The organism is Duganella radicis (assembly GCF_009720825.1).
Taxonomy (GTDB): Bacteria; Pseudomonadota; Gammaproteobacteria; order Burkholderiales; family Burkholderiaceae_D; genus Rugamonas; species Rugamonas radicis.
In genome coordinates this window covers 115,344-173,014 of record NZ_WNKY01000006.1, presented here as the reverse complement: position 1 = coordinate 173,014, position 57,671 = coordinate 115,344, and the positions used below count along the sequence as shown (strand labels likewise).

The following is a 57,671-nucleotide window of genomic DNA, read 5'->3' as shown; positions in this document are numbered from 1 at the left end:
GCGTGGCGCGCTGCGCCTGCACCGCGGCTTCGGCCTGGCGCAGCGCCAGCTCGAAGCGCGCACGGTCGACTTCAAACAGCACCTGGCCTGCCTTCACCTGCTGATTGTCGTGCACCAGCACGGCGGTGACCTGGCCGGTAACGTCCGGCGCCACCTGCACCACGTCCGCCTTGACGCGGCCATCGCGGGTCCATGGTTCCACCTCGTAGTGCTGCCACAGGCGCCATGCCAGCACACCGGCGACAGCCACGGCCGACATGGTGACGATAAACCGGCCCGTGGCCAGCAAGGATGTTTTGAGGTTCATGATTAGCCCCGATTCGTGATCAATGTAGAGAAGCTGCCCAGCAAAATGAAGAACAGCGCAAATTCGAATAGCGCGGGATGCCATACCAGGCGGTAGAAGCCGACGCGCATCAGCAGCCGTCCCAGCACGCGCGTGCAGATCAGCGCGAGGATAGACAGCAGCAACAAGGTGGGGACGTATAGGCCGTACAGACTCAGTTCAGCAGTCACGATGCGATCTCCGGTTGATAGGCGGCGGCGCGCGGGAACAGGTCGCGACGCATGCTGGCCAGTGCGGCGGCGGCCTGCGGGCGCGCTTCACCGATGCCGGCCGTGGTCGCGGCCCCCGCCGCGCAAACCGCGCGCAGTGTGTTGTCCAGCTTCTCCAACAAGCTGGCGGGCGCCTGGCCGTGTTCATGGCCGCCGTTGCCGAAATGCGCGCCGAGGTTTTGCAGCAAAGGACGCAACGCCACGCCGGCTTGTTCCAGTGGTTGCTGCAAACCGCATAGCTGTGCCACGTGCAGGCCGACGCGCAGCTCGCGCAAGCCATCCACCGCCGTGGCGCGCGCTTCCGGCGTCGGATGGGCGATGGCGAGACGTGGCATCAGCAGGCCGATACGGTCGACCATGCGGGCGGAAATCGTCAGCAGCGAGGCCGATGCCGTCAACGGCGACGCCGATGACGCGCGCGGTACTGCCGATGCGGGTGCAGGAAATGCGGTCTGCGCCGACAGCGCCATCTGGGCCACTTCGCGGCGTGCGGTGCGCAGCATGCGGCGCGCCATCCAGTCACCGCCCACGGTGCGTATCAGGCTGGTGATCGCGGCGGCGGCGATAAAACCGAACAACTGCGCCACCATGCTGTTCAGGAAGCCTGGGATGTCCAGCGTGCCGGTATCCTGCAAGGACAAAGTGCCAGCCACGCCGATCAAAAACGCCAGCGAGCTGCCCGCCGTGGCGGGGCGCGGCATGAACACGCCACCGATCAGGAATACCGGTGCCATCACCAGCACCAGCATTTCGTAGCTGTGCACCGCCGGCAGCACAAACAGAATGTAGAACGCCGCCACCGGCATCGAGATCACGGTCCATTTAACGAACATGCGGATCATCGGCACCGGATTATCCTGTGTGGCGAAGAAGCAGCAGGCCACCCCCGCCATCATCGGCGCCGCAGCGCCGGACGGCCATGCGGTAAAGATCCAGAAGGTGCAGCAAAGCAGAATGGTCAAGGTTGCCGCCAATGCCGAGCGCAGTGCCATGCCGTGATCGCGATGCAGCACGGACGGCGTCAGCGGCCGTGTATGGGATGGCGCTTCGGCGGGAGCGCCACCATCCATCACCACGCTGACGTTGCCGCGCAATTCCAGGCCGTCTTCGCAAGCCTCGATCAGCGCGTCAAGACGCTGGGCCAGATTGAGGCGCAGGATCTCGCTCCAGCTGGCATTGGCCGCCAACACAGGTTTCAACCGCGCCAGTCGGGCGCGCAGTTGCGCGGCGCGGTCCGGATCGGCATTGCGGCCGGCCTGTATCCATGCGGCGGTATCGTCCAGCAGCGCATTCCATGGTTGCAGGCTGCCAGGATCAACCTCGCGCAAGGTATTCAGGCGATCTTCCACCGCCAGCAACAGCGGCACCATGGCGGTCAGACGATCGTGCAGGCCGTGCACCATGCCGGCGGTCCAGCGCAATTGCGAAGTATCGAACGGCAGATGGGTCGACATCACGCGCATTTCGCTGATCTCGCCGGCCAGCGCCAGGCGGGTATGCAGCGCCTGCGCCTTGTCGGCCGACGGTTTGAGCGCATCCGTCATCCAACGCTGCGCATCGGCGATGGCGCGGTCCAGGCGGCCCAGCAGCGCCGGCCCCACGCCCTGCGGGAACACCAGCGAGTGCACCACCGTGGCGGACAGAATGCCGATGGTGATTTCTTCCACGCGCGCCAGGCCGGTATCGAAGATGGAGGCGGGATCGGTCACCGCCGGAAATCCGATCAGGCCCGCCGTGTACCCGGCCAGCATAAAGATGTAGGAGCGCGGCGTGCGGTCCAGCAGCGACACGTACAGGCACATGCCCACCCAGCAGGCCAGCGCCAGCGACAGCAGCTCCGGCGCGTTGGCCATGCGCGGCACCATGAAGATGGTGGCGATGCTGCCGATCAGCGTGCCGCACACGCGAAACAGCGCCTTGGAGCGCACCGCGCCGGAGAAAGGGCTGGCGACGATATACGCCGTCATCATGGCCCAGAAAGGACGCGGCAGGCCGGCCGCCAGCGATACGTACAGCGCCAGCATGGAGGCCAGGAAGCATTTAAGCGAGAACAGCACCTCGCTCAGCTTGGGCGCGTTCATGATGCATTGCGCTCGGCCAGCACCTGGTCAAGCCTGAGCAGAACGCGCACCGTCGCTTCCACGTCGGCTTGCGGAATATCCTTGAACAACTCGCGGCGAAATGGCGCCAGCGCCTTTTCCAGCCGCTCGGCCACGCGCTTGCCCTCTGCGGTCAGGGACAGCGTCTTGGCACGGCGGTCGCTCGGATCATCCTTGCGCAGCACCAGTTCCGCCGCCACCAGTTGATCGATGATGCGGACCAGCGACGGTGGTTCGATGCCGACGGCATCCGCCACCACACCCGGACGCACGCCATCGCCCAGGCGCGAAATCATCAGCACCGGCCACGCGCTGGCGTGCGACAGCTCGAAATCCGCCGTCAACGCGTCGGCCGCGCCCTTGTAGGCGCGCCCCGCGTGGATCAACGTATTCACCAGGGTCATCAGGGTTTTGTCGTAACTGCTCATCGCGGACTCGTTTAAATATACTTAGGATACTAAATATTAGCATCAAACGAAAATCTTTGCTGGGCAGCGCCCCGTATTTGCGTTATCGTTATTTTTTATGCATCGACTTGAAAACCATGAAGCTCGCCGCCCTGCGTATTCCTTTGCTCCTCGGTTTCGCGTCCGCCGCCTTTGCGGCGCCCGTTCCCGCCGAGCAGTTTTTCCAGAAGCCCGCCATCACCGGCGCCGAGTTGTCGCCCAACGGCCGCCTGATAGCAATCCGCAAGCTATCGCCAACTGGACGCAGCATGCTGTCCATCGTCGATCCGGAAACGCGCACTTCCAAACCCATTGCCAAGTTCCGCAATGCCGATGTGGAGAAGTTTTTCTGGGTTAGCGACAAGCGGCTTGTCTTCACTGTGACGAATGTCGATTTCGACGGCGACGCCGGCAAGCCCGGCGTGTATGCCATCGATATCGATGGCAAGGAAAGCGTGCCGCTGTCCGAGACGCTGGTGCGCCGCCGTTCGTTCGCGGAAAGCGGAAACTCGGACAACCGTTATCAGAGCGAGATGACTCTGCATGGATTCTTCAATCCGAAGAAAGAAGAAATGCTCGCCATCGAAGTCACGTCCGATGGCAGTGCACTGAAGCGGCTCAGCACACGAACCGGGGTGCGCTCCGACGTGCGGGCGCCCAACGGCACTTTCCTCTGGCTACAAGGGCCGGACGACCAAACACGCCTGGCATCGACAAAGCGCGACAATCGGATCGTGGTGTTCCTGCGCGATGACAGCGGCTGGCGCCAGATCGACAGTTTTGAGGACAAGCCCTACGCCGGCTACGAGCCGCTGTTGTACGTGGACGGCACCATGTACGCGCGCGCCTTCAATGGCAAGGACGAAGCGGCGATCTACCGCTACGAGGTAGGCCAGGCAATAGGCCCGCCCGAGCAGATCATTTCCGCTCCCGGCTTCGACGTCACCGGCCACTTCGACGTCAGCGCCACCAGCATGCGCGGCTTCCGCTTTACTACCGATGCTGAAAACACCGTGTGGTTCGACCCGCAAATGCAGGCCGTCCAGAAGGAAGTCGATCAGCTATTCCCCGGCATGGCAAATACCGTTTCGCGCAGCACCCGCAGCGAAACGCCCTATGTGCTGATCGATACCCACTCCGACGTGCAGGACCACGCCTACCTGCTCTACAACACCGAAACCAAAAACCGCATCCTGCTGGGAGAGGCACGAGGCGATCTCGATCCGGCGCAGATGTCGCGCATGTCCATGGTGCGCTACACGGCGCGCGATGGAGCGCAGGTTCCCTTGTTCGTCACCGTGCCCGGTCTGCCTGAGAAGAAAAAACTGCCAACCGTGGTATTGGCGGGACCCAAGCTATTTCAGCGCAACGGCTTGTGGCAATGGAATGCCGAAGTGCAGTTCCTGGCCTCGCGCGGCTACGTGGTGCTGCAACCAGAGCCGCGCGGCGTGAGCGGCTACGGCGAGCGGCATGCCAAGGCAGGCCACCAGCAATGGGGCCGTGTGATACACGACGATGTCGCCGACGCGGTGAAATGGGCGGTACAGGAAGGTTATACCGATCCTGCGCGCGTATGCATCATCGGCACCGAGTATGGCGGCTATACCGCCATGATGGGGCTGGTGAACCATCCGGAGACCTACCAATGCGGCATCAGTTGGTCCGGCGTGGTCGATCTTGAGACACAGATAAAGCTCATGGGCGATCCTGCGAAAGATATGCCGGACCAGCGGGCCGCTTCGCTGATGGGGAACGCCGCGCGCATCACCCGGCCGGTGCTGCTGGCCTACGGCAAGGACGACGAGACCGTCCCCTACGCGCAGGGCCGCAAGCTGTATGACGCCATCCACGCGGGCAATGCCGGCGCCGAATGGCTGTCCTATGAGCCCACGGTGGAAGACCGCAAGACGGCCAGGAACCGCATCGACCTGTGGCTGAAGATCGAGGCCTTCCTCGGCAAGCATATCGGCGCAGCTACACCTGGTTCTTGAAGAACTTCTCCGGTGAGATGCGGATGGCGGCGCCGGTTGGGCAGGCGCGCACGCAGGACGGGCCGCCTTTCAGGTCTTTGCACAAATCGCATTTGACGGCCTTCTTCTGCACCGCCGGGTCGTAGTCGGCCTGACGTTCGCCGGGCGAGGCGCCAAGGCCGAACAGCAGCCACGAAAGGCCGCCGCCGCGCTTGGGCGGCTTGTCCACCGCCATCTGGATCACGCCATACGGACAATTGCGCTCGCAGTTGCCGCAGCCAATGCAGGCGTCGCTGATGAACACTTCCCCTTGCAGCGAACGGCCAATCGCATCCGGCGGACAGTCTTTCATGCAGTGCGGATTCTCGCAGTGACGGCAGGCGGTCGGCAGGTGGATGTTGGCGAAGGTCGGCCCCAACGCCCGTTTCAGGCGCGAGGTGCCGTTGTGCGTCTCGGCGCAGGCGGTCTCGCAGTTATTACACTGGATGCACATGGTCTCGTTGATCAGCAGGACGTCCGAAGCTTCGCCCACGCCCTGCCCCAGCAGGAACTGCATCAGTTCGCCGTCGCGGCTCTTGGCGTGCTCCAGCAGCACGTTTTGCTCGGTGCGCGAGATCACCTGATCCTCGACCGACTTGCGCCAGCTTGGATTGGCGATCAGCTGATCACGCACGGTTTCGGCGTCCAGCACCAGCGCCTCGGTCAGGACCGTGGCCGTCACCGTGGCACTGCGCGGCGCGTCGCGCAGCAGCGCCATCTCGCCGACATAGTTACCGGCGGCGACATACGACAGAATACGCTCGCCGCCACGCACTTCATCCTTGCGCGACACCGTCACCGAGCCACGCCGGATCAGATACATGCCGTCGGCCGGATCGCCTTCCTTGAACAAGTGCTGCCTGGCTTCGAAGCGCTTGACCGTGACACCGCCGGCCACCAGCGCATCGATGGCGGTACGCGACAGCATATTCCCGAGATAGTTGTAGATCGCGTTGCGCACGAAGACCATGTCCATGCGCTTGCGCACATCGTCCACCGAAGCGATCAGCTTGAGCATGGTGCGGCGCGGCGTCTCCATCAGCACGCAGTCGGCGCCGGCGCGGACGGTGGCGGTACGGCGGCGGCCCGAGATCAGGCCCATCTCGCCGAAGTACTGGCCCTTATCGAGCTTGATCTGGCGTACCTTGCCGTCATTGCCGCTCAGTTCAATCTCCACCGTGCCTTCCAAAATCGAATAAAAGGTGTTGGTGTAGTCGAACTTGCGGAAGATGATGTCGCCCTTCCGCGGCGTCAGCAGGGTCGATTCGAGCATGAACTCGCGCAGCTGCAAGGTCGTCACATGGCTGAACAGCGGTACGCCGGCCTTGATTTCCTCGGTTACCTTCGACACCTGCATACCCGGCCGCCATGGCACCAGCTTCTCGCGCAGCAGCGCCTCGTCGGCCGGCTGCACCGGTTTGCCGACGATGGTCTGCACCACCTCGTAGCCCTGGTTCATGGCCTGCTTGATCAACGGGTAGCCACCCAGCGCGCCGACAATGTACAGTCCCGGCACGTTGGACTCATAGGCGTCCGACAGCGCCGGCGTGGACGCCGGATTCGCATTCGGGAATTCCACGCCAAAGCTTTCAATCAGCTTGCGCGGCGGCGTCGCCCCCAGGCGCGCGATCACACGATGTGCGTGCACCGATTCTTCGCCATGCTTGCCGTTGAAGACAAACAGCAGCGGCGTATCGTCGGCCGGCTCGATGTATTTGGTGGTGGCGCTGTAGCGCACCTTGATCTTGCCGCTCTTTTCCGCCGCCATGATCAGCACGCGGTTGCCCTCTTTACAGGTGGCGAATTCCTCCTGGCGATTCAGGATGTAGACCGTGTTCTTCTCGGCCAGCGCCAGCGCGTTCTCGATACCGGCATCGCCGGCGCCCACCACCACGATGGTCTCGCCGGAGAATTCGTCCGGGTCGGACAGGGTGTACTGCACCTGCGGCAGATCCTCGCCCGGCACGCCCAGCTTGCGGATATTGCCTTGCAGGCCAATGGCCAGAATCACGGTCTTCGATTTCCAGGTACTGGTGGCGCCACCGTTGCCCTGGCTGGTCAGGGTGAACACGCCGGTACCGGCGTCGCGCACGATGGCGGTGACGCGCTGGCCATGTACCACGTTGACGCCCTGCCCGTCCATCTCCTCGTTCCATGTCGAGAGCAGCGCCTCGCGCTTGCCGGCGCTGAAACTCAGGTCGCTGCGCAGCGGCAGGATGCCCGGTTCGGCCATCACGTGCTTGCCCTTCTGGTACTGATAGATGGTGTCGGACAAATGTGGCTGCGCTTCCAGCAGCACATGTCGCACGCCCAGCGCCCTGGCGCGGGCAGCGGCCGACAGGCCGGCCGGCCCGGAGCCGACGATAACGATCTCGTACAGTTCAGTAGCGTCCATGATTAATTCGCCTGCAAAGAAATGGTGCGCGACAGGCCTTGCAGGCCGCTCGCAAAGACGTCCGGCTTGAACGCATCCTCATTGGCCAGCGACACGCGCAGCGCGGCCAGCTTGCGGTTCATCTCGGCCACGCCGGCGGCGCCACCCAGCGCGCCCTGCTTCGCCAGCGATGACGACAGGCTGGAAATGGCCATGTAAGCCTGCTCGGCGCCGGCGTAGTCGGAGAACTGCTGGCGTCTGGCTTCATCGATCAGGCCAAGCAGCACAGCGCGCTGCATCAACGGCGTAAAGCGCTGCTGTTCCAGCTTGTCGATATAGCGCTGGATGGTGGCCGACAGCGCGGAGGCCAGCGCCAGCGGATCGGCGCTGCGGCCGGCCGTGCCGCTGGCAGTGTTGCCCGCCACCGCCTGGTGCAGCTGCGCCACTTGCGCGCTGAAGGCATTCGCGCCGGCTGGATCGGTGGCGCGCACGATCGCCCGCAACATCAGCAGGTTGCTGTCGTTGAGGCGCATGCGGCCCGGCCCCACGCCGAGGCGCGGCGTCCACTTCCTTTCGCTCATCGGGTGATGGCAGGCGTGGCAATCAAACAGCGCCAGTTCCGGGAACAGGCCATCGCGCCCGCGCTTCGGATCGGCCAGCGCATCCAGCTGGTTCCTGGAAGCCAGCGCCTGACCGATGGCCCACAGACGCACGCTGTCGTAGTCGCCCTTGCGCTTGTGCCAGTCGTCGTCGATCTTGTAGTGAGCTGGCGCCAGCTGGGCGAAGGTGTCCAGCTCAAAGCTCAGGCGCGGATGGCCCGCGCCCATGATGCGGTGCGAGACGAAGCGGCTGTTGTCGCCGACGTGGCAGGACAGGCACAATTTCGCCTGCTCCACCGGCTTCTCGGTCGGGTACATCCCCTTGGCGACATTGTCCGCGTGCGTGGCGCCGGGCGCGGTGTGCGAACGTATCCACTTGTCGGCCGGGCCGTGGCAGGCTTCGCAGCCGACGCCGTCGGACAGCATGTGGCGCTCGCCGCGCTGCGCTGGCGGCGGATTGTGCGCATGGCAGTCCAGGCATTCCGGCGCGTTCTCCGCACCATTCTTGAGTCCCAGCTTGGCGGCGATGGAGCGCGACTGCGCGTTCAGCAGCACGGCATAAGCCTTGGCATGTTTGTCGAGGCGCGACCAGGTGGTGTACTCGTTCTGCTGTACGTTGGAGCCGGTCCAAGGCGCCACCGCACCGTGGCAGGTGCTGCTGGCGCAATTGACCGTGCCCACCGACTGGTGCGGCGAAGCGTTGGGCAGCACCGGCGACGTGCTCGAACTGGCGGCCAGCACCAACCCGCAGGCCAGCATCAGGCAAGCGGACAGTATCCGTTTCATTTCTTTCCTTTCTGCGCGCGCGGCACGTAGTCTCCCGGCACGCCCTGATCGCTCACAGTCCAGACTTGCGAATCAGGTTTTAAATACAGTTTAGCCATTTCCGCGGCATTGAAGGGGCGCGAGCCGATGCGGCCGAACACCGCGATCTGGCCGCCCGTCTCGTCGACCGCGCGGTCGCGGTCCAGGCCTTTCGACAGCGCCAGCGCCGGCGTGCGGGTGCGGCTCCAGGCGATCAGCTGTGGCTTCGGCTCCGGCGAGAAGCCGTAGAAGCGCGGCTGCGTGTCGGGCGCGGTCAGTTGCAGCACTTTCAGGCCATTGGCGCCATCCGCCACGTAGCCAAACAGCGAAGCGTTGGTTGAGCCGACGATCACGTCACGCGCGTCGTTCAACTTGCCGTCGGCATTAAACAGTTGATAAACCTTGGGCTGCGCCGGTTTCTCCACGTCGATGATGGCCAGGCCCTGCTTGCCCGCCGCCACGTAAGCGTAGGTACGCGCCACATACACTTTGCGCGCATCGTCCAATGCCACGCGGCCCGGCAGCAGCACCGGCTTGGCCGGCAGCGTCACGTCGATCACCCGCAGGCCGCTCTTGTCGGTCACGAACAGATAGCGGAATTGCAGCGCCGAGGCGCGCGCGCCGTCCAGCGCAATGGTGGCGAGGTGGCGCGGCTTGAGCGGATCGTCCAGATCAAGGATCACCATGCCGGCATCGGCGGCGATGTAGGCGATATGCCCACCCAGCACAATGTGCTGCGCGCCGTTCAGCAGGCCATTCGGATTCCACGTCAGCGCGCGCTTGAGGAAGTTGTTGCGCGCCTCGCCATCGGCCAGCGTGTCCACGTTCACCAGAATCAGGCCCTCTTGCGAATCGCTGATCGCGGCGTAGTGATAAATCGGATGGAAAGCCTGCTCCTGATTGGTCACGCGCATCAAGTCGCCCTGATTGCGGGTCGGCGCGATCGGCTGGTTGGTCGGCAGCGCCATGCAGGTGGCGTTCTTCGATGGCACTTGCGTGTTCTGGCCCAGTGGCGAATACGGCGCGGTGACGATGCGCTGCGATACGCCCTTGTTGGCGATGCTGGCCACGTCGTACACGCGCAGGCCGCCCTTGCCTTCCGCCGTGAACAGGTACTCGCCGCGCAGTTGCAGGCAGTTGGCCGCGCCCTCGGTTGGATGCGAATGCGTTTCGGTCAGCTCCATCTGGCGCGCCTTGTGCTGCTCGTACCAGTCCGGGTAAGCGTAGCGTTGCAGATAGCTGCCCTTCACCGCCTGCGGCTCGTCCCACTCGGTGACGGTGGTGGCTTCCACGTGGCCGGCCTCGCCGACCCACGCGTTATAACCGACGAAGTTGACGAAGTTGGTCCCTTGCAGCAGCAACTGCGCCATGATGGCGTTGTTGTCGTTGTTCTTCGAGACGTGGCAATCAGTGCAGGTCTTGGTCTCTTCCTTGCGTTCGGTGTGCGGATAGTGCGGCGCGAACGCCTGCGACGAGAAACCGCTGGCAGCAATCGGCGGCTGCTGGATGTAGATCTTCTCGCGGTTCGAGTTCACCGACGACAGCACCAGCGCCGAGCTGGAACGCACCGGCGTGATCTTAGAACCCTTCACCGGACCGGCCACGCCCAGCTGGAACATATCGTCGCGCGCCACCTGCGGGTTATACGAAGCGTAGTTACGCGTCTCGCCACCCTCGTAGTGCAAGCGCTCCGTCTTCCAGTTGGCCTGAATCGGCAAATGGCAGCCGGCGCAGCTGGTGGTCCACGACAGATGGCAGCTATGGCAGCTCATCTTGTCGTTGTCGTGTGCCAGCTTGGCCACGCCCGGCCCCCACTTGCCCTGCTGGCCTTCCGGCCCGGCGCTCATCAACTTGGCGCGCGCGGCTTTCTCATTGTAGTGCGGGTTGGCCGGGTTGACCGAATCCTTCACCAGACTGACTTCCCACTCTTTATTCGGATCGGTGGCGGCGCGCTGGTACAAGCGGCCTTCGCGCCATTCGAAGCGCTGGCGGCCGTCCTGGGTTTTCAGCAGCGACATGTCCATGCCGCCTGGCTTGGCCGCAGGGCCGCTGGTGCGCAGGGTCGGATACTTGGTGGCGCTGCCGTGGCAATCCACGCAATCGACTTCAATCGCCGCCGCCACCTCGCCATAAATGTGGCCATTGCTGTGCGCATCCTGCGAGAAGTGGCAGTCCACGCACTGCATACCCTTCTCCATATGGATGGAGGCAAGGTGCACCGTCTTCTTGAATTTATCCGGGTCGTTATCGTCGATGATATTGCCCTTGGCATCCAGCAGCGCGCCCTTGCGGTCACGCTTGTAGATGGCGCGGAAATTCCAGCCGTGGCCGTGGTAGTCGGCGAACTGCGTATCCTTCAGGGTCGGATTCAGGCTGGAGACATTCTTCAGGAATTCCGGATCGCTCCAGTTGCCGCGCGTCGCCGCTTCTTCCGGATTGCGTGCCTGGATGGCGCGGATTTCGGCATCGGTCGGATACTTCTGCTTCTTCGGCCACATGGCCGGCGCATCCGATTCGTAGTCCCACATGGTGTAGCCGTAGAACGAGTTCACGAAGATGTTCGGCTGGTGCATATGGCAGGTCATGCATTGCGACGATGGAATCGCGCGCGTGAACTCGTGCTTGATCGGATGGCCGGACTGGTTCTTTGGAATAGTCGGGTCCACGGTTTTAGTCATGCCGCTGTTGCCAGCCGACGCGTAAGGACCGGAGTGCAGCGGATCGCGGTCGTTGGCGTAGATGGTATGGCAGGCGGTGCAGCCGGAAGAGCGATAGTCGCCCGGCTGTTCGTTCGTGCCGAGGAACCACAGGTGCGGGTCGTTCAGGCGTGTCTTGGTGATGTTGATGGCCGGGACAGCGATGCGGCCGCCGGTGCCGGGACCGCGATTCGACTGGTGGATATCCGGCCGCCCCGGTTCATCCAGCTTTTGCAGGGTGCCGGAGCTGTTCGGCAAACCGATTTCCGGGAAGGCGCTGCTGATCACGCGGCCGCCGCGCTCAAACACGCGGAACACGTCAGCCGGAGCGATGGTCTCCCAAGCCGGCAGCGGGTACAGGCGATCGAGGATACCCTTCTCCACGAACAGCTGCTTATCCACGCGCAGCGGATTGACGATGGCCGCCGCCGCGCCTTCCGGCGTGTAGGACTCGCCGAGGATGTAGCGCTTGTAAGGCAGGATGCCGTTGTTGTAGCTGGCACCGCCCCACAGCATGGCCGATGTCGCCATCAGGCTGCGTTCCTGCGCCTGGATGATCGGCAGGTGGCAGGCGCCGCACGCATCGCGCGCCACGCGCAGATCGCCCGGATTGATGAAGCGGATGTAGGCCGGGTGTTCCTTATTCAGCTTGGCGTAAGAGCCTTGCGGATTGGCGGACGATGGGTACTTCCAGTACTTCTCATCGCGCGGCAGAATGTGCGCGGCGTCCAGCGCCGAACGGTAGGCCGGGCTGTCCGGCTTTCCTTCGCCGATGACGGAGGCATTGCCGCCGTGGCAGTCGGTGCAGCCCAGCACCACGCCCGGATTGGCATGCATGGTGTGGCGGTCGGTGACGGTGTGGCAGCTCAGGCATCCGGACGATTTGGCGTCGGCTTGTTTTTCGCTTTGCGCGGCCGGTGCGGCGGGCGCCATGATGTACTCGCGCACCGCCAGCACCGCCGACGAGTTGGCGCTCACCAGCGTGACGGTGGCCGCGGCCATCAGCAGCAGCACCAGTGCGAGGATGTGTTTGAACGCCTTCATGTCAGTAAGTCAGAACCATGTTGAATAAAACGGAATACAGCGTGCCCTGTTTGTCGCCATACAGGGCCTTGAGCGCTTTGCCCGGCCGCAGTGCGGCGACGGAGCTGTTGATGATGACGTTCTGGTTGTAGAAAGGCCGCCAGTGCATGCCGACCGAGAAGTCGGTGCCCATTTCTTTCGAAGGCAGCGCTTGCGCGCGCAGCACTTCCAGCACGCGGGTGTCCATGAAACGCAGGTAGGAGACGTTGCCGAACACGCGCAGTTCCGGCAACAGGTCCATGTCCGCGCCGGCGCCGATCAGGGCCAGGCCCGGATTGACGAAGTTGGACTGCCCCTCGTCTTTGGATGAACGCAGCGACGGCAGGATGCCATTGCGGCCGGACAGCGCCACACCGCCGCCGCCGATCAGCGGCAAGCCCTGACGGATCGAGAAGCTGGTGTCGGAGCCCGCGATCTGCGGGTTTTCGAGGATGGCGTCAAAGCCGGTGGACTTGTTGTCGTAAGGGTCTTTGTCGCCGGAGGCCAGCACCAGCGAGGCACGGGCGCGTATCCAGCTGAAGTCGCGCGACAGTTCGCTGGCATGGAAGCCGGCACGAATTTTCTGCGCGCTGTGCGCCAGTGGATCGTGCTCGTTGTGGCCAAACGCCAGATACGTGGATGTCGCCAGGTTCCATTCGCCGATATGGCCATCGCCGCTGTAGCCCAGATAGGTGACGTGGTAGCGGTGCGAACGCAAGTCGCCGAGGAAGGCCGGCCGCACCAGGAAGCCGTTGGTGTCGTAGGTTTTCCCGGTATCCGCGTTGCGGTTGTGGACGATGCTGGCTTGCGAGGTGAAGCCGATCCAGGGCCAGTCCTGGCGGTACAGGTTGGCCAGATAGATTTGGTCTTTGCGCAGACCTTTGCCGACCGCGTTCAAGCCGCTGTTGGTGTCTTTCTCGAAGCGCGCGAAGGCGGCCAGGTTGTACTGCCAACGGTTGTTGTCGCGATTACCAAACAGGCGGATGCCGAATGGCGAGTCCTGAAACAGGAAGCCACGGAAATCGTTGGTGAACGGCTGGATGCCGACGCGCAGGCTGTCGAAGTCGTAGCGGTCGGAGACGTTGCGCAGATGGACGTCGGCGAACATTTCCTGAATGCCGACGAAGTTGTCGGTGCGGCGCTTGCCCTCCGACGGATCGATGCGCAGTGCGCCTGCCTCCTGCACCATGGCGCGGTTGAAGTTGAACACCGGGACGAAGCGCAGTTCATAGTCTGGCGGACGGAAGGTGGTGTCGCCCTTGATCAGGCCCAGATTCAGGATCAGGTTTTGCACCATGACTGTTTGCTGGCCACGGCCGAAGATGTCGTTGGCGCCGGGGCCGGTGCTGATCTGGCCTGCCACAGGGGTCGGCAGGCGGCGCAGTTCCAGCAGCGAGTCCGAGACCACGCCAAGGTTGAAGAACAGGTCTGGCGCGTACTGCTTGAGGACTGGCAGGTCGGCTTTCAGCGGATTCTGGTTGTACGGGTCGTACCATGGGAATTTGAAGCCCAAGGTTTGCATCAGGCGCCAGCGGTCGGCGATCGGCAAGGACTCGCGCGGCAGGTTGGCTTGCGGTGGCGGCACTTGCGATGGATCGATGGCTGGCAGAACGGCCAGTTGCGGCACGCCAGCCGTGGCGCCGGGACGTGCCGGCAGGATGCCCGGCTGTGTATCATCTGCGGCGTCCGGAGCACGCGCGGTACCCGGGGCGTCGAATACTTCGATGGTCATTTCGCCATATTCCGCAGGCGCCATCTGAATCCAGCCGGAGCGCTGGGCATCCAGCGGCACCTTGTACCAGTCGCCGCGCTGTTCAAGAATACCAACCATGGCACCACGCGACAACTCGGCCACCGGGAGAGATTTGACCGACGGCTCGCCGCGCACCGGCACGGAGACCGACAACACTTGCAACTGTTGCGGCGCGGCGGTCGGCTGCTGCGCAGCGGCGAAGGCCATCGCGGAGGCGCCGAGCAGCGCGCAGGCGGTGCGGCGGGAGAACGCGGTTTTATATGCCATCACACACGCTCTGCTCTGTACTGTTGTTGAACGGCGCCTGCGGACATTGGGCGTAGCGCAGATTGCGGCCTTGCGGCGCCAGCATGTCGGCGCGGCGCGAGGCCGGCGCATGGCCGATGCCGGTCTTGAGGGCCGCTGCGGCGCGCGACACGCCCAGCATGCCGATCATGTCATCCTGATCCACACCATCACCCGACACGCCGATCGCGCCGATCAAGGTGGTGCCGCGATAAATCGGAAAGCCGCCGGGGAAGGTCTGCATGCCATTCTCCAGCCCCATCGCATTGCCGGTGCAACTGCGGTTGGGCGAAGCCGGCGCCAGGATCGCCCCCACCAGCGATGGATACACCAGATCCAGTTGCAGGCCGACGTTGAACGGACTCCAGGTCGCCGTGCTCTTGGACAGCGGCCCGGCAGGGTTACCATCTATCCCATCCGGGAAATTAGGCCGCGCGATATTGCCGATGGAACGCGCCGAAAACGCGATGCCATCGCTGAACGCCGCCGCATTCCCAAAGAAGCCGCGCGACGACGCCATATAGCTATCCACGCCAAACAAGGCGCCCTGCTTGAGCGAGCCATTGAAGTAGCCCAGCTGCGGCAAGGCGGAAATTGCCGCCGACGCGCCAGTCGATGAGAAGAACGCCGCCGTGCGCGCCTTCTGCAAGGACACGTCCACACCGAACACCGGCCCGTCGCCGCTGCGCGCGAGGCCCAGCACATGGCCGGCGGTGTCGACCACCGACACCGTCACCTCCGCCGCTGAACCGACCGGAATGCGAATCTGCGCCCGCGCTTGCGCAGCCACGCCCAGCGCCTGCGAGATCACTTCCTGCACCTCCGTCGCGCTCATTCCGGTGCCGCCAGCCGCCACCGGCAACGGCGACAGCGACGCACTGGCCGGATAACGATTGCTCTGTGCCGCGTTCACCAGAATCTGCGTGCCGCCCTGTGCGACAAAGCCGGAAGCGGCTTCGCCAAACGCGGTGCCAGCCAAAATGGCCGCGCCGTCGTAGTAGCCATCCACCGGCAGCAAAGCGCCAGCCATGCCGCTGATGCGTGTGGCCGTTACCGCCACAGGCTGCGAGGCCGCATTCGCGTAGGTCAGCGTCACGCCGCCCGCAGTGATGCGGTCCGCGCGGATGCAGTCCGGCGCCGCAAAACCGCTCTGCGCGGACAAAGCGATGCGCTCGTCGAGATCCGCACCACTGGTGGTTGGTGATGGATCGAGCCCATACACGCCATCCGCCATCACGCCAATGCCACCGACAACGCGGCCGTTTTTATACAACGGGAAGCCGCCCGGATCGGCGGCAAGGCCCAGCGGCGAGCGCTTGGGGCCAACGCCGATGCCGGCGCCGCGTTGAACCAGATCGCCGCACGGCAGTTGGCTGAACTGCACGCCGAACAAAGGCCCGCCAGCCGTCTGCGCAATGCCCGGAACAAAGTGATCCTGCACGATGAAGCTTGCGGTGCGCGTGCTGAAGGCGTTGCCGGACGAGGACAGGTAGGCGCCGGTCAGCGCCTTGGCCACCGCCGCGAGGTCGGAGCCGATCAGTCCACTCAGGCCATCCAGGCCTTGCGGGCTGTCCACGCCGTTCTTGCCGCTGCCGCTGAGGATATTCACGGTCGTGCCGGCGCCGGTCATGCGATACACCGCCAACACATTGCCTACGCGGTCCACCACGGCGATAGTGGCCTTGGCGCCCAGCCTGGACGCAGCTTCTGCGCCCTGCGCCAGCACTTGTTCCACCTCCGCCGCCGTAATGGCTTGCGGCGTGGTGGCTGGCGTGAAGCAGCTGCCAGACGTGGACGAGCCACCGCCAGTACCGCCTCCCGCGCTACCCGACGGACCGCCGCCGCCGCTGCATGCGGCAAGCATCGCCAACGCTAGCGCCAACCCGCCGCCCCATGGGCCGACGCCCAACCGCCGCGACGCACCGGTTGAGGCGGCGTGGCACACCATCATGACCTCGCGGGCGCTCATGGCTTCATTGCCTTCGCAGCTTTAGGACCGGTGTGCAGGTCCGGCATGTGATAGCCGTGGCACATCGCACAATCCGACTTCACCTTGCCCACCACCGGCTCGGTGCCGCCGTGACAATCGCGACATTCTTTAATGGTCGGCATCAGCACATCGCTGGACTTGCCCGACTTGGCGGCCATATGGCAATCGCCGCATGGCGCCTGGCGGTGCGCGGCGTGATCGAAGCTCGCTTTCGGCATCCACGCATGCGGCTGCGCCACCGGCGCAATCTTCCACTGCGGCAGATCGGCGCCCGGCGTACCAGCCTTGCCCGGACCCGGCACGCGGCTCACGTCATGGCACACCACACAGGACGTTTTCTCAAACAGCTCGGTCGCCGCCGCGGCCGCGCGCGCACGCGCATCGCCAGGACCTTGGACAAAGCTGGCAGGCGCGCTGGCGGGCATCCCCGGACGCACCGTGAACACTGGGCCGCTGGCAGGCGGCGTATCGATCGCCACTTTACTGCTATTGACGTAGCCATAAAATTCGCGCAGCGTGGACAGCACCTCGGCCGGCGATCCATGCGGTACCTGGCGCTGCGACAGCGCCGGCTCAAACGCCAGCGTATGACAGGACTGGCAGTCGCGCTGCATGGTCACGCGCTGGAAGCCGGTGCCACTCTCGGTCGGGCGGTGGCAGGTAGCGCATTCCAGTTTGGTCTTGCCGTTCGGGCCGGCGATACCGCCTGCCACAAGGTGTTTATCGTGCGGGAACTTGAGCGTGTCGGCCTGGCCGATCGGCTGGCTGCCCTGACGCAGGCGCACGAAGGTGGTTTCCGACGCCGCCACCTGCACGCGGAACTGCGGGTGGGCCTTGGCGAAGTCCTTCACATTGGCCACCTGAGTGCCCGGCATTTTGCTTTCCAGATCGCCGTGGCAAGACGCGCAACCGGCGCCGATGTAGCGGCGGTTCTGCGATACCAGTCCATCCGTCCCTTGGTGGTCGCGATGGCAAGTGGCGCAGCGCGTTTCGTGCAGGGCCGGCATTGATGCGATCTTGTCGGCGACGTGATTGCCGATGCCGCGATGGCATGCCAGGCAGTCCTTGTCCTGCACCTGCTTGAACGGTTCGGAGTGGCAGGACTTGCAATCCAGTCCAAAGGGCTGGTGCGAGGAAGACAGCGTGCCGGGACTCCATTGCGCATCCAGTCCCAGCGCGGTTGGCGAGGCACGTACATAAGCATGATTCAGTACCGGCGCGGCGGCCGGCGTCTTGCGCAGCTTGACGGCTTTCTCTTCCACCGGGTGGAACACCGACGGCCACACTGAAGCCAGCACCGGCAGCACCAGGCAGGCCAGCAACACCAGCACAAACGCCAGCCACGACATGGTGCGGCGTCCGACCAGTGGACGTTGCAGCGCATCGATCTCCTTCTGGAGCTTATCGTTGTTACGAGCTTGCATAAGCGATTACCAGTAGAAGAAAACGGAGACGATGTGCGCGCTCAGCGCCACCAGCAGGGCGATCGACATCGGCACATGGAACAGCAGCCAGATTTCCGTCAGCGTGCGCAGGCGCACGAAGGAGCGGATGCGTTTCAGCTGTTGCAGGCGGCGGAATTGCAGGGTGTAGATTTCGTTCGAGTTGGGGTCTGCCTGGTCGCCCACTTCGCGCAGGCGTTTCAGCACGCGCGCGGTGGCGCAGTGACGGTTGCGGCCCGTCAGGCGCTGGCGGCGCTTGTTGAAGATTTCGCCGGCGGCCGATTCCTCCACCAACGCCAGCAGCAATGGCGGACGGCCCTGCGCCAGCATGCGGCAGCGGTCATCGAGGTCGCGCAGGTCTTGTGCGATCTGGTCCAGCGTGCGGCCGTCCAGCAGGTCGCCCATCAGCGACGGGTGATGCAGGTACAGCACCACGCCCCAGATGCCGCTGACGATGACGGCCATGGTCAGCGCGTAAGCGAAGGTGTGGACGTTCCAGCCGAATTCGAAACCGCAGTGCAGCGTGGCGATCACCGCCAGCGCCAGGCCGAGGTAGACGTGGGCCGACAGCCAGCCACGCAAGGTGCCCATGCGCGAGGCGTAGGCGCGTTTGCGCACGCCCAGCAGCAGCAGGAACACGATCAGCAACGCGCCCAGCGTACCGAGGCCGTAGCCGAGGATGGTGCCGCCGCCCGGTTTGATCGGCGGGTTGTCTACGGCGTACAGCGCGATGCACGCGGCCAGCAGGACGATGGCCCATTTGGCGTAGCGAAAGCGCTGGAATGACATGAAATTGTCTTGCAACATAAGGCGACTTCTGGCGGTGGCTGGTGTCTGTTTATTTAACTATCATTGCAAATAGTCAACAATATGCGGGCAGTCTAACACTAACCGGCATAGTAAATTTGGTGATATTTGCTATTTGGGGCTTATACGCAACTGTATTTGCGTGTCGCCCGGTTTGGCGGGCTGTGGAGCCGATTCCAAATCGCCCGGCGCGGCGATGGCGTTGCCGGTTTTGGAGATGCGGGCGGTGACTACCAGTTTGTCGAACTGTGACATTTTCACACCGGGCATCATGCCCATGGTGTCGTCGAGGGTGAAGTTCAGCGGCAGGTCGCGGGCTTGTTTGCGCAGGACGGCGAGCGGGAAACGCGGGCCGTCGGCGGCTTTGGCGACGATGAAGACAGTGTCGGTGTCGGCCACCTGCTTGTTTAGCAAGGGATCGAGTTCGACGCGGCCGCTGATGGCGGTGGCCGATGCGGATGGCGCGCGGTCGGCGGGCAACGCGGCGGAACCAGCGGCGGACTGCGCGGCCTGAGGCTGCGAGGCGGCGGCAGTGCCGGCGGCGGCGCGCTGGGTGGCGGCACCCTCCATCGGCGCGCCGATGTGGGCGAGGTTGTCGCGCGCCATCTGGGCGAATTCCGAGTTGGGCGTGGCGTTGGCCAGCGCGGCCTGCCAGTGGATGGCGGCGGCGGCGAGGTCGGTGCGCTCGAAGGCGGCGTCGCCAGACAGGATCAGGGCTTTGACGTTTTTAGGATCGGCCGCGAGCGCGCGGGCCAGCAGGCGTTCCGGCTCGCCGTGCAGTTTCTGGTTCTGCGTCATGGCGAGGACGTCGGCATAATCGGCCAGGATCTGTGCGTCGTCGGGGATAAGGGTGATCAGGCGCGCGTAGGCGCCGCTGGCGGCAACGAAGCGGCCCATGGCGCTGTACGATCGGGCCAACAGCGCCCAGCCGTTGGGGTCTTGCGGTTCGCGCGCCATGCGCTCGGCCAGTTTGGCGACCATGGCTTCGGCTTCGTTGCTGGTATGCGGATCGAGGCCTTGGCCGGTAGCGACAGACGCAGCTTCCGGCGCGACCAGCGCTTGCGGCGTGCCGAGCGAGGCGTACAAGCCAGCCGCCGCGCCAACCAGCACGAACGCCAGCACGACGGCTTGCCATCGCGCCACTGGCGGCGGCGCGGAGGCAGGGGCCGCGCCAACGCCGGGCATGGCGCCGCCGCGGGGATCGCTCTCGGTCTCGATAGCCGCATTGGCGCCTGGCGCGGCGGTGGCGTGGTCGGCTGGCGCAGTCGCGCCGAGATGGACGTCTTCGGCGACCCGCTGTTCCAGTTCGCGGCGGGAGACGGCATAGGCTTCGGCATCGATGCTGCCTTGCTCACGGTCCGCTTCCAGCTCGCGCAGCTGGTCACGCAGGACGGCCAGATTCAATTGGCCGGCTTGCGGCGCGGCTGCCGCGCCAGCACGCGACAGCAAGGGGCGCAAGATCAGCCACAGAACCACCACACACATCGCAGCGGCGGCGAATACGAAGCCGTTCATGGCTGCTCCTTGTCGTTATCCAGTAGCGCGCGTGCACGCTGCAACTCTTCCTCTGACGGCGCTGACGTCTCACGCCGCGCCGAACGCAGACGCGAAACCAGCAGCGCCGCACCAGCCACCAGCAACAGCAATGGCCCAAACCACAGCAACCATGTAGTCGACTTCACAGGCGGGCGATACAAAACAAAATCGCCATAACGCTGCACCATGAAGTCCAGCACCTCCTGCTCCGACTTGCCCTGCGCCAGCTGCTCGCGTACCTCGCGGCGCAGGTCCGCCGCCAACCCGGCATGCGAATCGGCGATGGTCTGGTTCTGGCACACCAGGCAACGCAGTTCCTCTTCCAGCGCGGCGGCGCGCTTGTCCAGATCCTCATCGGCATGCACGGACAGCGACAACGCCATCAACAAGGCAGCAATCCACTTAACCATTGCCGCCTTCCTTGTTCAGTTTTGCGATCAGCGGCACCAGCGTGCCGGTCACCACGTCCGGCGTCAGGATGCCGATCTGCTTGTAGCGGATCACGCCGCGCTTATCGATCACGAACGTCTCCGGCACGCCATACACGCCATAGTCAATGCCAACGCGGCCATCCTGATCGAACGCCGACACCAGATACGGATCGCCCGCGCGCTGCAAATTGGCGATGCCTTCATCGCGCGCGTCCTTGTAATTCAGGCCAACGATAGGTGCGATCTTCATGCGCGCCATCTCCATCAGCACCGGATGCTCCTGGCGGCAAGCCACGCACCACGAGGCCCACACGTTCAAAATCCACACCTGCCCCGCCATGTCGCGCGTGCCGATCTGGCGCTCCGGCATATGCAGCTGCGCCAGTGAAAACGCCGGTGCCGGCTTGTTAATCAGCGGCGACGGCACCTCGCGCGGATTCAGGCGCAAGCCCACCCACAGGAATCCCAGCAGCGCAACGAATACGCCCAGTGGCAGAATAAAGCGCTTCATGCTTTGCCTTTCTTCAGACGATAGCGCTTGTCCAGCGCCGCCAGCAGGCCGCCAAACGCAATCAGCAGCGCACCGGCCCAGATCCACGCCACGAACGGCTTGTGCTGGATGCGCACGATCCAGTTGCCCGTCTTGACCTCTTCGCCCAGTGCCAGATACAGGTCGCGCGTCGGGCCGCGATCGATGGCCGCTTCCGTCATCGGCATGCCGCCGGACGCGAACTGGCGCTTCTCCGGCAGCAGCGTGACGATATGCTTGCCGTTGCGCGTGACATCAAAGGTGCCGCGCACCGCCGAGTAGTTTGGACCCTCCACGTTCTGCAAGCCGACAAAGCGGAAGTCGTAGCCGTTGACGTGATGGATATCGCCGCTCTGCATCGGTACGTCGTGCGAAATCTCGCGCCCCTTCACCAAGGTGACGCCGATGACGAATATACCGATGCCGGCGTGCGCGATCAGCATGCCCCAGTAGCTGCCCGGCAGCGTGGACAAGCGGTGGCTCAGGCGCGTGCGGTTTTCCTCAAACACGCGCAGGCGTTGCAGCAGGTGCCACACGCTGCCCAGCAAAATCCACGCGGCCAGTGCAAGCCCCATGACCAGCAGCGGCGAAATGCCGACCGCGATGGCGGCCGCAATCGCCAGCAGCACGGCAGCCACGCCCACCCAACGCAGGCTGCGCACGTCCTTGAAGCCGGCCTGCTTCCAGCGCAGGAACGGACCGGCGGCCAGCAACAGCAACATCGGCGCCATCAGCGGCACGAACACGGTTTCGAAGTATGGCGGGCCGACCGAGATTTTGCCCATGCCCAGCGCGTCGAGGAACAGCGGATACAGGGTGCCCAGCAACACGGTGCCGGCGGCGGCCACCAGCAGCACGTTATTCACCAGCAGCAGCGATTCACGCGAGAACATGGCGAAGCGGCCGCCAAGGCCGACCTGCGGCGCGCGCCATGCGTACAGCAGCAGCGAGGAGCCGACCACCAGCGCCAGGAACACCAGCACGAACAGGCCGCGCTTGGGATCGGTGGCGAAGGCGTGGACGGAGGTCAGCACACCCGAGCGCACCAGGAAGGTGCCCAGCAGCGACAGGGCGAACGCCATGATGGCCAGCAGCACGGTCCAGTTTTTGAAGCTGCCGCGTTTTTCGGTGACGGACAGGGAGTGGATCAAGGCGGTGCCGACCAGCCATGGCATGAAGGAGGCGTTTTCCACCGCGTCCCAGAACCACCAGCCGCCCCAGCCCAATTCGTAGTAGGCCCAGAAGCTGCCCAGGAAGATCCCCAGCGTCATGAAGGTCCAGGCGACCAAGGTCCATGGGCGGGACCAGCGTGCCCACGCCGCATCCAGCTGGCCGCCGATCAGCGCGGCGATGGCAAAGGCGAAGGCCACCGAGAAGCCGACGTAGCCCATGTAGAGCAGCGGTGGGTGGGCGATCATGCCGATGTCTTGCAGCAGCGGGTTGAGGTCCTGGCCTTCGGCGGCGCCGGGCAGCAGGCGTTCGAATGGGTTGGAGGTCCACAGGATGAAGGCGAGGAAGCCAACGCTGATCAGGCCCATGACGCCCAGCACGCGGGCGACCACTTCGGCCGGCAGTTGTTTGCTCAGCGCGGCGACGGCGGCAGTCCACAGTACCAGGATTTGAATCCACAGCAGCAGCGAGCCTTCGTGGCCGCCCCACACGGCGGAGATGCGGTAGTGCAGTGGCAGCAAGGTATTGGAGTGAGAGGCGACGTACAGCACGGTGAAGTCGTTCGCCACGAAGGCTTGCACCAGGCAGGCGAAGGCGAACGTGACCAGCAAGGCTTGTGCGTAGGCGGCGGGCCGCGCGACGGCCATCCAGCGCGCGGCCATGGCGTCGGCAACGGCCGATGCACCACACGCGGCCGCACGGCCAGCTGGCGCAGCAGCGCGGGCGGAGGCTGGGGCGGCAGCGGCGCCGGTTGCGCGGGCGCGCGGCGAGGCGAGTAGCGGGACGATGCCTTGCAGCAGCGCGACGCAAAACGCCAGCATCAGCGCGAAGGAACCTAGTTCTGGAATCATTTCTTGTCCTTGGCCTCGGCGGCCTCTTTCAGTGCGCGCGCGGCGTCCGGCGGCATGTAGTTTTCATCGTGCTTGGCCAGCACCTCGGTGGCGGTGAACACGCCATCGGCGCCCAGCTTGCCCTGCACGACCGCGCCTTTGCCTTCCTTGAACAGGTCCGGCAGGATGCCGCTGTAGCGCACCGGCACGCGCTGCGCCAGATCGGTGATGATGAAGTCCACCGTCACGCCATCGCCATCCCGGCGCAAGCTGCCCTTCTCCACCAGGCCGCCCATGCGCAAATTGCGAGCGCGGTCGGCGCTGGCCAGCACTTCGGTCGGCGTCACGGAGAAGACGAGGTTCTTCTGGAAGGCGGACGAGATCAGCCAGGCCGCCAGCGCCAGCAGGGCCAGGCCCGCCGCCACCAGCACCAGGCGCTTTTGTCTAGGTTTCATCGTGATCCTGTTGATGTTTCAGCTGTTCCAGCGCGGCGCGACGGCGCAGGCGCAGGGCCACGCTTTCGCACACTGGCAGCAGCAAAGCGGCGCCAATGGCGCCCCACACGTACAGGGCATAGCCGCCCATGTGCAGCCATTCGCTCATGCCGCCTCCTTGATCCACGCGCTGCGTTTCTCGCGTTCGAGGATGATGCAGCGCAGGCGCGCCAGCGCGGCGGCGAAGGTGTAGGACCATGCGCCCAGTGCGACCAGCAGCATCCCGGTCAGCATCACGGCGGCCATGCTGGGCGCGGCGGTCAGGCTGACGGACGCGCCCTGGTGCAGGGTGTTCCACCACTTCACGGAGAAGTAAATGATGGGGATATTCACCACGCCGACCAATGCCAGCAAGGCGCCGGCGCGGTCGGCGCGGCGCGGGTCGGTGATGGCGGATTGCAGGGTCATGAAGCCGATGTAGAGGAACAGCAGGATCAATTCGGAGGTCAGGCGCGCGTCCCATACCCACCACGCGCCCCATGTCGGTTTGCCCCACAGGGCGCCGGTCCACAGTGCCAGTGCGGTGAACATGGCGCCGGTCGGCGCGAGCGCGCTGGCCATCATCGACGACAGGCGCGTGTTCATGACAAGGCCGATGCCGGCCCAGAAGGCCATGGCGAGGTAGATCACCATCGACATCCATGCGGCGGGCACGTGAACGTAGATGATGCGATAGGAGTCGCCTTGTTGCCAATCGGTGGGGGCGCGTACCAGGCCAACATACAAGCCGGCGGCGGTCAGCAGGACCGCCAGTATCGCAAACCATGGGATCAATTTGCCCGCCAGTGGATAGAACTGTTGAGGTGAGGCGTAACGGTAAAGCAGGCTGGTGTTCATTGTGGACATTGTATCAACAGTGTTCACTCCAAGGCAATGCGCAAGGCCGCCGCAGTGGCCCACGGAGCCAGTGCTACAGCGGCTGCCAGCAGGCCTCCCAGTAAAAATAAATGCGATTGTGGATCTGGCGCCACAGCGGCGCCGGCGCCGAAAATGAGGACCGGGACGTAAAGTGGCAAAACTAATAATGCGATGAGGACGCCGCCGCCGCGCACGCCCAATGTCAGCGCCGCGCCGATGGCGCCGATCAGGCTGAGGATGGGAGTGCCGAGTGCAAGGCTGGCCATCAGCGTGGCGACTTGTTCGGCGGGCAGGCCGAATTGGAGGGCCAGCAGTGGCGAGAGGATGATCAGCGGAATGCCGGTGGTGAGCCAATGCGCGAGGATTTTGCCGGCGACCAGCAGTGTGGCTGGCTCCGGCGAGAGCAGGAGTTGTTCGAGGGTGCCGTCGGCGTGGTCCTGGGCGAACAGGCGGCCGAGGGCGAGCATGGAGGATAGCAGCGCGGCGATCCACACCATGCCAGGGCCGATGGTGCGCAGCATGGCCGGTTCAGGGCCAAGGCCCAGCGGCGCCAGCGCGGCCACGATCACGAAGAAGAAGACTGACGACAGCACGTCCGCGCGGTTGCGCAGCGCCAGCAGCAGGTCGCGACGGATCACGCCGAGGAAGGCGGTCAGCATGATGAGGCGCTCGGCGGCGCGGCGGGCGTGGGCGTGGCTTGCGCGGCGGCGAAAGGCGACGCGGGGCGCGCGGGCGGGGCGGACGCAGGGCGGTCGAGGTTGAGGTCCAGCGCTACGGCTGGATGCAGCGGCAGGTCGGTGTGGGTGGTGTAGACCAACATGCCGCCGCGCGTGAAGTGCTGGTCGAGCGCGGCGCACAGGGCGGCGACCGCGTCCTGATCCAGCGCGTTGAACGGTTCGTCCAATATCCACAGCGGCGCGGCATGGCCTTCGGCGCCGTGCAGGCGCGCCAACGCCAGTCGCTTGCGCTGCCCTTGCGACAGCGAGCGCGCCGGCAGTTGTGCGGCGCGGCCCAGGCCCAATGCCGCCAGCGAGTGCTCGGCCTCAGCGCGGTCCAGCACCCGGCCATTCAGGCGCGCGCTGTAGACCAGGTTTTCCCATGCCAGCAATTCATCTTTCACCGCCGCCGCATGGCCGAGGTAAATCATCTGGTTGTGATACTGATCGCGGCAAGCGGCAAGCGCCCTGCCCTGCCAGCGCACCTCGCCCGATTCGGCATGCGCCAGACCGGCCAAGGTACGCAGCAAGGTGGTCTTGCCACTGCCGTTGGCGCCGCGCACGCGCAGCGCCTGTCCAGCCGCCAGCGACAACGACACGTCCTTGAACAAGCGGCGCTCTCCGCGAACGCAGCAAAGATCGAGAGCCTGTAACGTCATCGCGGCGCGAACCAATTACTTGCGCTTGGCGGCGCTGGCGTCGCGCGCGGCGCGGAACTCGGCGTCCTTGGACCAGTTAGGCCAGTCCCTGGATTCCGCCAGATCGCGGCCCAGCGAATACAACATGCCCAGATCGTGCGACATGCCTGCGAAGCTCCAGTTGGCGCTCCACTCGTCCGACGGCTGGTGGTAGTTGTTGGTGGTGTAAGCCTCTTCCGCCTTGCGGCCTGCCGCCACGCCACCTTCCACCAGGTCGTTGCCCGATCCGTACGAAATGGCCGGCACGCCGCGCTTGGCGAACGGGAAGTGGTCCGAACGGAAGAAGTGGCCGGCTTCCGGCAGCGGATCAGGCGTGTAGGCCAGGTTGTACTGCTTGGCCTTGGCGATCAGTTGATCCAGCAGATCCAGCTTGGCGCTGCCGGAAATGGTGAAGTTGCGCGCCAGGCCTTCCGGGCTCAGTGCATCCATATTGATCACGCCCACCGTGGTGGCCAGCGGATACAGCGGGTTGGCCGAGTAGTATTCGGAACCCAGCAGACCTTTCTCTTCGGCGGTCACCGCCAGGAACACCACGCTGCGGGCCGGCGCAGGCGCCTTGCCGTATGCGCGCGCCAGTTCCAGCAGCGCGGCGATGCCGGTGGCGTTATCAATCGCGCCGTTGTAGATCTTGTCGCCCTTGGCGTCCGGCAGGCCAACACCCAGATGGTCCCAGTGGCCGCTGTAGATCACGGTTTCGTCAGGCTTCTTCACGCCCGGCAGACGCGCCACCACGTTCTTCGAGGTGATGACTTGCGCATCGACCGCGTAGTTGGCCGACAGCGTCACACCTTTCAATTCAGCCGGCTTGAAGTCGCGCGTTTGCGCCTGCTTCTTCAGTGCCTCGAAATCCAGGCCGCCGCGCTTGAACAGGTCCACCGCCAGATCGCGCTGAATCCACGCTTCCATCGGCGCGTGCGCTTCGGAAGGCTTCTTGCGCACGATGTCGTACATGACGTTGGTGTTGGAGTTCTTCACCGTGTTCCAGCCATAGGATGCCGGTGCGGTTTCGTGCACGATGATGGTGCCCAGCGCGCCACGGCGCGCCATCTCTTCATACTTGTAAGTCCAGCGGCCGTAGTAGGTCATGGCCTTGCCGCCGAAATCGCCCTGACCGGTTTCGAAGTCCGGATCGTTAATCAGCACGATGGCCAGCTTGCCCTTCAAGTCCTGGCCCTTGAAGTCATCCCACTTGCGCTCCGGCGCGGTCACGCCGTAGCCGACGAACACCAGCGGCGCATTCTTGAAGTCGACCAGCCTGGCGCCGTTCATGGCGGCACGCACGGCCAGGTCATCGCCCTGCTTCAGTTCCTGCACGGTCTTGCCGTCGCTGACCGACAGCTTGACCGGGCCCTTGATTTCAAAGCGGCCCAGCGGCACGTCCTGGGTCCAGGCGCGCTTGCCCTTGACCAGATCACCGCCCGGTTGCAGGCCGGCGGCCTTGAACTGTTCGATGATGTAAGCGACGGTCTTGGTCTCGCCGGCGGTGTTCGGGCCGCGGCCTTCAAATTCATCCGACGACAGAACCTTCACATCCTGCGACAGACGTTTTGCGTCGATCTCAGGACCGTTTGCCGCGTGGGCGGCAGTGGCTGCAAACGCCGCGATCAGCGACATCACAAGCATGGTTTTTTTCAAGCTAGCCTCCTAGGGTTATAAAACGGTCAGCGTATGCCGACCATACCGCGAACGGACGCGTTCAACTTGGCCGGGTCATAACCATAACCGTCCTTGAACACGATTTCCACGTTTTCGATATCGGCGATGCGCCGTGTTGGATCGCCTTTCAGCACCACCAGATCGGCATGCTTGCCGGGAGCGATGGAACCGATGCTGTCGGCGCGTCCCATGTATTGGGCGCCGTTCAGGGTGGCGATGCGGATCGCCTCCAGTGGTGTGAAGCCGGCTTCCACCAGCAGCTGCACTTCGCGCTGGTCGCCGAAGCCGGGCAAGGTGCCGCCGTTGCCGGTGGGGTCGGGACCGGCGATCAGCAGGCCGCCGGCGCGCACGAACGCCAGTTCAAACGCCATCTCCTTTTTCAGCAGTGCTTCCTGACGCGCGGCGTAGCCGGGCACCGTGGTCGCCAGCGCGCGCGCTTCGAGATGGCTGCGTAGCGCTTCCGGCGACATCAAGGCCATCTGCTTGCGCGACAACAGCGGGCGGGTAGGTACGAAGGCTTCAAACACGGGCAGCGTGGAAGTGATGGCGACTTTGCGCGCCACCAGATCGGCGATCAGCGCCCGCACTTCCGGGCTGTCGATCTCGCGCTGTTCCCACGACGCGGCCACCGCGCCGCTGGCCGGGCATTCATCCGGGTTGCGGTTGGCGACGAATTCGGTGTCGGTGAAGACCGGGCCGTGTTCCAGATTGTCGATGCCCAGCGCGGCGGCCTGGCGGTAGTCGACCGCGCACAGGTGGCCGGTGACTTTCAGGCCATGCTTGTGCGCCTGCTCGATGGCCGCGCCCAGCACCGGGCGCGAAATCTTCATGTAGGCCTTGAACGAGGTGGCGCCCTCGCCGGCCCAGAAATCGACCGTCTTGCGCGCGTGGTCGGTCTCGGTCAGCACCGCCATCTGCGGGAAGAAGGTGTCCTTGCCTTCGAGGTAGGGGCCGGTGACGTCGATATGCGGGCCGGGGATTTTGAACTCATCGATCTGGCGGCGGATATTCAGGTCGGTGTACGGCTCCACGCTGCCGGTGGTGCGCATGGTGGTGACGCCGGCCGCCAGGTACAGGCGCGGCGCGCTGAAGGCGATCTCGGTGACGAACACGCCGGGCGGCGGGGTCTTGCCGTCTTCATCGCGGTTGATCGACTCCACGTACATCAGGTGATTGTGCATGCCCACCAGGCCGGGAATCACGCTGCGGCCGGTCAGGTCGATCACATGCGCGCCCTTGGGCGGCGCGGTGCGGGCGTCGGTGACGGCTTCGATGCGGCCGTCGCGCAGCACCACGGTGCGGTCTTCCTGCGCGGGCGCGCCGGTGCCGTCGATCACGCGCACGTGCGTGAGGGCGATCAGCGGCTGGTCATGCTGAATGAACTTGCGGACTTCCGCCGACGGCGCCTGCCCCTGCGCAGCGGCACTGAAGAACATGGCTACATAAACCAGTTTAATGTGACGTCGCATCCATCCCCCCTTGTAATGACCGGACATACTGCCACGAATCAATGATGGCGACAATGTCATAAATAATTACCAACTTGGCAAATATTTCCTTTAGGATATAGGTTTTATTACAAGGAGTATGTATGCGTCGTTTGATCACCGCCCTGCTGTGCCTGAGTCTGACGGCAACGCTGCCTGTCGTTGCCGTTGCCGCCGACGAAGCGCCGAAGATGACTGCCGAGCAGTTCCTGTCTTCGCTGACCTTCCGCGAAGGTAAAATCCAGCTGCCCGGCGATATCGCCACGCTGGATCTGCCTTCCAACTTCCGCTATCTGGACCCGGCCGATGCCGCCAGGCTGCTGACCGATGGCTGGGGCAATCCGCCGGGGACGAAAACGCTGGGCATGATCGTGCCAAGCGATGTGAATCCGCTCAGCGCGGCCGGCTGGGGCGTGGTGGTCACCTACGACAAGGACGGCCACGTCAAGGACGATGACGCCGACAAAATCAACTACGCCGACCTGCTGAAAGACATCCAGGAAGGCATGATCGAAAATAACAAGGCGCGCAAGGAACAAGGCTACGCGCCGATGACGCTGGTGGGCTGGGCCGAACAGCCGGGCTACGACAAGGCCCAGCACAAGCTGTACTGGGCCAAGGAACTGCACACCGAAGGCGACAAGGAGAACGGCCTGAACTACAACATCCGCGTGCTGGGCCGCGAAGGCGTGCTGGTGCTGAACGCGGTGTCGGGCATGAACCAGATCGCGCAAGTCAAAACCGAGATGAAGAAAGTGACCGGCTTCACCGAGTTCACGCCGGGCAACCGCTACACCGACTTCAACGCCAGCACCGACAAGGTGGCCGAGTACGGCATCGCGGCGCTGGTGGCGGGCGGGGTCGCTGCCAAGCTGGGCTTCTTCGGCAAAATCTTTGCCGTGCTGCTGGCCCTGAAGAAATTCATCCTGATCGGCGTGGCAGCCATCGGTGGCTGGGTTTACAAACTGCTGGGCCGCAAGCGCGAAGAAAAAGCCGCGGCGGTCGACCTGAGCAAGCCGGAGTAAATCGATGGGCAAGTTGATCGTCTGGCTGCTGGCCGCCGGCAAGATGGGCAAGCTGCTGACCACCAGCGCCACCATGCTGATTTCGATCGTGGCGTACAGCTGGATTTATGGCTGGCGTTATGCGGTGGGCTTCGTGAGCCTGATCTTCGTGCACGAAATGGGCCATTATGCGGCGGCCCGGCAGCGCGGCCTGGAGGTCGGCTTGCCGGCTTTCATTCCGTTTGTCGGCGCCTGGGTGGCGCTCAAGGACATGCCGCATGACGTGGAGACCGAAGCCTACATCGGTTTTGCCGGACCGCTGGCCGGCACGGCCGCCGCGATGATCTGCTACTACTTCGCGCGCAACAACGACAGCAGCCTGATGCTGGCCCTGGCCTATTCCGGCTGCATGGTGAATCTGATCAACCTGATCCCGATCTCGCCACTGGACGGTGGCCGCATCACGGCCATCATTTCGCCCAAGGTGTGGCTGGCCGGCGTGCCTTTGCTGGCGGCGCTGTTCTTTTACCATCCAAGTCCGATGCTGATTCTGCTGGCGGTGCTGGCCTATCCGCAACTCAAGGAAGCCATCTGGGGCGATCCCGCCAAGCCGGATGACTACTACATCGTGCCGCGCGAAACGCGCATCAACTACGGCGTGCTGTATCTGGGCCTGGTCGCCTTCCTCGCCATGATGAGCTACAGCATCCACGACATGCTGGCCGGTGTCGGGTAAATTATGGGAGGCCTATAATTATTACGTCGACTATTTGCTGGACCGGCAGATCCGTTTGTGCAGCAGTCATGGAAAACCAGGCAGCTTAGTCTTCGGTTGCCTCCGTGAGTTGGCGTACAGTGCGGGCGCGGCAGTGCGCTCACACTGGAAGCTTGCAAGCTTGGGAGGCAGGCCATGCCGGAGGGACCATCCATTGTCATTCTGCGCGAGGAGGCGGCGCGCTTTGCCGGGCGCACGATTGTGCGTGCCGGCGGCAATAGCAAGGCGGTCGATTATGCGGCGCTGGCCGGGCAGCCGATTGTCGCGCTGCGCAGCTGGGGCAAGCATTTCCTGATCCAGCTGCCGGACCGCGTGCTGCGCATTCATTTGCTGATGTTCGGCAGTTACCGCATCAATGAACGCAAGGACGCGGAGCCGAGACTGAGCCTGGTCTTTGAGGATGGCGAGGAATTCAATTTCTACACTTGCTCGGTGAAGACGCTGCCGCCCGATCTGGACGCGCAGTATGACTGGAGTGCCGATGTGATGTCGGATCAGTGGAGCGCCAGGGTCGCCCTGAAGAAGTTGCGCGCCCGGCCCGAGATGCTGGTGTGCGACGCCACGCTCGATCAGGAGATTTTTTCCGGCGCGGGGAATATTTTCAAGAACGAGGTGCTGTTCCGCATCCGCGTGCATCCGTTGTCGGCGGTGGGCGCGCTGCCGGCCGCCAAACAGCGCGAGCTGGTGGAGCAGATGCGTGTGTACGCGTTCGATTTCCTGCGCTGGAAAAAGGCTTTCGTGCTGAAACAGCACTGGCTGGCGCACACCAAACGCCTCTGCCCGCGATGTGAGATTCCTTTCCTTAAGGCGCACTTGGGCAAGACGCATCGGCGCAGCTTTTATTGCGAGCGCTGCCAGAAGCTGTACGCGAGCGGCGCAGATGCGCGGCCAACAGGCCCAGGCCGCCCAGCAGCATCAGGCCGGACGAAGGCTCGGGCACCGGCGCGGCCAGCAGCTGAAAGCCGTTGAGGTTGCCTTCGCCGACCATGGCGACCTGGGCGATGTCGATCACGCCGCTGCTGTCGGCCAGGACGTGGAAGATCAGGTAGTTGTTATTCAACACGAAGGTGTCGGCATTGGTCTGGGCCGAGGTTTGCACCTCGCCGTTGACGTTGAACGAGATTTGACGGCCCCAGCTGCCGTCATCGCCCTGGGTGTACACGTACAGCTCGTAAGCGTGCCCCGCGCTCAAGCCGCTGATGGTGGCGCGCACCGAGGTCTGGCTGTCGTAGGACCACAGGTAGCCGCCCATCAGGTTTTCGGCCGGCTGGCCGGTGAACCGCGTGTGAGCGGGATTGGCGCTGTAGGCGCCCTCCGAAGTGAAAGTCAGCGTGGCGCCGGTGCCGTTGCCGCCGCTGTCTTTCAAGGCCTGGTTACTGAGCGCCGCAACCGCGTAGTTGTTCCAGTAGTCGCCTGCGGCACCGATCAGGGCCGCGCCGGTTTGTGGCGGATTAGTGCCCGGGATCATGACGTTATCTTCGGGAATATAGGTCTCGTAGCCGGAGAATTGGACGTTGATCAGGCCGGTGCCTGCCTGCGCCGCCGCAGCGACGGTCAGCAGCAGGCTCGCCAGGATTTTTTTCATGATGACTCCTGTAGTGGACGTGTGCCCCACGGCACAGGAGTATCAATGTAGCAATATCATCCCGACAACGGAATGATGCAAATGCATCATTCACACCAGCCCGGTCAGGTAGTACACGGCGATCACGAAGAACACCGCCAGCGTCTTGATGACGGTGATGCCGAAGATGTCGCGGTAGGACTGGCGGTGCGTCAGGCCGGTGACCGCCAGCAGGGTGATCACGGCGCCGTTGTGCGGCAGGGTGTCCATGCCGCCGCTGGCCATGGCCACCACGCGGTGCATCACTTCCAGCGGGATGTGCGCGGCCTCGGCCGCCTTGATGAACTGGTCGGACATGGCCGCCAGCGCGATGCTCATGCCGCCCGAGGCGGAGCCGGTGATGCCGGCCAGCGAGGTGACCGACACCGCCGCATTCACCAGCGGATTCGGCACGCTGCGCAGCGCTTCGCTCACCGACAGGAAGCCTGGCAGTGCCGCGATCACGCCGCCAAAACCGTATTCGGAAGCGGTGTTCATGGCCGCCAGCAGCGCGCCGCCGACCGCGGCTTTGGTGCCGTCGGCGAAGCTCAGGCGGATGCGGCTGAAGGCGGTGGCGACGGTCAGCAGGATGCCCAGCAGCAGCGCGCCTTCCACCGCCCAGATGCCGATCACGGATTTGATCGGCAGGGTCACCGGGGCGTGCAGCCCGGGCAAGGCGTCGGCAGTGAGGGCGTAGCTTTCGCCGTACCAGCCGGGGATCATTTTGGTGAGGATGAAGTTGGCGACGCCGACCAGCACCAGCGGCGCCAGCGACAGCAGCGGATGCGGCAGCTCGGCGCGGGCGTGGGATGGTGCCGGCGCGGCGCCAGCGGTGGCGGTGGCGGCAGCAGCGGCCGGGGCAGCGGACACGGCGGCGGCAGGGGCGGCGACAGGCGCGGCGGACGCGGCAGCCGGTGAGGCGGCATCATAGCCCTCCCCGGTCGCCATGGCGCTGCGGCGGCGCCATTCGAGGAAGGCCAGGCCGGCGGCCAGTGTGGCGATCGAGCCCACCACGCCCAGCCACGGCGCCGCCCAACCGGTGGTCTTGAAGAAAGTGGTCGGGATGATGTTCTGGATTTGCGGCGTGCCCGGCAAGGTATCCATGGTGAACGAGAACGCGCCCAGCGCAATCGCGCCCGGCATCAGGCGCTTGGGGATATTGCTCTGACGGTAAAGCTCAGCCGCAAAGGGATACACGGCAAACACCACCACGAACAGCGACACGCCGCCATACGTCAGCAGCGCGCACACCAACACGATCACCGCGTTGGCGCGCGTGCGGCCGATGTATTTGATGGCCGCCACCACGATCGATTCGGAAAAGCCGGACAACTCAATCAGCTTGCCAAACACCGCGCCCAGCAAAAACACCGGGAAGTACAGTTTGACGAAACCAACCATCTTGTCCATGAAGATGCCGCTGAACACCGGCGCCACCGCGCCCGGATCGGTCAACAGCACCGCGCCCAGCGCGGCGACGGGAGCGAACAGGATAACGCTGTAGCCGCGATAGGCGGCCAGCATCAGGAATATCAGTGCGGCAAGAACAATCAGGAAGGACATGCAGGCTCCAGAGACAAGTTGCGCAGGCCCTCATTGTAGAGACTATCGCCACGCCACGCGCGCACCAAAAGGCGGAACCGCGCCGCCCCTCAGGCTGGCGGACAGCGGATCGCAGCATGGTGCAATCATCGTCCAGCACCGGCTGGCCGGTGAAGCCGCTGACGGCCAGCCGCAGCGCATCCAGCGCCTGCGGCAGCGGCGACTGCACGGTCCACGCTTCCAGCAGCGCGAGACAGCGCTGTTCGGAGAATTCCTCGCCGCCGGCATTGGCCGCTTCGGTCACGCCGTCGGTATAGCACAGCAGCGTGTCGCCCGGCGCCAGCACGGTTTCCATGGCGCTGAATTCATCGCCAGCACGCGCAGCAGGCCGATGGCCCGCGCCATGAACAGCGCCGCCGCCACGCCGTGGCCGGAGACGTCGCCTATGCAGATGAACAGCAGGTGGTCGTCGATGAAGAAGGCGTCGAACAAATCGCCGCCGACGTGCGAGGCCGGCCCCATCAGGCCGCAGGCATGCAGATCGCTGCGCTCCGGGAACAGCGGCCGCTGCAAGGGCAGCATGCTCACTTGCAGCTGGCGCGCGATGTCCAGCTCCTTGCGCAGATGCTGGAGTTCCAGCGCGGCGCGTTGCGCTTTCAGGGCCGCTTTGTTGGAGCGGCGCATGCGGCCGCTCAGGGTCAGCATCAGGTTGCTGGCCACGCCGGGCAAGGCCATCAGCTTTTGCCAGAACAGCTCGCGCGACAGTTGCAGCACTTGCGAGGCCTCGCGCGCCACCACCAGCGCCGAGACCGGCTCGCCATCGATGGCGGACAGTTCGCCGATCACCTCGCCCGGGCAAATGACGATGGCGCTCTCGCCGGTCTGGCCGTCGAGGTGTACGTCCAGCGCACCGGACAGCAGAATGTAGACATGGTGATTGGCCTCGCCGTAGTTGAGCAGCGGCGCGCCGGTCGGCATGCGCGAGCCGCGCTGCTGCATGGTGCGCGCGTTGGCGACAATGGCGCGGATGCCGATCGAGGCCAGGGACAGCGCCTATCGCGCGCGCACCTGGCACCACAGGAAGGGACGCGGCTCGGCGCCGATCGCCGCGCGCCGCGTGGCGCAGCTGGCGGTGTCCAGTTGCAGGCCATAGCCTTGCAGGCGCTGTGCCGCCTGCTCGATGGTGGCGCGGTCCTGCGCGGCCAGATCGATGCGGTGCTGCGGCAGCAGGTCGAAGGTGCAGCCGCCGGACGACAGGCGACGCAGCTCGACTTGCAGGCGCACCTTTTTCATCAGGCCGTCCAGCTTGTCGCAGCCAGCCGCGTCATCGGTCAACCCCAGCGCTTGCGCCACGGCCAGCTTGCGCAGGCGGGTGCCGTCGCGGTCGTTGCGGGCGGCGCTCAGCAGCAGATAATGCGGACCGGGACGCGCGGCGATGGCGGCCTGCTGGCGCGCGCGCCAGGCCGGCGATTCCGGAATGCCGGTGCCCAGTGCAATCACCTGCGCTTGCGGCGGCATGAAGGTCGCCATCCAGCCCGATGGCGGATCGGGCTGGGCGAAGAAGACAATGCTGTTGGCCGGATTCGGCATGGACGGCACCTCGGCGCTAAAGGCTTTGTCGGCCCATTCCGCATGGCCCCAGTTGGCGATCGGTAAGGAAACCAGCACCAGCAAGGCCAGCGCAACGCCGGCCACACGCTGCGCCTGCGGCGCGATGTACTGCCACGCCAGCCAGATCGCCAGCGGCGCCAGCAACTCCAGCGGCACCAGATAGCGGTAGATGCTGAACATGCGCATCCACACCAGATAGCCGGCCGCCACGAACAGCAGCAGGAAGGCACTGCGCGACGCCAGCGGACGCTCGCGGCGCTTGCGCAGCCACACCAGCAGCAGCGCCGCCAGCACCAGGTACAGCACCGGCCACACTGCCAACTTAAGCGGAATCTCCGACACCCGCCGCGTGTTGAAGGCAAAGATAAAGGGCCAGAACAGGTTTTCCATCCAGCCCTGCGGACGGAAAAACACATCGATCACGCCATTCTCTGGCGCCAGCGGACTGTGGAAGAAGTTATTAAATTGCGGGAACAGCGGATTGCCGAAAGTGTGCCACATCCGCAGCATCCACCAGCCGCCAGCGATGGCCACGCCAGCCAGCACGCCAACGCCGGCCACCACGGCCAGCCGCAGGCGCCGCCACCAAACCAGCGGCACACCTAACAAGGCGATGCACAAGGCGACCGCATACACGCCATTGGTCAGCTTGAGGCCGGCGCTCAGGCCCATTGCCACGCCGGCGCCCAACACCGCCAGCGCGGTGCGTCCGCCCCACTGCGGCAGCGCGTCCCAGTGGCGCAGCACGATGTACAGCGCAGCCAATGCCGGCAGCGCGCTCAGATTGTCGCCCATGCTGTTGCCCAGCTCGCTCATGAAGCCGGGCGCGAACATGCCGGCGCCCGCCAGCAACAGCACCAGCCGGCGTGGCGCGGCGACACCCAGCGCCTGCCGCGCGATGCCGCACAGCAGCACAAAGCCCAGCCCATGCAGCGCCCCCATCACAAAGCCCACCACGCGCGGCGGCAGCCACTGATTCAGGAGGTAATAAGGCAGGTCCAGGGTGGGATTGAAATAGCTCTGGAAGCCGGCCGGCGCCAGGTCGAAGCCGATGCGGCCGTTCAGCAGCGCGTGGACGTTGTACAGGTGGTAGTTGCGCATGTCCCAGCCATCGTCCTGCCCGCTGCTGAGCGACAGCAGCCCCAGCAGGAGGGGCACCAGCAGCACGGCCCACAGGCCGGCGCGGGGATGGTTGAGAATGGCGGTGCGGGTATCGAGGAATTTCTTCATTCGCGCTATTATAGTTCCAAGCGACAACCAATAAATGGCGCTGGAGGAGACATGACGGAACTGCGGGCAACGCTCAGGAGCGACGGCAAGCTGTCGCTCAACTGGAGCTATCTGAATGCCATCGCCAATGGCGTCTCGGCGATCGATCTGGGTGAGCTGGCCCTGCGCAATCTGCACGATGCGCATCAGTTCGTGCGCGAATACGGTTTCGACCTGGAGCAGCCGGCCGCCGTCGGGCTGATCCGCCGCGCCCATGCCGAGGCGGTGGCTTTCATCCGCTGCACCTTTCTCGCCCCGGACCAGGCCGGGCTGATCCCGCCCGAGGTGGCCGAGCCGGAAGACCCTTTGCAGCTGCTGGTGTATGCCTCGCTGCGCGGGCAACTGGTCGATGTGCGGCGCATGTGGTCGTGCGCCGTGCTCAAGGTGATGCACGGGATTTTTTACATCGACAACAACCTCAAGCTGCGCCATTTCCATGCCATCCGCGCGCAGGTGTTCGGCACCCTGGACGAGGTGATCCGCAGCGACGGCGAGCGCCATTTCCTCACCGACGGCGAAGTCTGCCTGCCGCTGCTGCATTACGACCGCAAGGATAACAAGGGCCGCAACAGCATCCTGCTCAAGCTGCTGCAAAAAGCCGCCTACCTGGCGGCCGACATCTTCGACCATCTGGGCGTGCGGCTGGTGTTTGCCACCCGCTGCGAGTGCCTGCTGGCCCTGCGCACCTTGCAGCGCGCGCATCTGCTGTCGGTCACCAATGTCGATGCCGAACGCACCCGCAACACCCTGCTTGACCTCGACGCGGCCAAGGAGGTTTTTTGCAAATACCGGGCCCAGCTGGAGCACAGCAAGACGTATCCGCTCGATCTGCTGCGGCAAATGGACGCGGAGCTGGCCGATATCGCCCAGCCGCAAACACGCTGCGACAATCCGCACAGCGGGGTCGGCTTCAACAGCATCCAGGTGACGGTGCGCAAGATGATCCACGTGCAGCAGCTCGATGCGGCGCCCGAGCAGGATTACGACGTCGGCTTTTTCTTCGAGTACGAAATCCAGCTGATGGACGAGGCCAGCTACCAGCGCAGCCTGAGCGGCCCGGCCAGCCACGAAGCCTACAAGAAACGCCAGGTGGACACCGCCCGCACCCGCGTGTTCGGCCGCGAGCTGATCCGCTGGGTCGAAAGCCAGCCGGCCGTGTGAACGGTGCGCCGCCGGCGGCGGCGATGGCTTACCATCGTGCCGTCATGAGAACCTTTCTGGTGGCGGCATTGCTGGCGGCAAGTTGCGCTGCCGCCCAGAACGCCCCCAGCGTCACCGTGCCAGCAACGCGCGACCCGGTCGACAAGTCCTACCGCAAGATGATCGCCGGCATGGACCTGTTCGAGCGCCAGCACGCGCTGGCGCCGCGGGCCACGCTGCGCTTCCAGTTGCTGCCGCGCCTGGCCACCACGCAACTGGAGGGCATCACCTTGCGCGTGGCCGGCGATACGGTGTCGCTGCCGGTGCCGGTGGCGGCCGATCACAGCTTCACGCTGGAGCGCAACGCCCAGGCACTCAAGGAAGACGCCGCCCTGATCGCCAGCCGCAAGACCAGCACGCTGACCTGGCGCGCGCAGGTGCGCAGCCCCGGCGTGCCGGAAGGCATGCGCCGGCTGGGCGATTTGCGGCTGGAATGCCGGGTCGGCGTGGAGGCCGGGCTGCTGTCCAACAACGCCCACCTGTTTGCCTGGCTGAGCGATATGTTCACCAGCGCGGACAGCGTGTGCAATGCGCCGGATGGCAATTACCTGTTCTTTGCCGACGGTCCGGTCACTGGCATCACCCTGTTCGACGGCAATCTCAGCGCCAACCTGCCCCCCACCGCGCTGCACGCCGGCGGCACGCAGACCGAGGCCAGCCTGCCCTATTGCGACTGCCAGGTGCTGCTGGACCGCGCTTATTACGCGCCGATCTGGGATCAGCGCTGGTCGGACGAAACCCTGCTAAGCTTTAGCCATCAACCTATCACGCCATCGCCATGAAAAACCTTGTTCCCACCTTGCGCTTGGCCGCGGCCAGCCTGATCGTCCTGACCGCCTGCGCCGGCGCGCGGCCACCGGAAACCACGCCGGAACTGTGGCAGAAAGTCCAGGCCGCCAATAGCGACCTGGCCTGCGACAACGGCAGCCAATGCCACAGCCTGGGCGTGGGCGCCAAGGCCTGTGGCGGACCGGAGCGCTACATCGCGTGGTCGAGCAAGAACGGCGACGGCACGCAACTGAAAGCGCTGGTGGAACAGCACGCCGCCGCGCGCCGCGCCGACGACAAGCGGGAAGGCATGATGTCGACCTGCTCCGTGGTCAGCGATCCCGGCGCCACCTGCCGCGCCGGCGTGTGCGTGATCAACCCGCCGGCGCTGCTCAACCCGGGACCGGCCAGCGTCAAATAAAAAAGCCCGCGTCGTACCGCACGCGGACTTTTCGTTCAGGCTGAGGGGATCAGAACGCCAGCGCCTGCTTCACGCGCGAGTTCTGGAACAGCGGCAGCGGATCGGTGGTATCCACGTCCACCACGGTGGTGCCCTGCTTGACGCCGCCCAGCAGGAAGTTCACTGCGCCCACATAACGCTTGCCAACCGGCAGGCCCGACCAGCTGATGCCCACGGTGGCGGTGCCGCCGATGGTCGCCGAGCTTGGCACGTTGACCTTGAAGTTGCCGCCGGTCGAGGCCGAATTCACCAGCCAGCTCGACAGCACGTAGGTGGCCGAGCCGCCTTTCGGCGCATAGCCCACCACGCACACCTTGTAGTCGCCAGCGGCCGGGTTCAGCAGCTGTACCGACTCGTTGGCGGTATCGCCACCGCTGCTGCCCACCACGGTCGTGCCCTTGATCACCACCATGTCGAGGTCGCTCAGGCCCGGGGTGGCGCCCGTCACTTCATCGTCAAACAGCGAGAAGCGCGCGGCGATGGTGCCGGCCGGGATGGTGACGTTGTGCAGGTTGACGCCGGCCGAACCGCCGGCCGCGCACTGCGCGTTGGCGGTCGACAGGCTGGTGCCCTGCACCACGGTGCGGGTTTCCTGCGACGCCGGGATCAGGCCGCCCTTCACCGCGCTCATGCTGCCGGCAAAGCCGGTGCCGATGGTGATGATCTTGCTGCCGCTGGTGGCCTCGCTGTAGACGCCGGCCGGCGCCGCCAGCGCGCTGCCGCGCACGGTCAGCGGGCTGCGCACGTTGTGGCTGCCATCGCTCCACACCAGCTTGCCGTAGGTCCAGGTATCGATCGGCGCGTCGATGCGGGTCACCTTCACCGTGAAGCTGGCTTTGGCGCCCGGCGCCAGCACCAGTTGCGACGGCGACACCACCACCGCGTAGCCCGGCACCGAGGCGCTGGCGTTGTAGGTGGCGGTGGTATTGCCGACGTTGGTCACGGTACGGGTCAGGGTGATCGAGCCCAGCACGTTACCGGCGGTCAGCGAGGCCAGGTTCAGGTTCTGCGCCGCGATCGAGCCGCCGAACGAGGTGCACTGCGCCGCCGTGTAGATCAGACCCTGGCCGCACAGGAAGCGGGCGTAATCGACCGGGGCGATGTCGTACACCAGACCGGGATCGGCGGCGCTGGTTGGCGCGATGTGGCCGGCGCCCTGCGCCCATGGCAGCGTGCCGGTGTTCCTGGCGGTGGCATCCCACGCCACGCCGCTGGTCAGGCCGTCGGTGTAGGTGTCGTAGGCGGTGGTCATCAGCGCCGACTTGATGGCGGCCGGGGTCCAGTCGGGATGACGCTGTTTCAGCAGCGCCGCCACGCCCGCCACGTGCGGCGAGGCCATCGAGGTGCCGGTGTAGAACGCCCAGTCGGTGACCGGCGCGGCGCCGCCGGCGGCCACCGCATTGCGCTGGTCCTTGGTCAGGTCGGCGGTCACGGCGGCCAGGATGTCGGTGCCGGGCGCGGTCAGGTCCGGTTTCAGGATGTTGGCGCTGGCCACGTTCGGGCCGCGCGACGAGGAACCGTTCATGATCGGCGCCTTGACGCTGGTGTCGACGGTGGCGCGCAGGTTGCCCAGCGAGCCGTTGGCCGAGGCCGGGTTGGCCGCCACGTAGTCCTTGACGATCTTGCCGTTTTCCTTGGTGATGTGGATGGTCGACAGCGTGTGCGGCTGGCTCAGCGTGGTGGTGGCGCCGCCTTCGACGTTGGCGATGATCACGCCCACCGCGCCGGCGGTCTTGCCGTTGGCGCTCTTGTTGACCAGCACATTGTCACCGCGGTTGCACACCAGTATCTTGCCGGTCACCTTGGCCGGGTCCAGCAACGGCGACATGCTGTCCGCCGGGCCGAAGCACTGCCCCAGCTTGACCGGATCGGCGCCGGCCACGCCGGCGTCCGTGGACAGAATCAGCGGTGCGGACGGCGTGTTGGCGTTGCTGGAGACGCCCGTCACGGTGGCGCCGCTGCCCAGCGCGGCATCGGCGAGGTAGAGGCGGTCATGAGTCGAGTTGCCGACCGTGGTCAGCCATGGGCTGATGTGGGCCACCGGCGCCGGCGCGGTGGCGGTCGGGCCCTGGTTGCCGGCCGATGCCGCCACGAACACGCCGGCCGCCGCCGCGCCGAAGAAGGCTTGCTCGGTCGCCTCGTTGAAGGTGCCGCCGCCGGTGCTCGGGCCGATCGAGAAGTTGATGACGTTGACGCCATCCTTGACCGCCTGGTTGATGGCGGCCACGCTGTTGGCGGTGGCGCAGCCGTTCTTGCCGGTGACGCCGTCGGTCCAGCACACCTTGTAGGCGGCGATGCGGGCGCGCGGCGCCACGCCGGAAGTCTTGCCCAGGTTGAGGCCGCCGGTCAGCACCGACACATTGCCGTTGCCGCCAGCGGTGCTGGAGGTGTGGCTGCCGTGGCCGCCCTGGCCTTCGGTGCCGGCCACCGAGTCGCGCGCCGAGTTGAATTCGGTCCAGTGCAGGGTTTGCGCCGCCGGCTTGTAGTAGCGCGCGCCGATCAGCTTGTTGTTGCAGTTGGCCACGCTGAAGCCTTCGCCAGCGTCGCAGCCGCCTTTCCAGGTGACTGGCGGGGCGCCGTACACCAGCTTGCTGCCGGTGTGGCTCGGGTTGCCGTTGTCGTCTTCGCGGTCGGCGTAGCTTGGGTTTTCCGGCCAGATGCCGCCGTCGACGATGCCGATCACAATGTCTTCACCGGCGGCGCCGGCGCCCAACTGCGACCACAGGCCGCCGGGCTTGTCGAGGCCGATGAACGAGTTCACATAGCTGTCGTCCATCTGCATGATGGAGTCGGCGGTGATGGAGGCCACGCCGCTGTTCTTTTTCAGCGCGCGCACTTCATCGTCGGTCAGCAGGGCGGCAAAGCCGTTGAACACCACGTCGTACTTGTGGGTCACTTCGGCGTTGGCGACGGTGCTGATCACGTCGTTCTGCTTGCTTTCCAGGTAGCTGATGTAGGCTTGCACGTCGGCCGCGTCGACATTCAGGCGCTGGCCCTGGGCCGGCATGGTGGCGGCCAGGCCGGCCACCTGGCCGGTGTAGGTGGCGACCGGCTTGTCGACCAGTTGCACGATGTAGGATTTGCGCTCGGCTTCGGCGTGCGCGGTGGCGGCCATGGCCGACAGCGTCAGCAGGACGGCGGTGGTAACAGGACGAAGTTTCAGTTTCATGGTGTGCAGTCCCCGCTTAAACGTTGTTGTTCTTGTTGGCGCGACGACGCACCACCAGGCTGATCGCAGCCAGACCCAGGCCCATCATGGCGTAGCTCGAAGGCTCCGGCACCGGCGCCAGCGTCAGATTGTCGAACGCGAACTGGGCCTGATTGTCGGACGGGTTGACGCAACCGGCGCCATCGAAGATGCAGGAGCTGATGGTGACGTTGCTGAACAGGGTGTTGCCGAACCTGGACGACAGGTCGGCCGTGATGAACGGCGAGTGGCCGCTGGCCAGCTCAGGGAAATCGAAGGAGTAAGTGACCTTGCCGCCGCCGCTGGTGGTGCCGGTCACCACCAATTGGCCGTAGGAATAGCCCGGCAGGTTGTCGACCGGGGCCAGGAAGGCGTAGTCCACCCTGCCCAGGCTGAATGATTTGTTGTCGCCACGCGAAATATTCACGCTGCCGTCGTTGACGCCCAGGTAGAAGTTGCTGCTGTTGCCGCTCGGGCAGCCGGCAATCGCGCACAGGTAAGGGTCGCCGCCGTTGCCGATGGCGCCGGCGAAACCGGTGCCGTCCGGGCCGGATGCGGGCGAGTCGATCACCAGGAAGTGATAGGCGCCGGAATCGAAGGTATCGAGGCCGTTGAAGGTGTTGGAATCGAGGGAGTTGAAATCGATGATATCGGCCATGGCCGGCGCGGCGCTCATCAGCGCAATGGCGCCCAATGCGGCCGCCGTCATCCGTTTCAATTGCATGGAGTCGTTCATTTCTCTGCCTTGTGGTTAAGGGATAAAGCCATGGCCCGCCCGGTCGATTGCCCGACGGGGCCCTGATTACTTTTCTTAAAAAGTAACATTTAATATAGCCTCAGCCTTTGAGCAAAGGTAATGAAACTGTAACGTTTATTGTTTAATTATCTTTATAAAAACCAAATAAAATCCTGCTTGCGCTATGAAGCGCATGTCATCGGGAGGTCATGAGGATATGCTCTAATGGCTGATTTTCCGTTGTAATTGTGCAAAAACTTGTTCTGGCGGGCGTAAAAAAAGCCAGCCGCGCGGGCTGGCTTGGGTGCGGACGAACCGGGGCCAATTAAAATACTGCCATTGCTTTCTTTATAGCAACGCAGCGTTCATCTTCCTGCTTTGTTACCAGAAGTGAACGTTTGGTTCCTGTCGACAAATCCGGCAATTTAACAATTGCCGCCGCCAGGCGCTCGACGCTGGCCGGGGTGCAGGTGGCCGGAATCATGGCCGCGCCAAAGGCCCGCATGTAGACCGGGCCGGCCTGCTGGTCGACCACGCCGAGACCACCCAGACGCTGCGCCGCGCTTTGCTCGTTCAGCGCGCCCTGCTCGGCCGGGTACAGATAATTCATGGCGGTACGCACTTTCGAGAACGGCAGCCGGGTCTGCAAGTTGGCGATGGTGCCCAGCCACTCGGCTTTCACCTTGGCATCCGGCCGCACCACGGTGGCGGCAATGGCGGCTTGCTGACCACTGTCGGATTGATCGCGCTGCTGCTCGGCGGCCAGCAGTTCCGTACTGCCCGGATAGGCATAGCGGTTCAGACGGCCAATGATCTCCCAGCGCACATCCTGGCTGACGTTCAGGCCCGGCACCACCAGCTTGCCGTTCAGGATGTCGGCCAGTTGCCCGAGCGCGGCCGGGCTGCTGGCCACATTCAGGTAAGCGGAGAACCAGCGGCGCTGGAAGTTCTTGTCGGCGCTGGCGGCCTGCGTGGCCTTGAACGCCATCTGCTCCAGCTGCACGCCGACCTTGCCGCTGTAGGACGACGGGCCCATCGCATCGAGATAACCCTTGGCCGAACGCACCTTGTCGACGATATCGCCCAGCAGCGTGTAATCCCTCTCGGCCGGCGCGTTGGCCAGCACCGTTTTCAGGAAGTCGTTCAGCGGCAGCTGGGCGGCGCGCACGCTGTCCCACAGGCTTTGCCACAGCATGGAGCGCAGCAGTGGATCATCCACCTTGCTCAGGCTGGACTGCGCGGTGGCGAAGGATTTCTTATCCAGCCGCACTTGCGCAAAGCCCCAGTCCTGATAGTTCGGATAGACCAGGTCCGGACAGGCTGCGCCTTGCAGTTCCGGCACCGCGGTGGCCGCGCCCTTGTACGTGACCGCCACGTTTTTGCTCAATGCGAGACCGTGCGCGCCCTGCTGGAACAAGGCGATCCGCACGCGCTGTTCGCGCAGCGTCGGCAGCGCCGGACTGGCCGCGCTCTGGCGCAGCGTGAAGGAACTGACCTTGCCGGCCTTGCAGCTGAAGTCGGCAGCGATGGTGTTCACGCCCGCTTCATACAGCCATTCCCTGGTCCAGCCACCAAGGTCGCGCTGCGCGGCCTCGGCCAGGCTGCCGATGAAGTCATCCAGCGTGGCGTTGCGGTACTGGTATTTGACCAGGTAATTGTGCACACCCTGGCGGAACACTTCCTCGCCCAGCAGATGGCGCAGTTGCTTGAGGGTGGAGGCGCCTTTGGAATAGGTGATGGCGTCGATGTTGTCGAAGGCGTTGGCGGTCGACGCCACCGGCGTTTCAATGGCGTGCGTGGTCACGCGCTGATCCTGCACATAAGCGGACTGCTTGCCGCCCGAGTAGAAGCCCTGCCAGGCGTTGGTGAACTCGGTCGACTCGGCGGTCGCCAGCGTGCCCATGAAGGACGCGAAGCTCTCGTTCAGCCACAAGCCGTTCCACCACTTCATGGTGACCAGATCGCCGAACCACTGGTGCGCCATCTCGTGCATGATGACGCCGGCCAGCGATTGCTTCTGCGCCGCCGTCATTTCTTCCTTGTGCAGGAAGCGGCCTTCGGCGAAGGTGATGGCGGCGGCATTTTCCATCGCGCCGTACAGGAAGTCGGGCACCAGCAGCTGGTCGTACTTCTCGAACTGGTAAGGGATGCCGAAGTACTGGTCGAAGAAACCCAGGCCCTGCCTGGTGTACTTGAACCAGTCCTGCGGCGACACCTGCGCCGCCACTGACTGGCGTGCGAACAGGCGCATCGGATATTTGCCGCTGTTGTCTTCCCAGACCTTGTACGGGCCGGCGTGCATGGAGAAGTTATAGGGGCTCAGTTTTTTCGAGCGCGGGAAGCTCCAGCGCTTGCCGCCATCGACGTCCTGCACACTGGTCTCGCGCATGGTGGACGAGACCACCCAATCGGCCGGCGTGCTGACGGTGATCTGGTAAGTGCCTTTCAAATCCGGCTGATCGAACACCGGGAACATCTGATGCGCGGCGGCCGGCTCGAAGTGCGAGTAGGTGTAGACGCGGCCATCGACCGGGTCGACCATGCGGTGCAAGCCTTCGCCATTGGTGCTGTGCAGGCGCGTGTAGGCGATGGTGACGGTGTTGCGGCCGGCCACCAGATCCTGCGCCGCCAGCGTGATGAACCACTGGTTGTACTGCGGCGCGACGGTCTTGCCGTTGACGGTCAGGCTGGTGATGCCGGCTTTATCGAGATCGATGGTCAGCGCCTGCGAGGCATCGCTCAAGTCGAAGCTGAGGGTGGTGGTGCCGCTGAAGGATTCCTTGCCGGTCAGCGTGAAGTCCAGCGTGTAATCGACATTGCTGACACGCGCGGCGCGGGCGGCGGCGTCCTGTTGCGAGAGATAGGCGTTTTCGGCGCGCGGGGCCGGCGCGGCGGCGTGCGCGCCGCCAAAGGCCAGCGCGATCGCGGCGGCGATCAGGTATGGTTTCATGTGTTCGTCCTAACGTGAAAACGCCCGCAGTGGCGGGCGTTGTGCGGAATGCTTACTTCTTGGTGTAAGTGTTCAGCCAATCCAACACTGTGTGATGCCACAGCACCGAGTTGGCCGGTTTCAGCACCCAGTGATTCTCATCCGGGAAGAACAGGAACTTGCTCGGGATGCCCTGGCGCTGCAAGGCGGTGAAGGTGCCCAGGCCCTGCGCGGTCGGGATGCGGAAGTCCAGATCGCCCTGCACCACCAGCATCGGCGTCTTCCAGTTCTTCACTTTCAGCGCCGGGTTGAACTTCTCGTGCAGTTCCGGCACCTCGTAGTAAGGGCCGCCGTTTTCCCACTCGGTGAACCAGATCTCTTCGGTGGAGTAAGCCATGCCGCGCGTGTCGAACACGCCGTCGTGGTTGACGATGCACTTGAAGCCGTCCGACCAGTTGCCGGCGATCCAGTTCATCATGAAGCCGCCGTACGAGGCGCCCAGCGCGCAGCTGTTCTCGCGGTCCAGCCACGGGAACTTCTGTACCGCCGCGGCCAGGCCTTTTTGCAGGTCTTCCAGCGGCTTGCCGCCCCAGTCGCCGCTGATCGAATCGGTGAACTTCTGGCCGTAGCCGGTGGAACCGTGGAAGTCGATGAACACGGTGGCGTAACCGGCGCCGGCATACACCTGCGGATTCCAGCGATAGCTCCACGAGTTGCCGAAGCTGCCCTGCGGGCCGCCGTGCACCAGGAAGGCCACCGGATACTTCTGGCCCGGCTGCGCGTTCCATGGCTTCATCACGTGACCATAGACGGTGTCGCCATTGGCGCCCACGAAGGAGAACTGCTCGTACTCGCCGAACTTGACGTCGGCCAGCGCGGCTTCATTCAGGTGGGTCAGCTGCTCGGCCTTGTCGGCGGTGCCGCCCAGCTTGAACTTGTACAGCTGCGCGCCCGAGGACAGATGGGCTTGCGCGATCAGTACCGTGTCTTTCGCCACATCGAAGCCGCTGACATAGCCCTTGCCGGTCAGCGCGGTCACCTTGCCGCTGGCGGCGTCGATGGAGAACAGGCGATGCTGGCCGATGTCGTCGGCCACCGCCAGCACGGCCTTGCTGTCCGGGGTCCAGCGGAAGTCCGCGATAGAACGGTCCCAGCTGTCGGCCACGGTGCGCTTCTTGCCGCTGGCGACGTCGATCAGCACCAGGTGGAAGCGGTCGGCCTCGAAGGTCGGCTTGTCCATGGCCACGTAAGCCAGGGTCTTGCCGTCCGGCGAATAGATGGCCTTGGTATCCCAGGCCTTGTTGTCGGCGGTCAGGTTGTTGGGCTCGCCGCCGGTGGCGGGCACGGTGTAGACGTCGAAGTTGGTCGACCAGGCTTCGGTGCGGCCGGCGATGCGGGCCGAGAAGGCCACGGTCTTGCCGTCCGGGCTGAAGTGATATTCATCGTGGTCGCCAAACGGCTTGGACGGCACGTCGCCATCCAGCTTGCCGCTCAGGCTGACCGGCTCGGCGCTGACCTTGCCGCTGGCGTCGATCGGCGCCGAGTACAGCACATTGTTGCGGCCATCGGCCCAGGTATCCCAGTGACGCACGAACAGCTTGTCGTAGACCTTGCCGCTGGCCTTGACCCTGGCCTGCTCGTCGAAGCGCTTCTTGCTGCATGCCAGATCGGCGCAGTCGCGGTACACCGCCATGCTGAACAGCAGGCGGTCGCCCTGCGGCGACAGGCGGAAATTGTCCACGTCCAGCGGCAGGTCGGTGACCTTGGCGGCCTCACCGCCGCTCAGTGGCAGGCGCCACACCTGCGACGAGCCGGAGCGGCCGGACAGGAAGTAAATCGCATCGCCGCCCGGCGACCATTCCGGATCGGTGGCGCTGGCGGCGGCTTGCGTCAGGCGCAGCGGCGCCGCTTTCGGGTGGCGCAGATCCAGCAGCCACAGCTGCGTGTTGCCGCGGTTCTTGTCCATGTCGGTGCTGCGCACGGTGTACACCACGCGGGTGGCGTCGGGCGACAGCACCGGGCTGCCAACGCGCTCCATCTTGACCAGGTCTTCTACGGTGAAGCCGCGCGGCGCGGCCACGGCGCTGGACGCCATCGCGGCGCCCAACAGCAGCAGTGGGATTCTCATTCGGGGGTTCTCCGATGTTATTAGAAAAATACCGGCTTGTGGCCGGGACCGGACATGATACCAAGAGCGGCGGCCCGGGCGTAGGCTTGTTACTTTCTGCTACTTAAGGCCGCGCACCTGGCGTATCGCGTCCCAGTAGGCGTCGATCTGCGCCTGGTGCTTCTGGTAAAACAGCTTGTTGACGATCAGGTACATGGGCGTGACGGTCAGCGGCGTCGGCAGCATCTCGATCTCGCCCTTGTATTTGCGGGCGATGATCAGCTCGCCCTCTCCCTGCTGCGTGACCACCGCCGCCACCCGGTGCTGCGCCAGCATGGCGAAGGCCTGCTCCGGACTGGCGGCGCTGTCGTCGATCACCACGTTCAGCTGGCGCAGCATGGACACGTGCAGCAAGCCCGGCTGCGTGCCGACCGGCTGGCGTCCCAGATTGATGAACTGCCTGCCATCCCAGTCGACCGTGCCGCCGCGACGGCGCGAGACCGAAAAATTCAGCTCGCCAACGGCACGGCTGGCATCCGGCTGCGAATCCTTCATCGGAAAGGCGCTGTAGGAGGTGCGGTCCTCGATGAAGGCGGCCAGCATGGCGTCCGCCTGGCCGGTGCGCAGCTGATCCATGCACTGGAAGCGCGGCGCCACCACATTCTGGATCGTCACCGCTTGCAGGCGCGAGGCGCGGCGCAGCACCTCCTGGGCCTGGCCGGAACCGTCGGGATACGTCATGGGCGGAAAAGGATGGTCGAAGATGCACATCTTCAGTTCCAGCGACGCGGCGGGCGCGCCCAGTGGAATCGCCAGCAGCAGCGGCATCAAAAACTTGCGCACGGCAGCCCTCCTTTCAAAGTTGATAACGAATATCTTATCGCTACCTTGAAAAAAGTTCTTGACTTATTTAAGACGACCGGTCATATTTACGTCATGGCTAAAGCAAACGTTAAAGAGCAAATCGTCGCCACCGGCTTGGAGCTGCTGCACAGCAAGGGCTTCAACGCCACCAGCGTGCAAGACATCACCGACGCCGCCGGGGTGCCGAAAGGCTCGTTCTACAACCACTTCACCAGCAAGGAAGCGCTGGGGCTGGAAGTATTGCAACGTTATGCGGAAGGCGTGAGCCAGGTGGCGGCCGTGCTGCGCGACCGCGCCCTGCCGCCGCGCCAGCGCCTGCAACAGTATTTTGAACGCCTGATCGCAGGCAACGCCGCCAATGAATTCAATTTTGGCTGCATGCTGGGCAACTTCAGCACCGAGCTGTCCAACCAGATCCCGGCCATGCGCAGCGCCATGCGCGAGGCGTTTGCCGGGTCGACGGCGGCGCTGGCGGCGGTGATCGCCGAAGGCCAGCAGGAAGGCAGCATCAGCGCCGACGCGCCGGCGGACGAACTGGCCGACTTCGTCAACGACGCCTGGCAAGGCGCCGTGCTGCGCGCCAAGGCCGAACAAAGCCGCGCGCCGCTGGAGCGTTTCACCCGGATGGCACTGGGCCGTATTTTGGCGTGATTTTTTTTCGGCCGTTTTTAAGACGACCGGTCATATTGTGGTTTTACATTAACTTCGAAAGGAAACAGCATGAACTTCAAAGACTCCGTCGTCCTGGTTACTGGCGCCAACCGTGGTTTGGGCAAAGCACTGGCGGCAGCGGCCGTGAAAGCTGGCGCGCGCAAAGTGTACGCGGCGGCGCGCAATCCCGAGAGCGTCGACATCGCCGGCGCCACCCCGATCAAGCTGGACGTGACCAACGCCGCCGACATCGCGGCCGCCGTGCAAACGATTCCCGACCTGAACATCCTGATCAACAACGCCGGCATCCACGTGGTGGGCGGCGTGACCGGCCCGGACGCATTGAACGCGGCCCGCGCCGAGCTGGAAGTGAACTTCTTCGCCCCGCTGGCCCTGAGCAACGCCTTTGCGCCGGTACTGGGCGGCAACGGCGGCGGCGCCATCATCAACATCCTGTCGGCGCTGAGCTGGGCCAGCTTCCCGACCACCGGCACCTACAGCGCCTCCAAGGCGGCGGCGTGGGGCCTGACCAACGGCCTGCGCAATGAATTGCGCGCGCAAAACACCCAAGTGCTGGCGGCCCACATGGGCTACATGGACACCGACATGACGGCCGGCGTGGACGCGCCGAAATCGTCGCCGGCAACCATCGCCGCCGCCATCGTCGCCGCGCTGGAAGCCGGCCAGGACGAAGTGCTGACCGACGAACCATCGCGCCAGGTCAAAGCCGGCCTCGGCGCCCCGCGCGGCTTCTACCTCGGCGAAGCGCGCGCCTGACAATTCGTGAAAATTCGGGGTCAGTTCTTGCAACCCAACACGGGCTCAGCCATGTCCATGGCTGAGCCCGTGTTGGATTGCAAGAACTGACCCCGGGTTAGGCGGGCGATAGAAATTTTTTTCGGCCGCTGCAATAAAGGGTGTATTTTCGGGCGCTGAAAAAAGGCATAATTGTCTACTCAGCCAGGTGAAATCGCGCACGTTGTCCGCCGGCTTGACGTGCGCGCAATTCGTTTTCCCCGCCGGTAATGCTTCGCTTTGTATTGCATCACAACGAGTTGTGAACAATTGTAAATCGGCGTTGTATGAGCCTGTAGAGCGCGCTAAGGTATCAGTCTCACCTCCGCACGCGTTGGCTCCTCTGCGACGACCACCGCGCAGCCGAAGTCTCATGAAATACGGGAAACGCCACTATGCTTACTGCCACTTATGTCTTGTTGACACTATCTATCGAGCAAAAGAAAGAACGCCACTTCATTTCGCGTCTGCTGCAATATGTGCAGTCGATCGCGCGCCGTCCGCAGGAGATCGATCCTGCGTTCATTGAATCCCAACTCAAGCAACTGACCAGCTTTGCCGAAGCGCGCCACCAGCGCAAGGTCGAAGCCTGCCTGATGCCGGCCGTGCGCGCGGCCGATTCCAATTGCAGCGCGCTGTTGAACGATCTTGAATGCCTGAGCAAGCGTGGCAGCGCCATGCTCAACGCCGTCTACCGTTGCCTGCGCCGCGCCATGCGCCGCAGCGCGTCACAGGGCAAGTTCCTGTGCAAGACGGTCGACCTGTATTGCCAGAACCTGCTCAAGCGCCTCGACAAGGAGGAGCAGGAGCTGCTGCCGCTGGCGCAGAAGGTGATTTCCAGCGAGGAGTGGTTTGAAATCGGCAGCAAGTTCCTGGCGCAGGATGACGACGATGCCGCCTCGCGGCCGGAGTTGCGCCCGGCCCGCCATTACCTGGGCTACGGCGGCGCTTCCGCTTAACGGCCGGCGGCGCTTGCGCCGCCGTTCTTCGCCAGCCGCACGTAGAAGCGCACCGCTTCCAGATAGTTGTCCACGCCGATACGCTCATTGGTGCCGTGAAAGCGCGGCAGGTCGTCCTTGCCCGCACGCACCGGCGAGAAGCGGTAGACATGGTCGCTCACGCCCTGATAATGGCGCGCATCCGTCGCGCCAATCACGATCCCCGGCGCCACCACGGCGTCGCTGAACACTTCGCGGATGGTGCGGTTGATCAGCCCATATTGCGCCGACGCCACCGGCGACACCGGCGACGGCTCGGACCATCCCGCCTCCAGCTCCGCGTGCACCGCCTGGTTGTCGACCACCTGCCTGACGTGTTCCATCACGCCGGCCACCGTATCGCCCGGACGCAGGCGGAAGTTGACCACCGCGTCGGCGCGCCCCGGCAGCACGTTGTCCTTGTTGCCCGCGTGGACCACGGTCAGCGCGGTGGTGGTGCGCATGATGGCGTTGGTGCCGGGGCCCTGCTCCAGCTGCCGCCGCACCACCGGCCCGAACAGCCACAGGTTGGACAGCACCACCCGGTTCGCCCCCGCCATCTCGGGCGCAATGGTGTCGAACATCTCGCGCGCCACACCGGTGAATTCGGCCGGCATCTGCTTGCGCTCCAGCTCCGCCAGCGCCGCGCTCATGGCGCCGATGGCGGTTTTCTGCGGCGGCATCGATGAGTGGCCGGGCGCCGTGGTGACCGACAGATTGACGCTGGCATAACCCTTTTCCGCCACGCCGATCAGCGCCACCGGTTTGGCGATGCCGCTCATGATGCCCTGCGTGACCAGCATGCCCTCGTCCAGCACATAATCCAGTTTCACGCCGCGCGACTTGAGCAGCTTCGCAATCTCCACCGCGCCGCGTTGGCCGCCCACTTCCTCATCGGCGCCGAAGCCGAGGTAGAGGGTGGCGCGCGGCTGATAGCCCGCGGCCAGCAGGGTCTCCACCGCTTCCATCTGCGCAATCAGGCTGCCCTTGTCGTCCCACGAGCCGCGCCCCCACACAAAGCCGTCTTTCACCACACCGCCGAACGGCGGTTGCTGCCAGTCGGCTTCGGTGCCCGGCGCCACCGGCACCACGTCCTGGTGCGCCAGCCACATCGCCGGTTTGGCTTGCGGATCGCTGCCCTGCCAGGTGTACAGCATGCTGTGGCCGATCATCTCGCGCCTGAGCGTGGCATGCAGGCGCGGGAAGGCTTGTTCCAGGTAGGCGTGCAAGCGCTTGAATTCTTCGGCGTTGGTGTCGGCCGACGCGGCGTCGGAGATGGTGCGGAAGGTCAGCGCGCCGGCCAGCCGCGCCGCCACCGCGTCGCGCTCCAGCGCCAGCGGCGCCACCGGTTTGACTGCGATCTGGCGCGACGACAGCCGCACCGTGTTCCATGCCACCACCGCCGCCAGCACGGCCACCAACACCAGCACCGTCCACAAAATCCGCTTCAGCATATCGATTTATCCCGTTAAAAATGCACCACTTCGGACACTGTTGTTTTGAATTGCAGTACCGGATTCTAAAGCTTGCGTATGCCATATCGTGCAGCTAATATCGCCAATATGCAGACCAATCCCGCCACCGATCTTGCACCGCTAGCGCAGAGGGCACTCGCATCATGAACCAGGGCGCCAGGATTCTCCATCTACGCGGCGCCGCCGGCATGGCCGCCATCTACCGCAAAATCAGCTGGCGCCTGCTGCCGTTGCTGATGGTGTGCTATATCCTGGCCTATCTCGACCGCGTCAACGTCGGCTACGTCAAGCTGCAAATGGGCGCCAGCCTGGATTTCAGCGAACAGGTATATGTCTCCGGCGCCGTCGCCTTCTTCATCGCTTATTGCCTGTGCGGCCTGCCCGCCAATCTGCTGCTGGAAAAAATCGGTGCGCGCAAGATGCTGCTGCGCCTCATGCTGTGCTGGGGCGCGATCGCCGCCGCCGGCGCTTTCGTGCGCGAGCCGGTGGAATTCTACGTGCTGCGCTTTTTGCTTGGCGTACTGGAGGCGGGCTTTTTCCCCGGCGTGATTCTTTACCTGACGTACTGGTATCCTTCGGCACGGCGCGCACGGGTGTTTGCCATCTTCGCCTCTGCCACGCTGATGGCGGGGCTGGTGGCCGGTCCGCTGTGCGGCTTCACCTTGCAGTCGCTGCGCGACTATGGCGCCCTCGATGGCTGGCAGTGGATGCTGATCACGCAAGGCTTGCCGGCCGCGCTGCTGGGCGTGATCGCTTACTTTTATCTGGACGACAAGCCCGAGGATGCGCGCTGGCTGTCGTCCTTCGAACAGCAGATGGTGGAGCAGGATCTGGAGCGCGACGAGGCGGCGCTGCACGGTCCCGGTGCCGTCGGCGAAGATGACGACCCGCCGCCGGCGCTGGCCGTGGTCTGGTCGCTGCTGCGCGAGCCGTCGATCAGTTTGCTGGCGCTGTCCAATCTCCTGCTGCTGGGCGCCAGCTACGCGCTGGTGTTCTGGTCGCCGACGCTGATGCAGCGCTGGGGCGCGGGCAGCCATATGCAGCTTGGCTGGCTGACCGCCATTCCCAACCTGGCCGGCATCGTCGGCATGATCCTGATCGGCTACGACTCCGACCGCCGGCGCGAACGGCGCGGCCACTTCTTCGCCTGCATGGTGCTGGCGGCCGGCGGCCTGGGTCTGGCCATCGCGGCCGACAACGGCCTCGCATGGTCGCTGGCCGGCCTGACGCTGGCCACGCTGGGCATCGCCGCCGCCGCGCCGCTGCTGGTCGCCATCCTGACCGGCATGCTGGATCGCCGCCGCAGCGCCGCCGGCATCGCGCTGGTGGGCAGCATCGGTTTGCTGGGCGGCGCTTGCGGCCCGGCGCTGAGTGAACGCATGCTGCACTGGAGCGGCAGCGCCGGCATGCTGGCGGCGCTGATCGTGCTGTATCTGGCGGCCGGCGCCATCCTGCTGTGGGCGCTGCGCATTGCACCGCGCCGTGGCGGCCCGGATGCCGGCCATGGCCAAACCGACAAGATAGCCCGCAGCTAGAAGGTTGGGCTAGAATCTGGGACGCGCCGCGATCCGGTGCTCCCGATCACCCAACTTACAAGCGAAACTACCGATGCGTTTTGTATTGCCTCTCCTCGCGACCGCCATCGCGGCCAGCGTCCAAGCAGCGCCCACTCCCATCACCCTCGATCAAGCCATGGCCAATCCGGACTGGATCGGCAATCCCGTCGAATCGGCATGGTGGGGCTGGGACAGCAAGCAGGTCTACTTCAAGCAAAAACGCACCGGTTCCGCCGTCCGCGACACCTATCAGGTGAACGGCGCCGCCGTGAAACTGGTGGAAGAAAAGCAGTTGGCCAATCTCGATAGCGAGGCCGTGGTCTACAACCGCGAGCGCACGCGCGCGGTCCTGCTGCGCAATGGCGATCTGTTTGAGCGCGACCTGAAAACCGGCGCGCTGACGCAGATCCTGCGCGGCACCACGCCGGCCGCCGATGCGCAATACGCCGCCGACGGCAATCACGTGCAGTTCCGCGTGGGCAGCGACTGGTTCAGCTGGAGCCGCGCCGAGCGCCTGGTCTCGCCGGTGGTCCTGCTGCGTACCGCCAAAGATCCCGACGCCGCGCCGGACGCCGACTTCCGCCGCGACATGCAGCTGCGCCTGATGTCGACGCTGGCGCGCCTGAAACAGGAAAAGGATGAAACGCGCGATCAGCGCAACGCCGACCGCGCCGCCGACGCCACCCGCGCGCCGCTGCCGGTATATCTCGGCGAGAAGGTCACCATCGAAACCAGTTCGCTGTCGCCGGACGGCCGCTATCTGCTGGTGGTCACCGCCGCCAAGGATGGCGACAAGCGCCGCATCGGCAAGATGCCGCGCTATGTCACCGAATCCGGCTACGAGGAAACCGACGATGAGCGCAAGCGCGTGAGCGAAGCCGGTCCACTGCAACATCAACTGAAGCTGATTGAGGTCGCGACGCGCAAGGTCACCGAGCTGTCGCTCGACGACCTGCCGGGCATCAAGCAGGACCCGCTGGCCGAGATGCGCGCCGCGCAAAAGCTCGATCCGCTGAAAGGCAATCGCGGTGTGCGCTTCGAAGGGCGCGAGGAATCGATCCGCTGGAGCGCCAACGGCGCGCGCGTGGCGGTGATGGCGCAGGCCATCGACAACAAGGACCGCTGGATCGCCGGCGTCGACCTGGCCGCCGCCAGACTGAAGCCGCTGCACCGCCTGAGCGACGCCGCCTGGGTCAACAATCGCGGCAACGACTTCGGCTGGCAGCCGGACAACAGCACGCTGTGGTTCGAATCGGAGGAAAGCGGCTACGCGCACCTCTACCTGCAAGCGGCCGATGGCAAGACGCGCGCGCTTACCTCCGGCAAGTGGGAAGAGTCGAACGTGACCTGGTCGTCTGATGGCCAGACGGCCTGGTTCATGTGCAATCCCAAACTGCCAGGCACGTATGAAGTCTGCTCGACCAGCACCAGGGACGGCGCGTTGAAGGAACTGACCTCGCTGGGCGGCGTCGAAAGCTTCACCCTGTCGCCGGACGGCCGCAAGCTGCTGGTGCGCTACTCCACCGCCTACATGCCAACCCAGATCGGCACCGTCAGCAGCAGCGGCGGCGCCATCACCCAGCTGACCGACACCCGTACCGCCGAATTCAAATCGCGCGAGTGGATACAGCCTGAAATCGTCGCCGTGCCTTCGACCCACGGCGCCGATCCGGTATGGGCCAAGCTGTATCGCCCGGCCACTTTGGAAGCGGGCAAAAAATATCCGGTGGTGATGTTCGTGCACGGCGCCGGCTATCTGCAAAACGTGACGAAGCGCTATCCGGTCTACTTCCGCGAGCAGATGTTCCACAACCTGCTGGTGCAGAAGGGTTACATCGTGCTGGACATGGACTACCGCGCTTCGCTGGGCTATGGCCGCAACTGGCGCACCGCCATTTATCGCCAGATGGGCCATCCGGAACTGGAAGACTACGTCGATGGCCTGAACTGGATGGTGGCCAACCAACAGGGCGACGCCAAAAATGTCGGCATCTACGGCGGCAGCTACGGCGGTTTCATGACCTTCATGGCGCTGCTGCGCGCGCCGGAGCAGTTCAAGGCCGGCGCCGCCCTGCGCCCGGTCACCGACTGGACCACCTACAATCACGAGTACACTTCCAACATCCTGAATTCGCCGGAGCTGGACCCGCAAGCGTACAAGGTGTCGTCGCCGATTGAATACGCCGACAAGCTGCAAGGCCATCTGCTGATCGCGCACGGCATGATCGACGATAACGTGTTCTATCAAGACTCGGTCCGCATGGCCCAGCGCTTCATCGAACTGAAAAAGGATCACTGGGAACTGGCGTCGTATCCGCTGGAGCGCCACGGCTTCGTGCATCCGGAAGCGTGGTACGACGAATACCGCCGCATCTACCAGCTGTTTGAACGCACCCTGAAATAAGGAGCACCATGAAAAAGCTTGCCGCCTCGCTGATCCTGGCGACGTTGTTCACCGCCGCCCACGCCGAACCCAAACACCCGGCGTGGTCGCGCAGCTCGAATGTGTATGAAGTCAATCTGCGCCAGTACAGCAAGGACGGCACGCTGGCCGCGTTCACGGCCGACTTGCCGCGCCTCAAGGCGCTGGGCGTGGACATCATCTGGCTGATGCCGATCCACCCCATCGGCCAGAAGAACCGCAAGGGCACGCTGGGCAGTTACTACGCGGTGCAGGATTACACCGCCGTCAATCCGGAGTTCGGCAGCATCGACGATGTGCGCAAGCTGGTGAAGCAGGCGCGCGCGCTGGGCATGCATGTGATTCTCGACTGGGTGGGCAATCACACGGCGTGGGATCATCCTTGGGCCACGCAGCATCCGGACTGGTACAAGA

General features: G+C 64.5%; 44 protein-coding genes and 2 pseudogenes (2 of these 46 cut by a window edge). 13 read left to right on the top strand and 33 right to left on the bottom strand.

All coding sequences use genetic code 11. The features are described from left to right. The 4 genes in view from GM676_RS08740 to GM676_RS08725 are tightly spaced (at most 2 nt apart) and all read right to left on the bottom strand, a layout consistent with a single transcriptional unit that may run on beyond the window. Window positions 1–307, bottom strand: the beginning of a protein-coding gene (locus tag GM676_RS08740) for an efflux RND transporter periplasmic adaptor subunit (RefSeq protein WP_155463134.1). The gene continues 572 nt to the left of window position 1, outside the view; the window shows 307 of its 879 coding nt (coding positions 1–307); the start codon lies at window positions 305–307; the stop codon falls past the left edge of the window. 2 nt (window positions 308–309) lie between these two features. Next, window positions 310–516: a DUF1656 domain-containing protein gene (locus tag GM676_RS08735; protein ID WP_371866160.1), complete on the bottom strand. Its 207-nt coding sequence runs from the start codon at window positions 514–516 to the stop codon at window positions 310–312. Then, window positions 513–2,636 (bottom strand): FUSC family protein, encoded by a 2,124-nt coding sequence (locus GM676_RS08730; RefSeq protein ID WP_155463133.1) that lies wholly within the window; start codon window positions 2,634–2,636, stop codon window positions 513–515. The genes GM676_RS08735 and GM676_RS08730 overlap by 4 nt, the downstream gene beginning before the upstream one ends. Then, on the bottom strand, window positions 2,633–3,082 hold the full coding sequence (locus tag GM676_RS08725) for a MarR family winged helix-turn-helix transcriptional regulator (RefSeq protein WP_155463132.1): 450 nt from the start codon (window positions 3,080–3,082) through the stop codon (window positions 2,633–2,635). Before GM676_RS08725 ends, GM676_RS08730 begins: the two co-directional genes overlap by 4 nt. A gap of 116 nt (window positions 3,083–3,198) precedes the next feature. On the opposite strand from GM676_RS08725, the gene GM676_RS08720 reads away from it, so the two are divergent. Continuing rightward, entirely contained in the window at window positions 3,199–5,091 is a 1,893-nt protein-coding gene (locus GM676_RS08720) for an alpha/beta hydrolase family protein (protein ID WP_155463131.1), read from the top strand. Here the strand turns inward: GM676_RS08720 and GM676_RS08715 are convergent. From GM676_RS08715 to GM676_RS08630, 18 genes are all read right to left on the bottom strand, one after another. Beyond that, a complete protein-coding gene (locus GM676_RS08715; protein WP_155463130.1) occupies window positions 5,075–7,504 on the bottom strand; it encodes a cyclic nucleotide-binding domain-containing protein in 2,430 nt (809 codons plus the stop codon). The two genes, GM676_RS08720 and GM676_RS08715, sit on opposite strands and share 17 nt — an antisense overlap. A gap of 2 nt (window positions 7,505–7,506) precedes the next feature. Continuing rightward, window positions 7,507–8,868, bottom strand: a complete 1,362-nt coding sequence (locus GM676_RS08710) for a multiheme c-type cytochrome (RefSeq protein WP_155463129.1) — start codon at window positions 8,866–8,868, stop codon at window positions 7,507–7,509. Then, complete coding sequence (locus GM676_RS08705; protein WP_155463128.1) at window positions 8,865–12,626, bottom strand: multiheme c-type cytochrome; 3,762 nt, start codon at window positions 12,624–12,626, stop codon at window positions 8,865–8,867. Before GM676_RS08705 ends, GM676_RS08710 begins: the two co-directional genes overlap by 4 nt. Window position 12,627: 1 nt before the next feature. Next, the gene (locus GM676_RS08700; RefSeq protein ID WP_229262599.1) at window positions 12,628–14,664 is read right to left on the bottom strand and encodes an SH3 domain-containing protein; all 2,037 of its coding nucleotides are present in this window, start codon (window positions 14,662–14,664) and stop codon (window positions 12,628–12,630) included. Beyond that, complete coding sequence (locus GM676_RS08695) at window positions 14,654–16,651, bottom strand: heme-binding protein (RefSeq protein WP_211923193.1); 1,998 nt, start codon at window positions 16,649–16,651, stop codon at window positions 14,654–14,656. The genes GM676_RS08700 and GM676_RS08695 overlap by 11 nt, the downstream gene beginning before the upstream one ends. Next, the gene (locus GM676_RS08690) at window positions 16,648–18,096 is read right to left on the bottom strand and encodes a cytochrome c3 family protein (RefSeq protein WP_155463126.1); all 1,449 of its coding nucleotides are present in this window, start codon (window positions 18,094–18,096) and stop codon (window positions 16,648–16,650) included. The genes GM676_RS08695 and GM676_RS08690 overlap by 4 nt, the downstream gene beginning before the upstream one ends. A gap of 6 nt (window positions 18,097–18,102) precedes the next feature. Further along, window positions 18,103–18,921, bottom strand: coding sequence for a hypothetical protein (locus GM676_RS08685; RefSeq protein WP_155463125.1), 819 nt, complete (start codon window positions 18,919–18,921; stop codon window positions 18,103–18,105). A 111-nt stretch (window positions 18,922–19,032) separates the two neighbouring features. Continuing rightward, entirely contained in the window at window positions 19,033–20,436 is a 1,404-nt protein-coding gene (ccmI, locus tag GM676_RS08680) for a c-type cytochrome biogenesis protein CcmI (RefSeq protein WP_155463124.1), read from the bottom strand. Then, the gene (locus tag GM676_RS08675; RefSeq protein WP_155463123.1) at window positions 20,433–20,867 is read right to left on the bottom strand and encodes a cytochrome c-type biogenesis protein; all 435 of its coding nucleotides are present in this window, start codon (window positions 20,865–20,867) and stop codon (window positions 20,433–20,435) included. Before GM676_RS08675 ends, ccmI begins: the two co-directional genes overlap by 4 nt. Further along, entirely contained in the window at window positions 20,860–21,399 is a 540-nt protein-coding gene (locus tag GM676_RS08670) for a DsbE family thiol:disulfide interchange protein (protein WP_155463122.1), read from the bottom strand. The genes GM676_RS08675 and GM676_RS08670 overlap by 8 nt, the downstream gene beginning before the upstream one ends. Beyond that, a complete protein-coding gene (locus GM676_RS08665; protein WP_155463121.1) occupies window positions 21,396–23,438 on the bottom strand; it encodes a heme lyase CcmF/NrfE family subunit in 2,043 nt (680 codons plus the stop codon). Before GM676_RS08665 ends, GM676_RS08670 begins: the two co-directional genes overlap by 4 nt. Then, on the bottom strand, window positions 23,435–23,872 hold the full coding sequence (gene ccmE / locus GM676_RS08660) for a cytochrome c maturation protein CcmE (protein ID WP_155463120.1): 438 nt from the start codon (window positions 23,870–23,872) through the stop codon (window positions 23,435–23,437). The genes GM676_RS08665 and ccmE overlap by 4 nt, the downstream gene beginning before the upstream one ends. Next, on the bottom strand, window positions 23,862–24,020 hold the full coding sequence (ccmD, locus tag GM676_RS08655; RefSeq protein ID WP_155463119.1) for a heme exporter protein CcmD: 159 nt from the start codon (window positions 24,018–24,020) through the stop codon (window positions 23,862–23,864). Before ccmD ends, ccmE begins: the two co-directional genes overlap by 11 nt. Continuing rightward, window positions 24,017–24,748 carry a heme ABC transporter permease CcmC gene (ccmC, locus tag GM676_RS08650; protein WP_155463166.1) on the bottom strand — a complete coding sequence of 244 codons (732 nt, stop codon included), beginning with the start codon at window positions 24,746–24,748 and terminating at the stop codon, window positions 24,017–24,019. The genes ccmD and ccmC overlap by 4 nt, the downstream gene beginning before the upstream one ends. 23 nt (window positions 24,749–24,771) lie before the next feature. Beyond that, window positions 24,772–25,428, bottom strand: a complete 657-nt coding sequence (gene ccmB / locus GM676_RS08645; protein ID WP_155463118.1) for a heme exporter protein CcmB — start codon at window positions 25,426–25,428, stop codon at window positions 24,772–24,774. Continuing rightward, window positions 25,422–26,144: a cytochrome c biogenesis heme-transporting ATPase CcmA gene (gene ccmA / locus GM676_RS08640; RefSeq protein WP_155463117.1), complete on the bottom strand. Its 723-nt coding sequence runs from the start codon at window positions 26,142–26,144 to the stop codon at window positions 25,422–25,424. The genes ccmB and ccmA overlap by 7 nt, the downstream gene beginning before the upstream one ends. A gap of 15 nt (window positions 26,145–26,159) precedes the next feature. Continuing rightward, on the bottom strand, window positions 26,160–27,818 hold the full coding sequence (locus tag GM676_RS08635) for a M28 family metallopeptidase (RefSeq protein WP_211923192.1): 1,659 nt from the start codon (window positions 27,816–27,818) through the stop codon (window positions 26,160–26,162). 26 nt (window positions 27,819–27,844) lie between these two features. Continuing rightward, a complete protein-coding gene (locus tag GM676_RS08630) occupies window positions 27,845–29,308 on the bottom strand; it encodes an amidohydrolase family protein (RefSeq protein WP_155463116.1) in 1,464 nt (487 codons plus the stop codon). 122 nt (window positions 29,309–29,430) lie between these two features. Here GM676_RS08630 and GM676_RS08625 point away from each other — a divergent pair, with 122 nt between their 5' ends. The 3 genes from GM676_RS08625 to GM676_RS08615 all read left to right on the top strand — a co-directional run bounded on the left by GM676_RS08625 (window position 29,431) and on the right by GM676_RS08615 (window position 32,074). After that, complete coding sequence (locus GM676_RS08625; protein ID WP_155463115.1) at window positions 29,431–30,351, top strand: DUF2167 domain-containing protein; 921 nt, start codon at window positions 29,431–29,433, stop codon at window positions 30,349–30,351. A 4-nt stretch (window positions 30,352–30,355) separates the two neighbouring features. After that, a complete protein-coding gene (locus GM676_RS08620; RefSeq protein WP_155463114.1) occupies window positions 30,356–31,066 on the top strand; it encodes a site-2 protease family protein in 711 nt (236 codons plus the stop codon). Between the two features lie 174 nt (window positions 31,067–31,240). Continuing rightward, on the top strand, window positions 31,241–32,074 hold the full coding sequence (locus GM676_RS08615; protein ID WP_308936682.1) for a DNA-formamidopyrimidine glycosylase family protein: 834 nt from the start codon (window positions 31,241–31,243) through the stop codon (window positions 32,072–32,074). On the opposite strand, the pseudogene GM676_RS32765 reads toward GM676_RS08615, so the two are convergent. From GM676_RS32765 to GM676_RS08590, 5 genes and pseudogenes are all read right to left on the bottom strand, one after another. Beyond that, a pseudogene (locus GM676_RS32765) lies at window positions 32,007–32,357 on the bottom strand (hypothetical protein); the annotation flags it as partial. The gene GM676_RS08615 and the pseudogene GM676_RS32765 sit on opposite strands and share 68 nt — an antisense overlap. Before the next feature lie 423 nt (window positions 32,358–32,780). Continuing rightward, window positions 32,781–34,271 carry a GntP family permease gene (locus GM676_RS08605; RefSeq protein WP_155463113.1) on the bottom strand — a complete coding sequence of 497 codons (1,491 nt, stop codon included), beginning with the start codon at window positions 34,269–34,271 and terminating at the stop codon, window positions 32,781–32,783. A 169-nt stretch (window positions 34,272–34,440) separates the two neighbouring features. Then, window positions 34,441–34,605, bottom strand: a pseudogene (locus tag GM676_RS32925) (SpoIIE family protein phosphatase); the annotation flags it as partial. Next, window positions 34,551–35,249, bottom strand: coding sequence for a PP2C family protein-serine/threonine phosphatase (locus tag GM676_RS08595; protein ID WP_155463111.1), 699 nt, complete (start codon window positions 35,247–35,249; stop codon window positions 34,551–34,553). The gene GM676_RS08595 and the pseudogene GM676_RS32925, both read right to left, overlap by 55 nt. A 54-nt stretch (window positions 35,250–35,303) precedes the next feature. Further along, window positions 35,304–37,091, bottom strand: a complete 1,788-nt coding sequence (locus GM676_RS08590; protein ID WP_155463110.1) for a glycosyltransferase 87 family protein — start codon at window positions 37,089–37,091, stop codon at window positions 35,304–35,306. Between the two features lie 51 nt (window positions 37,092–37,142). On the opposite strand from GM676_RS08590, the gene GM676_RS08585 reads away from it, so the two are divergent. Genes GM676_RS08585 through GM676_RS08575 form a run of 3 tightly spaced genes read left to right on the top strand, consistent with a single transcriptional unit; the run spans window position 37,143 to window position 39,519 of the window. Beyond that, window positions 37,143–38,291 (top strand): TIGR04552 family protein, encoded by a 1,149-nt coding sequence (locus tag GM676_RS08585; RefSeq protein WP_155463109.1) that lies wholly within the window; start codon window positions 37,143–37,145, stop codon window positions 38,289–38,291. Window positions 38,292–38,335: 44 nt separating this feature from the next. Further along, the gene (locus GM676_RS08580; protein WP_155463108.1) at window positions 38,336–39,112 is read left to right on the top strand and encodes a hypothetical protein; all 777 of its coding nucleotides are present in this window, start codon (window positions 38,336–38,338) and stop codon (window positions 39,110–39,112) included. After that, a complete protein-coding gene (locus tag GM676_RS08575; protein ID WP_155463107.1) occupies window positions 39,109–39,519 on the top strand; it encodes a hypothetical protein in 411 nt (136 codons plus the stop codon). The genes GM676_RS08580 and GM676_RS08575 overlap by 4 nt, the downstream gene beginning before the upstream one ends. A 49-nt stretch (window positions 39,520–39,568) precedes the next feature. On the opposite strand, the gene GM676_RS32760 is transcribed toward GM676_RS08575, so the two are convergent. The 5 genes from GM676_RS32760 to GM676_RS08550 all read right to left on the bottom strand — a co-directional run bounded on the left by GM676_RS32760 (window position 39,569) and on the right by GM676_RS08550 (window position 49,360). Continuing rightward, complete coding sequence (locus GM676_RS32760) at window positions 39,569–42,727, bottom strand: S8 family serine peptidase (protein ID WP_155463106.1); 3,159 nt, start codon at window positions 42,725–42,727, stop codon at window positions 39,569–39,571. Between the two features lie 16 nt (window positions 42,728–42,743). Then, window positions 42,744–43,469, bottom strand: a complete 726-nt coding sequence (locus GM676_RS08565; RefSeq protein WP_211923190.1) for an NF038120 family PEP-CTERM protein — start codon at window positions 43,467–43,469, stop codon at window positions 42,744–42,746. A 337-nt stretch (window positions 43,470–43,806) separates the two neighbouring features. Further along, window positions 43,807–46,431 carry an aminopeptidase N gene (gene pepN, locus GM676_RS08560; protein WP_155463104.1) on the bottom strand — a complete coding sequence of 875 codons (2,625 nt, stop codon included), beginning with the start codon at window positions 46,429–46,431 and terminating at the stop codon, window positions 43,807–43,809. A 52-nt stretch (window positions 46,432–46,483) separates the two neighbouring features. Then, window positions 46,484–48,538: an alpha/beta hydrolase family protein gene (locus GM676_RS08555; protein ID WP_155463103.1), complete on the bottom strand. Its 2,055-nt coding sequence runs from the start codon at window positions 48,536–48,538 to the stop codon at window positions 46,484–46,486. A 99-nt stretch (window positions 48,539–48,637) separates the two neighbouring features. Then, window positions 48,638–49,360: a substrate-binding periplasmic protein gene (locus GM676_RS08550; RefSeq protein WP_155463102.1), complete on the bottom strand. Its 723-nt coding sequence runs from the start codon at window positions 49,358–49,360 to the stop codon at window positions 48,638–48,640. Between the two features lie 93 nt (window positions 49,361–49,453). Between GM676_RS08550 and GM676_RS08545 the strand changes: the two genes are divergently transcribed. From GM676_RS08545 to GM676_RS08535, 3 genes are all read left to right on the top strand, one after another. Continuing rightward, window positions 49,454–50,032: a TetR/AcrR family transcriptional regulator gene (locus GM676_RS08545; RefSeq protein WP_155463101.1), complete on the top strand. Its 579-nt coding sequence runs from the start codon at window positions 49,454–49,456 to the stop codon at window positions 50,030–50,032. Window positions 50,033–50,101: 69 nt separating this feature from the next. Beyond that, a complete protein-coding gene (locus GM676_RS08540; RefSeq protein ID WP_155463100.1) occupies window positions 50,102–50,809 on the top strand; it encodes an SDR family oxidoreductase in 708 nt (235 codons plus the stop codon). A 413-nt stretch (window positions 50,810–51,222) separates the two neighbouring features. Continuing rightward, the gene (locus GM676_RS08535) at window positions 51,223–51,786 is read left to right on the top strand and encodes a hypothetical protein (protein WP_155463099.1); all 564 of its coding nucleotides are present in this window, start codon (window positions 51,223–51,225) and stop codon (window positions 51,784–51,786) included. Here GM676_RS08535 and GM676_RS08530 read toward each other — a convergent pair. Next, on the bottom strand, window positions 51,783–53,258 hold the full coding sequence (locus GM676_RS08530; RefSeq protein WP_155463098.1) for a M20 family peptidase: 1,476 nt from the start codon (window positions 53,256–53,258) through the stop codon (window positions 51,783–51,785). The genes GM676_RS08535 and GM676_RS08530 overlap by 4 nt on opposite strands. Before the next feature lie 164 nt (window positions 53,259–53,422). Between GM676_RS08530 and GM676_RS08525 the strand changes: the two genes are divergently transcribed. From GM676_RS08525 to GM676_RS08515, 3 genes are all read left to right on the top strand, one after another. Next, on the top strand, window positions 53,423–54,814 hold the full coding sequence (locus tag GM676_RS08525; protein ID WP_155463097.1) for an MFS transporter: 1,392 nt from the start codon (window positions 53,423–53,425) through the stop codon (window positions 54,812–54,814). Window positions 54,815–54,887: 73 nt separating this feature from the next. Continuing rightward, window positions 54,888–57,239: a S9 family peptidase gene (locus tag GM676_RS08520; protein WP_155463096.1), complete on the top strand. Its 2,352-nt coding sequence runs from the start codon at window positions 54,888–54,890 to the stop codon at window positions 57,237–57,239. 8 nt (window positions 57,240–57,247) lie between these two features. After that, a protein-coding gene (locus GM676_RS08515) for an alpha-amylase family glycosyl hydrolase (protein WP_155463095.1) crosses the window boundary here: on the top strand, window positions 57,248–57,671 show its start. Its footprint extends 869 nt past the window's final position; 424 of the gene's 1,293 nt are visible here — the first part of the coding sequence; the start codon lies at window positions 57,248–57,250; the stop codon falls past the right edge of the window.

Excerpts from the sequence above, each read along its gene's own strand:
- GM676_RS08625 (WP_155463115.1), top strand. The coding sequence starts at position 29,431 with ATGCGTCGTTTGATCACCGCCCTGCTGTGCCTGAGTCTGACGGCAACG.
- GM676_RS08720 (WP_155463131.1), top strand. The coding sequence starts at position 3,199 with ATGAAGCTCGCCGCCCTGCGTATTCCTTTGCTCCTCGGTTTCGCGTCC.
- GM676_RS32760 (WP_155463106.1), bottom strand. The coding sequence starts at position 42,727 with ATGAAACTGAAACTTCGTCCTGTTACCACCGCCGTCCTGCTGACGCTG.
- GM676_RS08730 (WP_155463133.1), bottom strand. The coding sequence starts at position 2,636 with ATGAACGCGCCCAAGCTGAGCGAGGTGCTGTTCTCGCTTAAATGCTTC.
- GM676_RS08520 (WP_155463096.1), top strand. The coding sequence starts at position 54,888 with ATGCGTTTTGTATTGCCTCTCCTCGCGACCGCCATCGCGGCCAGCGTC.
- pepN (WP_155463104.1), bottom strand. The coding sequence starts at position 46,431 with ATGAAACCATACCTGATCGCCGCCGCGATCGCGCTGGCCTTTGGCGGC.
- GM676_RS08565 (WP_211923190.1), bottom strand. The coding sequence starts at position 43,469 with ATGCAATTGAAACGGATGACGGCGGCCGCATTGGGCGCCATTGCGCTG.
- GM676_RS08665 (WP_155463121.1), bottom strand. The coding sequence starts at position 23,438 with ATGATTCCAGAACTAGGTTCCTTCGCGCTGATGCTGGCGTTTTGCGTC.
- GM676_RS08675 (WP_155463123.1), bottom strand. The coding sequence starts at position 20,867 with ATGGTTAAGTGGATTGCTGCCTTGTTGATGGCGTTGTCGCTGTCCGTG.
- GM676_RS08535 (WP_155463099.1), top strand. The coding sequence starts at position 51,223 with ATGCTTACTGCCACTTATGTCTTGTTGACACTATCTATCGAGCAAAAG.
- GM676_RS08555 (WP_155463103.1), bottom strand. The coding sequence starts at position 48,538 with ATGAGAATCCCACTGCTGCTGTTGGGCGCCGCGATGGCGTCCAGCGCC.
- GM676_RS08585 (WP_155463109.1), top strand. The coding sequence starts at position 37,143 with ATGACGGAACTGCGGGCAACGCTCAGGAGCGACGGCAAGCTGTCGCTC.
- ccmE (WP_155463120.1), bottom strand. The coding sequence starts at position 23,872 with ATGAAACCTAGACAAAAGCGCCTGGTGCTGGTGGCGGCGGGCCTGGCC.
- GM676_RS08670 (WP_155463122.1), bottom strand. The coding sequence starts at position 21,399 with ATGAAGCGCTTTATTCTGCCACTGGGCGTATTCGTTGCGCTGCTGGGA.
- GM676_RS08725 (WP_155463132.1), bottom strand. The coding sequence starts at position 3,082 with ATGAGCAGTTACGACAAAACCCTGATGACCCTGGTGAATACGTTGATC.
- GM676_RS08700 (WP_229262599.1), bottom strand. The coding sequence starts at position 14,664 with ATGGCATATAAAACCGCGTTCTCCCGCCGCACCGCCTGCGCGCTGCTC.
- ccmA (WP_155463117.1), bottom strand. The coding sequence starts at position 26,144 with ATGACGTTACAGGCTCTCGATCTTTGCTGCGTTCGCGGAGAGCGCCGC.
- GM676_RS08545 (WP_155463101.1), top strand. The coding sequence starts at position 49,454 with ATGGCTAAAGCAAACGTTAAAGAGCAAATCGTCGCCACCGGCTTGGAG.
- GM676_RS08605 (WP_155463113.1), bottom strand. The coding sequence starts at position 34,271 with ATGTCCTTCCTGATTGTTCTTGCCGCACTGATATTCCTGATGCTGGCC.
- GM676_RS08695 (WP_211923193.1), bottom strand. The coding sequence starts at position 16,651 with ATGAGCGCCCGCGAGGTCATGATGGTGTGCCACGCCGCCTCAACCGGT.
- GM676_RS08630 (WP_155463116.1), bottom strand. The coding sequence starts at position 29,308 with ATGCGACGTCACATTAAACTGGTTTATGTAGCCATGTTCTTCAGTGCC.
- GM676_RS08685 (WP_155463125.1), bottom strand. The coding sequence starts at position 18,921 with ATGTTGCAAGACAATTTCATGTCATTCCAGCGCTTTCGCTACGCCAAA.
- GM676_RS08575 (WP_155463107.1), top strand. The coding sequence starts at position 39,109 with ATGAAAAACCTTGTTCCCACCTTGCGCTTGGCCGCGGCCAGCCTGATC.
- GM676_RS08715 (WP_155463130.1), bottom strand. The coding sequence starts at position 7,504 with ATGGACGCTACTGAACTGTACGAGATCGTTATCGTCGGCTCCGGGCCG.
- GM676_RS08590 (WP_155463110.1), bottom strand. The coding sequence starts at position 37,091 with ATGAAGAAATTCCTCGATACCCGCACCGCCATTCTCAACCATCCCCGC.
- GM676_RS08705 (WP_155463128.1), bottom strand. The coding sequence starts at position 12,626 with ATGAAGGCGTTCAAACACATCCTCGCACTGGTGCTGCTGCTGATGGCC.
- GM676_RS08580 (WP_155463108.1), top strand. The coding sequence starts at position 38,336 with ATGAGAACCTTTCTGGTGGCGGCATTGCTGGCGGCAAGTTGCGCTGCC.
- GM676_RS08595 (WP_155463111.1), bottom strand. The coding sequence starts at position 35,249 with ATGCAGCAGCGCGGCTCGCGCATGCCGACCGGCGCGCCGCTGCTCAAC.
- ccmB (WP_155463118.1), bottom strand. The coding sequence starts at position 25,428 with ATGCTGACCGCCTTCCTCGGCGTGATCCGTCGCGACCTGCTGCTGGCG.
- GM676_RS08530 (WP_155463098.1), bottom strand. The coding sequence starts at position 53,258 with ATGCTGAAGCGGATTTTGTGGACGGTGCTGGTGTTGGTGGCCGTGCTG.
- ccmI (WP_155463124.1), bottom strand. The coding sequence starts at position 20,436 with ATGAACGGCTTCGTATTCGCCGCCGCTGCGATGTGTGTGGTGGTTCTG.
- GM676_RS08690 (WP_155463126.1), bottom strand. The coding sequence starts at position 18,096 with ATGCAAGCTCGTAACAACGATAAGCTCCAGAAGGAGATCGATGCGCTG.
- ccmC (WP_155463166.1), bottom strand. The coding sequence starts at position 24,748 with ATGAACACCAGCCTGCTTTACCGTTACGCCTCACCTCAACAGTTCTAT.
- GM676_RS08620 (WP_155463114.1), top strand. The coding sequence starts at position 30,356 with ATGGGCAAGTTGATCGTCTGGCTGCTGGCCGCCGGCAAGATGGGCAAG.
- ccmD (WP_155463119.1), bottom strand. The coding sequence starts at position 24,020 with ATGAGCGAATGGCTGCACATGGGCGGCTATGCCCTGTACGTGTGGGGC.
- GM676_RS08525 (WP_155463097.1), top strand. The coding sequence starts at position 53,423 with ATGAACCAGGGCGCCAGGATTCTCCATCTACGCGGCGCCGCCGGCATG.
- GM676_RS08615 (WP_308936682.1), top strand. The coding sequence starts at position 31,241 with ATGCCGGAGGGACCATCCATTGTCATTCTGCGCGAGGAGGCGGCGCGC.
- GM676_RS08710 (WP_155463129.1), bottom strand. The coding sequence starts at position 8,868 with ATGAAACGGATACTGTCCGCTTGCCTGATGCTGGCCTGCGGGTTGGTG.
- GM676_RS08540 (WP_155463100.1), top strand. The coding sequence starts at position 50,102 with ATGAACTTCAAAGACTCCGTCGTCCTGGTTACTGGCGCCAACCGTGGT.